General features: G+C 55.6%; 44 protein-coding genes, 2 tRNA genes and 1 pseudogene (2 of these 47 cut by a window edge). 15 read left to right on the forward strand and 32 right to left on the reverse strand.

The annotated features are described in order from the left end of the window. From J2I48_RS21020 to J2I48_RS21035, 4 genes are all read right to left on the reverse strand, one after another. Nucleotides 1-11 carry the beginning of a DUF4177 domain-containing protein gene (locus tag J2I48_RS21020; RefSeq protein WP_207337473.1) on the reverse strand. Its footprint begins 187 nt before the window's first position, so the window shows 11 of its 198 coding nt (coding positions 1-11); the start codon lies at nt 9-11; the stop codon falls past the left edge of the window. Beyond that, nucleotides 11-238, reverse strand: coding sequence for a DUF4177 domain-containing protein (locus tag J2I48_RS21025; RefSeq protein WP_207337474.1), 228 nt, complete (start codon nt 236-238; stop codon nt 11-13). The genes J2I48_RS21020 and J2I48_RS21025 overlap by 1 nt, the downstream gene beginning before the upstream one ends. Before the next feature lie 107 nt (nt 239-345). Beyond that, on the reverse strand, nt 346-2052 hold the full coding sequence (odhB, locus tag J2I48_RS21030) for a 2-oxoglutarate dehydrogenase complex dihydrolipoyllysine-residue succinyltransferase (RefSeq protein WP_207337475.1): 1707 nt from the start codon (nt 2050-2052) through the stop codon (nt 346-348). Nucleotides 2053-2167: 115 nt separating this feature from the next. After that, nucleotides 2168-4942, reverse strand: a complete 2775-nt coding sequence (locus J2I48_RS21035) for a 2-oxoglutarate dehydrogenase E1 component (protein ID WP_207337476.1) — start codon at nt 4940-4942, stop codon at nt 2168-2170. A 319-nt stretch (nt 4943-5261) separates the two neighbouring features. On the opposite strand from J2I48_RS21035, the gene J2I48_RS21040 reads away from it, so the two are divergent. From J2I48_RS21040 to J2I48_RS21050, 3 genes are read left to right on the forward strand one after another with little or no spacing between them, the layout of a single operon-like run. Further along, complete coding sequence (locus tag J2I48_RS21040) at nt 5262-5594, forward strand: PKD domain-containing protein (protein ID WP_207337477.1); 333 nt, start codon at nt 5262-5264, stop codon at nt 5592-5594. A 27-nt stretch (nt 5595-5621) separates the two neighbouring features. Continuing rightward, nucleotides 5622-6464: a hypothetical protein gene (locus J2I48_RS21045; protein WP_207337478.1), complete on the forward strand. Its 843-nt coding sequence runs from the start codon at nt 5622-5624 to the stop codon at nt 6462-6464. 10 nt (nt 6465-6474) lie between these two features. After that, a complete protein-coding gene (locus tag J2I48_RS21050) occupies nt 6475-7377 on the forward strand; it encodes a hypothetical protein (RefSeq protein WP_207337479.1) in 903 nt (300 codons plus the stop codon). A 96-nt stretch (nt 7378-7473) separates the two neighbouring features. Here J2I48_RS21050 and J2I48_RS21055 read toward each other — a convergent pair whose 3' ends face one another. The 9 genes from J2I48_RS21055 to J2I48_RS21095 all read right to left on the reverse strand — a co-directional run bounded on the left by J2I48_RS21055 (nt 7474) and on the right by J2I48_RS21095 (nt 21481). Continuing rightward, nucleotides 7474-8799: a WG repeat-containing protein gene (locus tag J2I48_RS21055; RefSeq protein WP_207337480.1), complete on the reverse strand. Its 1326-nt coding sequence runs from the start codon at nt 8797-8799 to the stop codon at nt 7474-7476. A gap of 113 nt (nt 8800-8912) precedes the next feature. Beyond that, complete coding sequence (locus J2I48_RS21060; protein ID WP_207337481.1) at nt 8913-10439, reverse strand: hypothetical protein; 1527 nt, start codon at nt 10437-10439, stop codon at nt 8913-8915. 121 nt (nt 10440-10560) lie between these two features. After that, nucleotides 10561-14229, reverse strand: a complete 3669-nt coding sequence (locus J2I48_RS21065) for a hypothetical protein (protein ID WP_207337482.1) — start codon at nt 14227-14229, stop codon at nt 10561-10563. Between the two features lie 124 nt (nt 14230-14353). Then, a complete protein-coding gene (locus tag J2I48_RS21070; RefSeq protein WP_207337483.1) occupies nt 14354-15847 on the reverse strand; it encodes a hypothetical protein in 1494 nt (497 codons plus the stop codon). Between the two features lie 86 nt (nt 15848-15933). Beyond that, entirely contained in the window at nt 15934-16308 is a 375-nt protein-coding gene (locus J2I48_RS21075) for a hypothetical protein (protein ID WP_207337484.1), read from the reverse strand. A gap of 100 nt (nt 16309-16408) precedes the next feature. Further along, nucleotides 16409-17668 carry a hypothetical protein gene (locus tag J2I48_RS21080; RefSeq protein ID WP_207337485.1) on the reverse strand — a complete coding sequence of 420 codons (1260 nt, stop codon included), beginning with the start codon at nt 17666-17668 and terminating at the stop codon, nt 16409-16411. Next, nucleotides 17668-18312, reverse strand: a complete 645-nt coding sequence (locus J2I48_RS21085) for a hypothetical protein (RefSeq protein WP_207337486.1) — start codon at nt 18310-18312, stop codon at nt 17668-17670. The genes J2I48_RS21080 and J2I48_RS21085 overlap by 1 nt, the downstream gene beginning before the upstream one ends. Nucleotides 18313-18463: 151 nt before the next feature. Continuing rightward, complete coding sequence (locus J2I48_RS21090; RefSeq protein ID WP_207337487.1) at nt 18464-19840, reverse strand: efflux RND transporter periplasmic adaptor subunit; 1377 nt, start codon at nt 19838-19840, stop codon at nt 18464-18466. A gap of 87 nt (nt 19841-19927) precedes the next feature. Continuing rightward, nucleotides 19928-21481, reverse strand: a complete 1554-nt coding sequence (locus J2I48_RS21095) for a TolC family protein (protein ID WP_229376605.1) — start codon at nt 21479-21481, stop codon at nt 19928-19930. Nucleotides 21482-21557: 76 nt separating this feature from the next. Here J2I48_RS21095 and J2I48_RS21100 point away from each other — a divergent pair, with 76 nt between their 5' ends. Further along, nucleotides 21558-22334 (forward strand): aminotransferase class IV, encoded by a 777-nt coding sequence (locus J2I48_RS21100; protein WP_207337489.1) that lies wholly within the window; start codon nt 21558-21560, stop codon nt 22332-22334. A 76-nt stretch (nt 22335-22410) separates the two neighbouring features. Here the strand turns inward: J2I48_RS21100 and J2I48_RS21105 are convergent, their stop codons facing one another. Further along, nucleotides 22411-23094 (reverse strand): ABC transporter ATP-binding protein, encoded by a 684-nt coding sequence (locus tag J2I48_RS21105; protein WP_207337490.1) that lies wholly within the window; start codon nt 23092-23094, stop codon nt 22411-22413. Between the two features lie 36 nt (nt 23095-23130). On the opposite strand from J2I48_RS21105, the gene J2I48_RS21110 reads away from it, so the two are divergent. After that, on the forward strand, nt 23131-23580 hold the full coding sequence (locus J2I48_RS21110; protein ID WP_207337491.1) for a hypothetical protein: 450 nt from the start codon (nt 23131-23133) through the stop codon (nt 23578-23580). Nucleotides 23581-23819: 239 nt separating this feature from the next. Here J2I48_RS21110 and J2I48_RS21115 read toward each other — a convergent pair whose 3' ends face one another. Beyond that, on the reverse strand, nt 23820-24911 hold the full coding sequence (locus J2I48_RS21115; RefSeq protein ID WP_207337492.1) for a DUF4097 family beta strand repeat-containing protein: 1092 nt from the start codon (nt 24909-24911) through the stop codon (nt 23820-23822). Between the two features lie 368 nt (nt 24912-25279). Between J2I48_RS21115 and J2I48_RS21120 the strand changes: the two genes are divergently transcribed. The 6 genes from J2I48_RS21120 (at nt 25280) to J2I48_RS21145 (ending at nt 30961) form a co-directional block, all read left to right on the forward strand. Continuing rightward, a complete protein-coding gene (locus tag J2I48_RS21120; protein ID WP_207337493.1) occupies nt 25280-26182 on the forward strand; it encodes a hypothetical protein in 903 nt (300 codons plus the stop codon). A 169-nt stretch (nt 26183-26351) separates the two neighbouring features. Next, nucleotides 26352-26427: transfer RNA gene (locus J2I48_RS21125), tRNA-Gly, on the forward strand. A gap of 58 nt (nt 26428-26485) precedes the next feature. Continuing rightward, nucleotides 26486-26570: transfer RNA gene (locus J2I48_RS21130), tRNA-Leu, on the forward strand. 100 nt (nt 26571-26670) lie between these two features. Then, complete coding sequence (locus J2I48_RS21135; RefSeq protein WP_207337494.1) at nt 26671-29679, forward strand: tetratricopeptide repeat protein; 3009 nt, start codon at nt 26671-26673, stop codon at nt 29677-29679. Between the two features lie 32 nt (nt 29680-29711). Then, nucleotides 29712-30230, forward strand: a complete 519-nt coding sequence (locus tag J2I48_RS21140) for a hypothetical protein (RefSeq protein ID WP_207337495.1) — start codon at nt 29712-29714, stop codon at nt 30228-30230. Nucleotides 30231-30247: 17 nt separating this feature from the next. Beyond that, nucleotides 30248-30961 (forward strand): ABC transporter ATP-binding protein, encoded by a 714-nt coding sequence (locus J2I48_RS21145; RefSeq protein ID WP_207337496.1) that lies wholly within the window; start codon nt 30248-30250, stop codon nt 30959-30961. 129 nt (nt 30962-31090) lie between these two features. Here J2I48_RS21145 and secG read toward each other — a convergent pair whose 3' ends face one another. The 5 genes from secG to J2I48_RS21170 form a co-directional block, all read right to left on the reverse strand. Further along, the gene (gene secG, locus J2I48_RS21150) at nt 31091-31465 is read right to left on the reverse strand and encodes a preprotein translocase subunit SecG (protein ID WP_207337497.1); all 375 of its coding nucleotides are present in this window, start codon (nt 31463-31465) and stop codon (nt 31091-31093) included. A gap of 30 nt (nt 31466-31495) precedes the next feature. Next, entirely contained in the window at nt 31496-32344 is an 849-nt protein-coding gene (locus J2I48_RS21155; RefSeq protein ID WP_207337498.1) for a DUF8458 domain-containing protein, read from the reverse strand. Nucleotides 32345-32522: 178 nt separating this feature from the next. After that, nucleotides 32523-32921: an LPS assembly lipoprotein LptE gene (lptE, locus tag J2I48_RS21160; RefSeq protein WP_310587299.1), complete on the reverse strand. Its 399-nt coding sequence runs from the start codon at nt 32919-32921 to the stop codon at nt 32523-32525. Between the two features lie 154 nt (nt 32922-33075). Continuing rightward, nucleotides 33076-34434 (reverse strand): sigma-54 interaction domain-containing protein, encoded by a 1359-nt coding sequence (locus J2I48_RS21165; protein ID WP_207337499.1) that lies wholly within the window; start codon nt 34432-34434, stop codon nt 33076-33078. 162 nt (nt 34435-34596) lie between these two features. Beyond that, nucleotides 34597-36081: a MiaB/RimO family radical SAM methylthiotransferase gene (locus J2I48_RS21170; RefSeq protein WP_207337500.1), complete on the reverse strand. Its 1485-nt coding sequence runs from the start codon at nt 36079-36081 to the stop codon at nt 34597-34599. 225 nt (nt 36082-36306) lie between these two features. Here J2I48_RS21170 and J2I48_RS21175 point away from each other — a divergent pair, with 225 nt between their 5' ends. Next, a complete protein-coding gene (locus J2I48_RS21175; protein ID WP_207337501.1) occupies nt 36307-37665 on the forward strand; it encodes a tetratricopeptide repeat protein in 1359 nt (452 codons plus the stop codon). Nucleotides 37666-37780: 115 nt separating this feature from the next. Here J2I48_RS21175 and J2I48_RS21180 read toward each other — a convergent pair whose 3' ends face one another. The 6 genes from J2I48_RS21180 to gcvH all read right to left on the reverse strand — a co-directional run bounded on the left by J2I48_RS21180 (nt 37781) and on the right by gcvH (nt 42004). Then, on the reverse strand, nt 37781-38149 hold the full coding sequence (locus tag J2I48_RS21180; protein ID WP_207337502.1) for a VanZ family protein: 369 nt from the start codon (nt 38147-38149) through the stop codon (nt 37781-37783). A 6-nt stretch (nt 38150-38155) separates the two neighbouring features. Beyond that, nucleotides 38156-38878, reverse strand: coding sequence for a gliding motility-associated ABC transporter permease subunit GldF (gene gldF / locus J2I48_RS21185; protein ID WP_207337503.1), 723 nt, complete (start codon nt 38876-38878; stop codon nt 38156-38158). 3 nt (nt 38879-38881) lie between these two features. Next, complete coding sequence (locus J2I48_RS21190) at nt 38882-39406, reverse strand: DUF4199 domain-containing protein (protein WP_207337504.1); 525 nt, start codon at nt 39404-39406, stop codon at nt 38882-38884. Beyond that, nucleotides 39403-39951, reverse strand: a complete 549-nt coding sequence (locus J2I48_RS21195) for a DUF4199 domain-containing protein (protein ID WP_207337505.1) — start codon at nt 39949-39951, stop codon at nt 39403-39405. The genes J2I48_RS21190 and J2I48_RS21195 overlap by 4 nt, the downstream gene beginning before the upstream one ends. A 220-nt stretch (nt 39952-40171) precedes the next feature. Further along, nucleotides 40172-41482 (reverse strand): dihydroorotase, encoded by a 1311-nt coding sequence (locus J2I48_RS21200; RefSeq protein WP_207337506.1) that lies wholly within the window; start codon nt 41480-41482, stop codon nt 40172-40174. A gap of 138 nt (nt 41483-41620) precedes the next feature. Further along, entirely contained in the window at nt 41621-42004 is a 384-nt protein-coding gene (gene gcvH, locus J2I48_RS21205; protein ID WP_207337507.1) for a glycine cleavage system protein GcvH, read from the reverse strand. A 202-nt stretch (nt 42005-42206) separates the two neighbouring features. On the opposite strand from gcvH, the gene J2I48_RS21210 reads away from it, so the two are divergent. The 3 genes from J2I48_RS21210 to J2I48_RS21220 all read left to right on the forward strand — a co-directional run bounded on the left by J2I48_RS21210 (nt 42207) and on the right by J2I48_RS21220 (nt 46249). Next, a complete protein-coding gene (locus tag J2I48_RS21210) occupies nt 42207-43667 on the forward strand; it encodes a flavin-containing monooxygenase (RefSeq protein WP_207337508.1) in 1461 nt (486 codons plus the stop codon). 134 nt (nt 43668-43801) lie between these two features. Beyond that, nucleotides 43802-44293, forward strand: coding sequence for a GNAT family N-acetyltransferase (locus J2I48_RS21215; protein ID WP_207337509.1), 492 nt, complete (start codon nt 43802-43804; stop codon nt 44291-44293). A gap of 93 nt (nt 44294-44386) precedes the next feature. Next, nucleotides 44387-46249, forward strand: a complete 1863-nt coding sequence (locus J2I48_RS21220) for a PAS domain-containing sensor histidine kinase (RefSeq protein WP_207337510.1) — start codon at nt 44387-44389, stop codon at nt 46247-46249. Between the two features lie 114 nt (nt 46250-46363). On the opposite strand, the pseudogene J2I48_RS21225 reads toward J2I48_RS21220, so the two are convergent. From J2I48_RS21225 to J2I48_RS21250, 6 genes and pseudogenes are all read right to left on the reverse strand, one after another. Continuing rightward, nucleotides 46364-46546 (reverse strand): annotated as a pseudogene (locus J2I48_RS21225) (hypothetical protein); the annotation flags it as partial. A gap of 8 nt (nt 46547-46554) precedes the next feature. Next, the gene (locus J2I48_RS21230; protein WP_207337512.1) at nt 46555-47028 is read right to left on the reverse strand and encodes a hypothetical protein; all 474 of its coding nucleotides are present in this window, start codon (nt 47026-47028) and stop codon (nt 46555-46557) included. 63 nt (nt 47029-47091) lie between these two features. Next, on the reverse strand, nt 47092-49002 hold the full coding sequence (locus tag J2I48_RS21235; protein WP_207337513.1) for a hypothetical protein: 1911 nt from the start codon (nt 49000-49002) through the stop codon (nt 47092-47094). 121 nt (nt 49003-49123) lie between these two features. After that, nucleotides 49124-56548: a T9SS outer membrane translocon Sov/SprA gene (sov, locus tag J2I48_RS21240; RefSeq protein WP_229376608.1), complete on the reverse strand. Its 7425-nt coding sequence runs from the start codon at nt 56546-56548 to the stop codon at nt 49124-49126. A gap of 257 nt (nt 56549-56805) precedes the next feature. Next, nucleotides 56806-57393, reverse strand: coding sequence for a Holliday junction branch migration protein RuvA (ruvA, locus tag J2I48_RS21245; RefSeq protein ID WP_207337515.1), 588 nt, complete (start codon nt 57391-57393; stop codon nt 56806-56808). A 107-nt stretch (nt 57394-57500) separates the two neighbouring features. Beyond that, nucleotides 57501-57671, reverse strand: partial view of a lytic transglycosylase domain-containing protein gene (locus J2I48_RS21250; RefSeq protein WP_207337516.1) — the final stretch only. Its footprint extends 1386 nt past the window's final position; 171 of the gene's 1557 nt are visible here — the last part of the coding sequence; its start codon lies beyond the right edge, outside the window; its stop codon occupies nt 57501-57503.

A 57671-nucleotide genomic window follows, 5' to 3' on the forward strand; every position in this document is an offset into this window, starting at 1 on the left:
CACTGCGTCATTAGTCATAGAATCGTTTGAATAAAAACAGCAACTCAACGCCTACCACACTCGTGCCCAATTGCACGCAGTTTACCAGTTCCCAGTCCTGTTCACCCTGTTCATTGAGAATATCTTCCACCACCTCAGCCGGAATCATCGGACTTTCAGCCGCCTCGTCATTCGAGAAGAATGAAGACGACGACTGCGCCATAACTTTGGTTTTCAACGTCTTATATTCCCAGGGCATAAAAAAGAGAGGTTAAAGTTTAAAGTCTAAGGTTTAAAGTTGGCTGGCGCTAGCTTACTTATGCGCCAGCCAACTTTAAACCTTAGACTTTAAACTTTAAACTTGTTTTACACGTCCAGCAGGATCCTTGTTGGGTCTTCGAGGAGTTGCTTGACGCGCACCAGGAAGCTAACCGATTCTTTGCCGTCGATTACGCGGTGGTCGTAGCTCAGGGCCACGTACATAATGGGACGCACCTCAATCTGGCCATTGATAACCACGGCCCGCTCCACAATATTGTGCATACCCAGAATGGCCGACTGTGGGGCGTTGATGATCGGCGTTGAGAGCATAGACCCGAAAATGCCGCCGTTGGTGATCGTGAACGTGCCGCCCTGCATCTGCTCGATAGTCAGTTTGTTGTCACGCGCCAGACCCGCCAGCCGCACCACTTCTTTCTCGATCTGCGGAAAACTCATCTGCTCGGCGTTCCGAATCACGGGCACCACCAAACCCCGCTCCGACGATACGGCGATGGAGATATCGCAGTAGTCGTTGAACACCAATTGATCACCGTCGATCATGGCGTTTACGGCGGGGAACTCGCGCAGGGCAATGCAAACGGCTTTGGTGAAGAATGACATGAAGCCGAGACCCACCGCATATTTCTCCTTGAACTTGTCTTTATACTTTCCACGCAGATCCATGATCGGCTTCATGTCGACCTCGTTGAAGGTCGTGAGCATAGCCGTTTCATTTTTCACGGCCACCAATCGACGGGCGATGGTCTTGCGCAACGAGGTCATTTTCTCGCGCCGCTGATTACGACTGCCGGGCTGGGGGCTGGGGGCCTGGGGCGCGGTAGCCGCGGGCTTGGCTGCTGCCAGGGCTGGTTGTGGCGCAGGGGCTGGTGCGGGTTGCGGAGCTGGCGCGGGAGCCGGACTGGCCGACAGGGCATCACCTTTCGTGATGCGTCCGTCTACACCTGTACCCTGCACTTGCGAGGCCTCAACGCCTTTTTCAGCCAGAATTTTGGCGGCAGCGGGCGACGGATAGTTAGCGGCATAGGTGTCTTTTCCGTTGCCATTGGTAGCTGGGGGCGCGGAGCTGGTCGCCTGGGGTTGTTGCGGAGCGGGGGCAGCGGGGGCCGTGGTAGTGGCACCAGTAGCCGCACCAACTTCGATCCGGGCAATGGTGGCACCAATAGCCAGCGTAGCACCGGCTTCGGCCACAATGCGTAACGTACCGGCGGCTTCGGCGGGGAGTTCAAACGTGGCCTTGTCCGACTCCAACTCGCAGAGGGTTTCGTCCATGGCCACGGTGTCGCCGTCTTTTTTGCTCCACACAGCGATAGTCACTTCGGTAATCGACTCACCCACCGATGGAATTTTCACTTCAATGGTACTAGCTGGGGCCGACATGGTGGGCTGAGCAGCGGGTTCGGCTCGGTCCGACGGGTCGGCCGCCTGCAACGCTGGAGCAGGTTCGTCGGCAGGTTTGGCGGGCGTTGCCGTCATGGCCGGTGCTGGCGCAACGGGTTGTTCCGTAGGAGCCGGGGCCGCCTGCGCAGCAGGTGCCGGGGCAGCGCCGTTCGATGAACCGCCCTCGTCAATCGTGCAGATGGTGGCACCAATAGGCAGCACGTCGCCGGCCTGAGCCATAATGTGCAACGTACCGGCCGTGTCGGCAGGGAGTTCAAACGAGGCTTTGTCCGAATCGAGGGTACAGAGCACCTCATCGACCTTCACGACGTCGCCTTCTTTTTTCAACCATTCGCCCACCGTCACTTCAGTAATGGACTCACCCACTGCGGGGACTTTAATTTCAATAGCCATAATAAAGGGGGTTCATTGGTAGTCATTCGCTCCACGTCATTCATTGTCATTTCTTGTTAACACGGCAACAAATGACAATGAATGACGTGGAGCGAATGACTACCAATGACATTTTTTATGAAAACGCTTTAGCAACCAGTTCGGCTTGTTCCTGGGTGTGGACTTTGGCGAAGCCGGTGGCGGGTGATGAGGCTGATTCGCGGCCCACGTAGCGCAGGTTGCGCGCATACATCCGGCGCAGAATGAACGACCAGTAGCCCATGTTTTCGGGTTCTTCCTGCACCCAGACGAGTTCAGGCTTTTTGTACTGATTCAGCACGGCATCCAGTTGCGTTTCGGGCAGCGGGTATAGCTGCTCCATCCGCACAATGGCCACGTCGGTACGTTCATCGGCCTGTTGTTTTTCCAGTAGGTCGTAGTACACCTTGCCCGAGCATAGCAGCACCCGCTTCACCTTTTTGGGATCAGCGTAGGCATCGCCAATCACTTCGCGGAAGCTACCGTTCACCAGTTCGTCCAAGGGCGAAACGGCCAGCGGATGACGCAACAGCGATTTTGGCGACATGATAACCAGCGGCTTGCGGAACTCCCAGGCCAACTGCCGACGCATGGCGTGGAAGATGTTGGCGGGCGTGGTAATGTTGGCCACTACCATGTTGTTTTCGGCACACAGCTGTAGGTAGCGCTCCGGACGGGCGTTTGAGTGTTCCGGTCCCTGCCCTTCATAGCCGTGCGGCAGCAGCATGACCAACCCGTTCTGAATACCCCACTTCGATTCGGCGGCGGCAATAAACTGGTCGATGATGACTTGCGCGCCGTTGGCAAAATCGCCGAACTGCGCTTCCCATATCACCAGCGCGTGGGGCGCGGCCATCGAGTAGCCAAATTCAAAACCCAGCACGCCGTATTCCGACAGCAGCGAGTTGTAAATCTGAATCGGCATCTGCCCCTCCTGAATGTGGTTCAGGGGGGTGTACTGCTGGTTGTTTGTTACATCGTGCAGAACGGCGTGGCGGTGCGAAAACGTACCCCGCTGTACATCCTGCCCACTGAGGCGAACTACCTTATTTTCAAGCAGAATAGACCCATAAGCCATTTGCTCTGCTACCGACCAGTTGACCATCTTGGTCTCGAAAATCATCTTTTGCCGATCGCTGAGCAGCTTGTCAATCTGTTTCAGGGGCTTGAAATCAGCGGGCACGGCTGTCAGGGCTTTACCAATTTTCTCCAGCGTTTCGGCAGGCACACCCGTTTGCGGCGGCTGCCTGAAATCGGCGGGTTCGGCGTAGCGCAGTTCGGCCCACTGCTGATCGAGACGCAGCGGTTTGTAGGGCAGGCCGGGCTTCTGTTTCACCTGATCGAGCCGGTCCTGCAACACCTTTTTGAACTCGGCATCCATCTTGCTGGCCAACGCGGCGTCCACGTCGCCCCGCTCAATCAGCAGCTTGCTGTACATCTCGCGGGGGTTGTTGTGCTTCTCGATAACCGAGTACATGGTCGGCTGCGTGAATTTGGGCTCGTCGCTCTCGTTGTGGCCGTACCGACGGTAGCAGACCATGTCGATGAAGACATCGCGCTTGAACATCTCGCGGAATTCAACGGCCAGTTTAGCGCAGAAAATAACCGCCTCCGGGTCGTCGCCGTTGACGTGAAAAATGGGCGCGTCGATGATCTTGGCCACGTCGGAACAATAGATCGACGAACGGGCATCGTCAAAGTCGGTGGTGAACCCGATCTGGTTGTTGATCACAAAGTGCAGCGTACCACCGGTCTGATAACCAGGCAGTTTGGCCATTTGTGTCACCTCATATACAATACCCTGACCGGCCACGGCGGCGTCGCCATGAATCAGGATGGGCATGATTTTGGCGAAATCGCCGGCGTACTCTTCGTCGGCCTGGGCGCGCACGAAGCCTTCCACCACGGGGTTCACCGCTTCGAGGTGCGAGGGGTTGGGGGCCAGTTTTACGTTGATCTCTTTGCCGCTGGCTGTCTTGGTCAGGCTGGTGTAGCCGAGGTGGTATTTCACGTCGCCGTCGCCATGCACCTGTGTGGGTACGCTACCCTCAAACCCATCAAAAATGGCTTCGTAGGATTTACCCAAGATGTTGGTCAACACGTTGAGTCGGCCGCGGTGGGCCATGCCAATCATCACTTCCTGAACACCCAGATCGGCGGCGCGGCTGATGATGGCATCGAGGGCCGGAATGGTGGTTTCACCCCCTTCGAGCGAGAATCGTTTCTGGCCCAGGTACTTGGTATGCAGAAAGTTTTCAAAAATAGAGGCCTCATTCAGCTTCTCCAGAATCCGCTTTTTCTCATCGGGCGTGGGGCTGAAGGTAAGGGCTTCTTTCTCAATTTTGTTCCGCAACCAGTTCTTCACGTCGATCTCGCGGATGTACATATACTCGAAGCCGATACGGCCCGCGTAGATGGTCTCCAGCGATTCCATGATTTTACGTAGCGTGGCTGCACCAATGCCCAGCAGTTTGCCTGCCTCGAAAACCGTATCCAGGTCAGCTTCCGACAGCGCGTAGTCGGTGAGGCTAAGGCGGGGATTACGGTCTTTTCGCTGGCCGATGGGGTTGGTTTTCGACAGCAGGTGCCCCCGCGACCGGTAGGCTTTGATCAGGCTGGCGACCGATACTTCTTTCTCGCTCTGTTTGGCGTCGGTGGGTGCGGTGGCGGAACCGTTGGTGGCGGTGCCATTGGGTTTCCCGTTGGCCGGGGCGCTTTTGTCGGCGGGATCGCCGTAGGCTAGCGAAAACTCAAACCCTTTAAAAAATTGCTGCCAACTGGTGTCGACCGAGGCGGGGTCCTGCTTATACGACTGGTACAACTGGTCGATATAGGCCGCATCGGAGTTGGCTACATAAGAGTACTGATCCATGATTGGTTGCAACGCGCTGTTTAACAGACAAAGGTAAAGCAAAGGGCACGAACGGGTAGGGAAAAGTTCCTTATTTTATCCTATTTGGCCCATTACTTGCACGTCGTATAGAAACAACCCGCTTTACTGATAATTGGTTGATTCGGGGGAATAAGGGGAGTGCAGGTATGGTAAATGTGGCTATGCGCTGATAGGTTGCTGACGCCTGGCCCTTCGACCAGGCGTCAGCAACCTATCAGCGCATAGCCACATTTACCCCATTCGCGTTCTATTTCTTTGCTCAAAAAGTGCGTATTTAGCCCTTTCTGCTCCCAACTGCATGAAGACGATACTCTTATTTTGTATGCTAACGGCCCTGCTGGGTTGTGAATCGTTTACGCTGGAACGGCGAAGTTTTGCCAACTGCATTCCGCCATCGGCCACCATTGGGGCCACTATCAATCGCCTACAGGCCGATTTATTCCTCCAGAATCCCAGTGCCGACATCCGGTCGGTGAGTTGGGATTTTGGCGACACGCGGGCCTTGCCCCAGACCGGGGTGAAGACAGCCTACAGCTACGACAAAGCAGGCACCTACGTGATTAAGGCCATCCTTACCAACTCGTGCAGCCAAACAGCTCTCGCCACCCGGTCAATAACTGTCAATAACTAAGACAGTAAACTGAAAACACTACTTTCCATGATCTATCACTACTTTCTTCGTAGCTGGTTGTTCCTGCTCTTCGCCGGGCTGACCACCGGCGTGTTGGGACAGGGCCGCGTTAGCAATGTGCGGATGCGCGCCCCCGACCAGCAGTCTGTCGAGATTTATTACGACCTGAAAAACGCTCAGCCGAGCGACTCGGTCTATGTGCGGCTGCAACGCCGGTCGGGCATTTTGGTCAAGCCCAACGCGGCCAACGTGTCGGGGGCCATTGGCCAGAACCAGACAGACGGGCGCGACAAAAAAGTAGTCTGGAACCTGCGCGAGAACAAATTGCTGCTCCGCGAAGAAGTGCGGGCGGTGGTGCTGGTGAAGCAGTTGGGCACTGCCGGGGTGGTGGCTGAAGCGCCTAAACCCGAACCACCCGCCGCCGAAGAAAAACCGTATGAGAGCGTAGCTACCCGCCGCTACACCGGTCCGGGCTGGGCGTTGCTGTCGGCACTGGCACCGGGTATCGGCAATATTTTTGTGCAAAATCCGACACCCAAAGTGGGCTTTCGTCCGTTGGTAACGGTAGCGGCCTATGGGCTGCTGCTCTACGGGGCCGGGCAGCAGGGCGATGCCAAACAGGCTTATGATGCCTACAGCCGGTCGCCGTCGGAAACTGAGGGGGAGCCATTCTACCAGCAGGCCAACTCGGCGCATCAGCGGTACTACATTGCCACCCGCGCTGCCGGCCTGATCTGGCTGACCGATGTAACGCTAACGTTGCTAAAAGGCCTTCGCAACGAGCGTGCTGCCAAAAAACAGCCTGCCGTGTCACTCAATCTCAACTACCAGGCTAACACCCCCGTGGCCTTATTCCGCTACTCGTTTTAAGCTACTTTCTATGCGTTCGCTATTCCTGTTTTTCAGTATCGCCCTGGTTTCACACACCGCTTTCGGCCAGAAAGCTACCGTTGTCTCGGCCGCCAGCGACTGGACCACCCTGGGCATCACCGCCACCGACACCGTGGCCACGGCTGTAGCTGCCAAACCAGGCCGCAAAGCCAAAGGACCCAAAACTACCCTGGCCCCAACACCCGTTGCCGAGGCTACGAAGCCGACAGCTAAAACGACGGCGGTAGCCAAAACACCCGCCCCGAAAGCAGAAGCTAAGCCCGTTACGGCCAAAACAGACGCCAAACTCGCTACCCCAAAAGCAGCAGACCCAGCCAAAGACAAGACGACCTCGTTTCTGGAAACCTTCGCCGATAACCATAATGGCTGGCTGGTGGGCAAACGCAATGGGTTTGTGCTGGAAGTGGCCAAAGACAGCTACTATATCCGCAAAGAAAAAGCTGACATTACCCGCCCCGGTCGCAGCTACATCAAACTCCCCGACGACCTCAATTTGAACAAAGCCGATACGTTTACGGTGAGCGTAGAAATGGTAGTGCCGGCCAACAGTGAACCCGATGGCGGGCTGTTGATAGGGGTGAAAGACACGAGCAATTATTGCCAGTTTCGGCTCATCGGCACCCAGAAAGTGTCCTTGTATACTCGCGTGAATGGCACGGCTATGGCTACTTATATGCCCGGCAAACCCACCAACGCCAAGGTGCCTATTGACCCGGTGCGCAACACGCTCACCATTCGCCGCACCGGCGATGACCTGCACTTCTTTATCAACGGCAAAGAAGTGGAAGACAGCCCCCACTCCTTCCGCAACTTCAAAGGCAACGGCGTGGGCTTCATCTCCTTCACCGACGCCACCAAGTTTCAATACCTGACAGTGCAAGTGGGAAAATGATTTACGATGTACGAATTACGAATTACGATTTGTTGCTTACGCCTGTTTAGACTTGCGTAAGCAACAAATCGTAATTCGTAATTCGTACATCGTAAATCACTTCACTCTATCGCCGAACCGGTCTATTTCGTAACTGTGGCCGTTGTTAGTAACGGTAGCGCGACCATTGTTGAAGACGCTGATGTCGTCGTACTGGGGTTCGATAAACCATTTTCCGCTGCGCCACAGGCCCCATTGGCCATTCTTTTTGGCTGCCCGTTCACCATACTGACCCACGTCGTTGAGCAGTTCGTCGTAAGGCTTGTAAGCATCGGCGGGCTTGCTGGTGGCCTCCTTGCCGGTGGCTGCATCGGTGGGTTGTTTGGGTGAGGCCTGGGTACGGGCTAGTTTGGCAGCTTCGGCGGCGGCACGGGCTTCTTTGGCCAACCGTCGGCGACGTTCTTTAGCTGATTCACGCTTAGGTGGGGCCGCTGTAGCCGACTCGTCGGCTTGGGTGGGGCGGGTCTGCTCCGTATCGGCCTGGGCTGTTTTGGATTCACGCTGACTGCGCACCAACATTACTACAAAGCCAATAAGCCCCCCGGCAATGAGCAGGGCCACGAAAAAGTCGCGTAGTCCGGTCGATTTTTTGGCGGGCGCAACCGGAGCAGTGAGGGGTACCACCGGGGTCTGAGCAGCCACAGGAGCCGCCGAAACAGGGGGCGGTGTAGCGGGTGGTGGCGAGGTGGGGCGGTCCCACCAAACCAGGTGTCGCCAGTCGGTAGAGGTGAGTTTGTCACGAAGTGTTTGGCCAACGGGTTCGTTCTCGGCGGCGTAGAAATTGGTCGACAGATAGGTTTTTACGGCTTCGGCCAGGGCGGTTTCGCTGTAATCGATGGCCCGAAACAACCCCTTGATGGCATTGGCGGGAATGTGTTCCTTATAATCGTCTAGTATATCGCGCACTTTCTGCTGCATCCGCTCCGCCGACTCACCGTTGGCGTTAGTGGGTGAAACCGTTGGCAGAACGGGGGTCGTAGAAGCTGATAATGGGCTAGGCTGTTCAGTGATTGAAGCGGCAGGAACCGGCGGCGCAACGTCGGGAATCTTGGCCAGAATATGGGGTATCCACTGCTCCGTTACGAACACCCGCGACAGGCCCAGCCGGTCAGCGTCCTGCGCAAAAAGGTCAATCTGAAGTTCTGAGAGGTGTTTTTCGTTGTCGGCACCTGCTTTCTGAATTGCCGCCTGCAAATCGAGGATTTTGCTAAAGCGCGTATTGAGCGTCCGGCTGACGTCTTCCACTAACCGGGGGAAATCAGTAATACCCAACTCGGCGGCTTCGGCAGGCAGGCCCGTACGCGCCCATTTGTAGTCGGGCATATCGCCCTCCTCCAGCACCAGTTTATTCTTGATCCGTTCTCGTAAATCGTCCTGCGTCATTGAAAAGAGGTTCAATGTCTAATGTTCCATGTCCAATGATCCTCGACCAAAGCAAAATTACTTTTTGACGTGGCTATCGACATTGAACCTTAGACATTAAACCTTGATCTCGCCTAAACAAATCCAATGCGGGCTTTTTCTGTGATCTGCCACTTGTCACCCACCAGCGTGAGTTGCCCCGGCGTGAGCGTCTGAATACGCACCGTACCCGACTGCATGTTGGGCTGGTTTTCGTACAAACAGGCATCACTCAGATACGAATACGGGTCGCTCATGGCTACCTGCTGGGCTTCGGGGGCGGCACTAATACGGAATTGAGCGGTTTGGGGGCTGGTTAGTTCCAACTCGTAGACCATGCCCCGCTCAGCCTGTTCTGATAAGCCACTGACACTGAAGCCATTGCCCAGATCAGCCGTCCGGGCAAACAGTCGTGTTGGTGCGACGGGGGCAGCAGGAACCACCGGAGTTGGGGCAACTGACGCAGCCGCGACGGGCTGTGGAGCCGGAGGAACAGGCGCAGCAGGCGAAGGTGTCACCGACAGCGGCACGGCAGCGGGGCTGGTGGCGTTCGCCGCCAAATCGGCCTCACGCTGACTAGGTGGGGGTGTCACGGGTGGCGTTGGGCGCAGAGCCGAGGCACCCGCCACACCCGCACCGGGTTGATTGGCAGCTTGTGCAGGAGGCTGTTGAGACGGGGTTGGCGGCGTAGCAGGTACGTTGCCAGGGTTAACCGGGTTGTTGCCCATTGGCCCGTATCCCTGCTGCGGCTGCCGTGGCTGATTAGCCATGGGGGGCTGACCACCAGCAGGTTGCGCCCGATCAGCGGGGCGGTTAAGGTCGGCGGGGCGGTTTGGTTCGCCAGGGCGTGTGGCGGTGGTCTGGCGTTTTTCCACCATCGTCAGCCGGTTCGAGAGTTCGGCCAGGGTCATGTTCAGGCGGCGGTTATCGTCCAGCAGCCCGGCCACCTGCGTCTCCAGCGCGCTGGTATCGGCCTTGGCTCCTCCTCCCCTGCCCGACTGCATCAGTAGCCAGTAGAGATACCCAACGCCCATCAGGCTCAACGCCGACAACACCCACAGTGGCCACGTACTCCCCCCACCCGCCGACGGAGTATCCTTTTCATCAGTAGGGGCTGCTTCTGCCGTAGCTTCATCGGCGGCACCGGCTTGTTCGGCCACAGCCTTTTCAGGGTTTTGGCCACCAGCCAGGGCCATCATTTTGGTCTGGTAGGCGGCGTACGAAGCCAGTTTAGTTCGGTGTTGCCGTTCGGGTCCGCTCGTGACGCGGCTGATCACGTATTTGCGCAGGCTGTCAAGCACAGCCCCTTCGCTCGTAAACGCATCGGCGGCAAACTCGTCGTTGAGCTTCAGGCTGTGCTTTTTGATGTCGTTCACCAGTCCATCAGCTTTTTTAAGGCTGTTGTCTTTGATGAACGTCGATAAATCGGCGTAGGTGTTGCAGTCGACGCAGGCCGTTTTTTTGGCCGCCGGAAACGTTTTTTGGTCGGTAGCCAGAAACTCCAGCGTAGCCTTGGCCATGCCGAGGGTACCTTTTTCAATACCTGTTGGCTCCTGCGACGGCGTTTGGGCAGTGGCAGCCATAGCAACGGCCATGAGGAAAAGAGTGGTGATGGTTTTCATGGAGGTTTAGGGGGAAGGGGAGTTGGTGGTTTGTGGTTTGTGGTTGGCTTCGCGCTTGTCACCTCACGTCATCCCACTAGAGCGCGAAGCAACGACAAACCACAAACCACCAACTCCCTTTTCAACTCGCAATTTGCTTCGATAACTCGTAGAGCGCGTGCTTGAGGGGCAGGAAGAAGTAGGTCTCCGAAATGGCCTGGTTTGGTTCCTGCTCCATACCCATTCGGGCCAGCATGTAGCTGTCGTAAAGGGCACCGTTGCGCGTCACGTCCGAGCCAAGCAGGAACGGCAGATACTGCTCCGGGCTTTGGATTTTTTGCTCGCTGAGGTAATAAGCGACGTCGCGGTCGGTGAGGGTCTTTTCGAGGAACAGCTTCACGTTGGTTAGCACCGAATCGTGGAAGGCACGGTCCTGACTTACCTCACCAATCTTGGTGCGGCGGTAGTCAAACGGGGCGTTAACCACTTTCTGGCCAGGCGCAACCGGCTGACTTTGTGCAGGTTGCGAACCCCACGTCGTGATGGGCGCACCAAAACTAGTGTCCTGCTGGGCTTCGGCGGGGGCGGGCAGGGCCTTTTGTTCCAATGGTGCATTACCCCAGTAGCAGGCCGTTTGGCGGGTGTCGTACTTAGCCTTTTCCATTGGGCTGGCGTTCTCGAACAGCACTGCCCCGTTGGCCGTAGTCTCCTTCGGGTTCTCGCTCAGCACCACCTCGAAATCGCTCGGTACGGGCAGAGTCGAATAGGCTTTGAACAGCATCTTTGTAAACTCGATCAGCCGCCGCGATGACCCCAGCATCTTCAAATACTGACTTCCCCGACCGGTAAACGTCAGGTAGCGCGGCAGGGCCAGCTCGTTGGCTTCGATCAGTTGCACCAGGTGGTACACAATGGCCGAGTAGTGCAAAAACAACACAATCCGCAGCGCAGGTCGGCCATCTACAATAGACTGCGTGAACTTGTAATGGTCGTTGTTGCGGAACAGCAGGCTCACGATGTCTTCGGCGCTCAGGTCGTTGTTGGCCAGGAACGTATCCAGGATCTGATCTTCCTGCGCCGGGGCCTGACTAAGCGTACGGCGATACTGCAAGTAGTTCAGAATGAATCCGTTATCCTTCTGGTGCGACGGGTGTCCCTGCTGATTCAGACCACCGCCCCAGATGTCGTAGCCCGCAAACCGGAACGAGGTGTTGAGGTAGCGGTTCTGCTGCTTCATAAACAGCATGATGTCGGCAGTGCCGCCCCCGATGTCTACGTTCACGGCGTCAGCGAAGGATTTCACGCCCTTCGTAACGAGGTAAAAATGCGGGGCCAGCGATTCGGGCACGGGCGTGGGGCGGAAGTACTGCGTGGTTTTGAACACCCGCCGAAACGCCTTTTCCCACTCCTCCACCAGCTTGTCTTCCGTATCGGCCTGCATACTGGTGGGGGCCAGCCAGGTGATTTTAGTGTCGGTGAGGTTGCCCTGATTGAGCAGGATCTTATTCCGAATCAGCAGCAGCATGGCCTCGAAAAACGCCCGGACGCGGGGCCGGTTCATGGGGTCGCCGGGTTGATTTTCAAACAACCACTTCAGGTTGGTCACGTAGCGGTTCACACCCGTGCTGCCGTCTTCGAGGTCAATATTGAAACCCAGGTTGATCTTGCTGAACAGGTTATCGCCCGCATCGGCCGAACCGGTTTTCTCAAAAACGGTGGTCCGCAACGGAAACGTAAATGGCGATCCGTATTCTTTGCCAATGATGGAAGGCACAAATTCGCGGCGGATAAACTGATCCATCTCCGGGAGTTTTCCCTGCCTTGCCCCCAGCCGATAACGTTCGTAGGGTGTCTGCGCCTCGTAGCCTTCGTAGGGCTTATTGAGCGACACCATCTGCAACTCGTCGTTATCCAGGTTGACCTTATCATCGCTGATAGCCAGCGTTTTAGGGTCGCTGTTGCCCAGGTTGCTATCGCTGTAGGCCACGTGCGTGTTCGACGTTCCGAAGTCGATGGCAAACGTAAACGGCTTGTAGCCCCGCTCGTTAATGAGCGTGAATTTGGGCAGTACCAGCCCCCGGTAAGGCATGCCGTTGCGCTGCAACTGCACTTCCAGCAGGTCAAACGCCTGCGGCACTTTGTAGTAGTACGACGCCGCCTGCGTAGGTCCCGATTTGGGGGTACGGTGTTCGGGCGCGGCCACTACCAGCGGCTGGTTATTCACCACCTGATCAAACTGGAAAAACCGCACCGACCGGCCCGCGTGGAAGCCAGCCTCGTCTTTACTGGCGTCCAGCAGCATCACCGTATACTCGTTCAGAGCCTGCAACTGCAGGTCGGGCAGGGTGATGCGGTAGAATGGGAAACAGGCCACCCCCGCCCGGAACTCAAGCATGGTGTCGGGGTTGCCGAGGTTATATTCCTTCCGAAACGTGACCGTGCGGCTGTTCTTGATCGGTATCGTCAGCGACGCAATCACCACCCGGTCGAGGCCCCGGTCTTCGGTACGCAGGGAAAGCTGTTTGGGCAGATCTTCGAGCCGGAAGAAGTTGAAGTACTCTTTCCGCACGGGCAGCAAAAACTCCATATCGCCGGGTGTACCGGTGAAAAAACGGCCGCTGTTGAGCTTGTAGGGCATCTGCACCAGGAAGTCTTCCAGAAAATCGTCGGTGGTCACAAACGGGTATTTCACGTTATCGACCCCTGGCAGGAACCGCTCCGACAGCAGGAAACCACCGCCCAGATCGCGTTGCCGCATGATCACGGTGTTGCTGTTCCAGACCGTGTTTTTCACGTACCGCCCCGACATGTCCATACGCGAGGCCAGGGCCAGCGGCTTGCGTACGCCGGTTGCCGTGCCGTTCTGCATTTCGCGGGCGTAGAAATTCACGGTGGGCTGCATCACGAAGTCCGAATTCTCTTCGATGTCGTTGAGCACGTCGTCTTCCCGAACACGATACAGCGGCACACCCGGCAGCACCTGCAACACCGACGTGCTTTCGCCCCGCACCTGAATCGGCTCGAAGTTGGCCAGCGTCAGTCCTACCGAGAGCGGGGGTGCCACGGCGCTGTCGAAGAAAACGCGGTAGAGGTATTCTTTGAAGCCCCCCGCCGGCAGCAGGTTATTGTATTGCTCATACCAGCGGCGCAGGTAAGTGGTAAAACCCTCGTCGCGGCTGTGCAGGGGCACATAGTCGTTCTGAAACAGCACCCGGCCCGTGCTGCTCTTGGGCGGGTCGATAAACTTGTTCTGGCGTTCCTGTTCCCAGTTGGGCGAGGTAAACACCAGCGTCAGCGGCGAGGTGCCACCCAGCAGCGCGCCCTTGTAATAGATCAGTGTGGTGATCTGCACTTGAGCCAGTTCATTCCGAAAATCAAGCTCCAGGGCCTTGGCCAGCACCTGATGCGGATGCCGCGCCGCACCGCCCACAGCCGTACCCAGCTTGCCCAGCCGCTCGGCGCGGTTCCAGAGCTTATAGGTCAGGTCGTCGGTGTTGCCCGCCTGAAACAGCAGTTCCAGCAAATCGAGGGTGTGCGACACCAGCACGTGATACATGCTCAGCTCGGCGGGTTGAAGGTTGTTTTTCACCATCCGAAACGCCGTGTCGAACAGATACAACCGCGCAAACGGCGACGGAATAGACGTACCTGCTTTGGCGGCCGCACCGGCCGCACCACCCGCCGCGCCCGTAAGCGTGTCAGGAATATGTTCAATGCGGTTGCCCGTCAGGCCCGCCTGACTCCCCGTCCAGCCATTGTGGTTCTGTTGACTAACGTTAGGGTCGGTGTCGATACGAAGGATATGAGGCATGGGAATGTGTTTAATGTCTAACGTTTAACGTCTAAAGTTGCTTCGCGCTCTAGCACGTAAGAGTGCGAAGCAACTTTGGACCCGCAGCGGCGGACCGCTTAGACGTTGAACCTTGAACTATTAATTACGCGTCGGCCAATTGCCGGTTCAGCGGGCCAAGTTTTTCTAGGCACTTGTCGGCTACGTCCATGAGCAGTTGCATGAAGCGGGGTTCGGAAATGGGGTAGGCGGCTTTGAGGTTGTTTTCTCCTTTGCCCGCCACGTCCTGCAAGAATCCTTCGCTGATGCCTTTGGCAAAAAAGCCCGTTTCAATGCGCTTCGAGCGGATCAGCCCGTTGAAGTCGGTGTCAAGATCGAAGGGTGAGAAGCTCCGGTCGTTGTTGCCTAGCTCGCGGAGCCAGGTCTTGTAGGCGTTGATGAAGTTGTCGAGGGCGGTGTAGAACGTGGCCGTGCGCAGTTGCTGCGGCAGGTTCAGGTTCTTGGCAAACGCCTCGCCCAGGTTGTTGGGTACAAAATCGGTGTAGAACTTGGCGGCGTAGGTAAACCGCACCAACGGCTCCAGCAGGTTGGTGTAGGTGCTGTCGCCGAAGTGGGCGAGGTCCAGCGTACGGTCGTTGCGGCGCAGGCCGTATTCCAGATAGCGTTTGTCGGTGCTGAAATCACCCGCCCCGCGCCGGGCAAAGTCGAGGACCGATTCGGCCGCCAGCATTTCCACCACGTGGGCGTTGTTGGCCTGCTTGGCCCCGCCCTCCACATTGGGGTAGAGTTTACTGCCGGGCCGGTCGCCGATGTAATAGAGCGCGTCGAGGTTAATCTGGTTTTGGTAGTACGAGAGGGCGGCCTTCGTTTTCGACAAAAACCGGTTCTGGTCAATGGCGCTTTGGTTGTTTTCTTCCAGCGCGAAATAAGGCATCACCGTCACCGCACCCTTCTTGGCGTTGCGGATGGGCACTTTCTGACTGGGGTGCTGCAACAGCTTAATCAACTGCGGAAACCCCGCCGACCCCGTGCCGCCGAAGATGGAGCTGATGACAAAAATCCGGTCGGTTTGGTCGTTAAACGCGCTGACGAAATATTTGTACACCGGCGAATCTTCCAGTGCATTGAACACCACCGAACCAATGTTTGGGTTGCCCTTAAACCCCACTGAGAGATTCAGTTTCAGTTCGGCGTTGGTCGGTTTCGATGAGTTGTCGTAGAGCAGTTTCAGGAACTCCCGGTCGATGTCTTCTAGGCTGCTTACCTGCAAAAACTCTTCAAATGTGCCCTGATGATCGGTCAGTTTGGGCAGAATAGAATCGCCAATTTGTTGCTGCGACCCTTCGCCGGGGGTTTGCAACGTACCCAGCGGTTGTAGGGCCGTGCTGAAAAAAGGTCGTGCGCCGGCAGTTGGCCCGTCGGTTTTAGGTCCGTTGGGGTAGCCCGTCTGCCGGATGCTGCGGTACAGGTCTACCAGCCGCAAGGCCCGTTCGGTGTCGCCATTCTGCATGTCCATGTCCAGCAAAATCGGGATAATCGTTAAATCGGCAGGCACGTTGGCGCCACTTGCCAGCAGCATCGTGAGCGAACGCAACACCCGCGCCCCCGTACCACCAATACCAAAGAGGAAGAGTTTCATAAAAGATGTTAGATATTGGACGTTGGATGTTGGATAAAAGATCAGTGTAGTAATCCGACATCCAAAATCCAACGTCCAAAATCCATTTAAAAAGGCGTTCTTTTCGCGAAAATGGAAACGTTTTTTAACGCCAGTGAAAAGAGAAAAAACAAGATCACAGCCAGCAAAGCATTTACGCCGCCGAAACTGGTCATATATGAATCCATATCATCGGCACCGGTGCGATCTTTGGCGTAATACGTGGCGTAGAAAAACCCAAACAAGGCCATGATAATCAGCGTAATAGCCCAGTGACTGGTACGGTGAAAAATAGCTTTCCACCGGCCCAGGCCTACATAAAAAATCGCCGCTAAAATCAGCGCAACCAGGGTGGTTGTAGTGCCCACAGGCGCAAATATTTCGTCAACATAAATCGGGTCATTATTCTGACCCAGGAAGAGTTCGTAGATGGATTGGAACATAAAAGGGTAGTGATAAGTGGTGAACGGTAAGTGATGAGTTTGCTGCCGCTAGAATAGTTAACGGGCGTAAGCAAACTCATCACTTACCGTTCACCTCCCATCACTTATTTAGTTTAATACTCAGGTTAGCAAATTCATTTCCGCCGGTTTGGTAGGCTTCGCGGACGCCGGTCATGAGGTGTTCCAGAGCGAAGGTCTTGTTTTTGCGGCCCGCCTCGGTGCGGTCGTCCATGGTTGACCAGGTGGTGTACCAAGTGTCGAAACGAACGGGTAGTTTCAGGTTCAGCGTAGCGGCATCGGCAAATAAGTTATCAACGCGGAAGGTGAGCACATGCGTATTTGGCTGGAGCAGTTTTTGTTCGCGATCGCTCATGCGGTCGGTCTTCACGGCGTCCTTTTTTTGCACGTTAATCAGTTTCACGGCCCCGTTGTCGGCGGTGGCGGTGAGGTTGCTTTTCAGATAGGCTTCCGTCTGCGCATAGTCGGGCAAGCCGTTCAGATTCAAGCCAATAGCAAACTCAATGGGTTGCGTTTTACGGCCCATCGTGATGTTGGTCACGTTGTTGTGGTCGGCCCGCCAGTCGCCTTTTTTGTTCAGGGCAAAAAACAGATCGTAGCGATTCAGGGCACCCGCCGCGCCAAAGTCGAGCCGTTTGGTGGGGGGCGTGGTCAGGCCGTCGGCTAGTTGCTGCACAAACGGGCCTACCAGACTTTGCTTACCGATGATCCAGATATAGAACGGCCGCTGTTCGCCCGCCAGCTTCTGCTTCTGGTTTTGGTAGGTATAATACGTACCGTTGAAGGGCGAGGTGTAGGCCAGCACCGTAGCGCCCACCCCCTGCTTGCTGAACGAGGCAAACTGATCGTAGATATTGTTTTTCAACGTGCTGGACGCATCGCTGCGGTTCACCTCCGGGTTGCGCTTAATGTCGGCGTCGGGGAAAGACAGGATACAGTCGGAGACGAAAATGGCGAGGTCGTTGCCCGTGGCTTTGCCCCCCACCTGCTTGAAAATCTGGTGCATTTCCGAGCTTTTGCCAGTAGCCAGCGGCGTGGTAGCCAGTTCGGCCACAAAGGCGTTGACGCCCCCCGTCACGGGCTGCGCTTTCCCCGAAATGGTGTAGAGCGACGTGGGCCGAATCTGGTTGGCTTTCGTGACCACGTCGGCTACCACGTCTTTGAAAGTGGTGCCACCTTTGAGGTAGCCGCCCATACTGGCCGACGTTTCCAGAAAGAAATGAATCGTGCCTACCAACTCCGGTTTGGCGGGAGCGGCGGCTTCTTTTTTATCGCGTTTTTTGCCGCCGCCACAGGCCGAAAACAACAGAAAAAGGGCCAGCAGGCCAACAGTATAGCGCATCAGGGGTGTGTTTGTTTTTGACGGAAAGGTAGTACGTAAATGGCGAATCCAAGCGCCAGCAGGCCCCAACCGTAGGCAGTGGCAGACCCATCAGATTCAAAACCGCGAAACGACATCGACACATATGCCACTAATGAACTGATGGCCACCAGCCAGAACGTACGCCGGATACTAGCCCGGCGCGACAGGACGAAGAAATGCACCATCAGGATCACCAGTCCCACCGCCGCCAGTACGCCAAACAACGATTCGGTCAGTTTGGGGTTTGGGGTGGTGTAGAAATTGTCGGGTTCACCGCCCGCGCCCAACAGGCAAAAAAGGGTGAGCAGCGCCAGCACAAAACCCGCAATGTTACCCAGCGCCGATGGCTTGCGGGGTACCGTATCGTGAAAATGACCAGGGCGATCAACGGGTATGGCCTCGACAAACTCAACGTCGGGTTCGTTAGCCTCTTCACGCGCATGAGTAGCGTAGGTAGTCAGGCTGCTGCGCAAAGTCACGCGTTGCCCTGGAATAATGTGGCTGGCATTGATGACTTCGTCATCACGGAAATAATGGAGTTGCCCCGGAATAGGGCTATCAGTCTCGGCGCGGAGCACACCGCAGCGCGTCAGTGGGTCGTAATGGATGACGGTACCCTGCATCAGGCAATAGTTGATGGTTGGTCTACAAGCCTAACGAAGCGATCTGGAAACTGTTTTATGTAGCGAAGAGCAGAGAGCCTGGGGCAGAGGGTAAAGAGCATACGCGCAACACTGGCCGCTGACTCCTCGCTCCACGCTCTCTGCTCTTCGCTTACTCCTTCTTCTTATTCGGATCGCGCTTGGTGATGAGGTCACCGGCTTTTAGTTTTTGCGAAACCATCAGAAACGGGCCGGAGATGACCTGATCGCCGGGTTTCAGACCCGACACGATCTGGATGTTCTCAAAATCGCTGATGCCTGTTTTTACCTCGCGCTGTACGGCCTTGCCTTTTTCGGCCACAAACACAATTTCGCGAATGGCCTTCTTAGGTGCTGCGGCGGCTTGGTCAGAGGCGGCGTTGTTGTCGGCCTTGGGGGCGTCCTTCTGCGCCTGCGTACTGTCGGCGCGGGTGGTGACGGCGGCAATCGGTACCGATAGCACGGCGGGACGACGGTCGGTGATGATCTCAACAGAGGCAGTCATGCCCGGTTTAAACGGAAATCCACGCCCGCCCAACTTCGCCGACAGGTCGGTATATGAGCTGTTAAGGATCTTAATTTTCACCTCGAATTCCGTCACCGCATCCGCCGACGATGCTGCTCCGGCGGCGCTGGTCAGGCCATTGGCGGTGTTGGCTACTTCCGTCACGATGCCCTTGAATTTGCGGCCCGCCGTGGTGTATGAATCCACTTCAATATCGGCGGTGTCGCCCAGGGTCACGCGGACAATGTCGTTTTCGTTTACGTTCACCCGCACCTCCATGTTGTTGAGGTTGGCCAGGCGCATGATCTCCGTACCTGCCATCTGCGACGTACCTACCACGCGCTCGCCCTGCTCTACATTCAGCTTGGAAACGGTACCATTCACGGGCGAATAGATTGTGGTTTTGCGCAGGTTTTCTTTGGCGTCGCGGAAAGACGCTTCGGCGCTCTGAATGCTGAACTGCGCGGCCCTGACGTTGGCTTTCTGGGCTTCGATATCCTGTTTGGCCACATTATAGTTGGCCTCGACAGTCTCGAAATCGGCCTGCGAAATGACTTTGTCGGCCAGCAGCTTCCGGCTCCGTTCGTAGTCGGCTTTGGTGCGAATCAGGCGCGCTTCGGCTTGGAGTACACCCGCCTTGCTCTGCTCCAGTTGGGCCTTGCTCTGGTTTACGGTAGCCTGCGCCCGCGCCGAAAACGATTCGTAGTTGTCGGGCCGAATACGGCACAGCAACTGACCCGCCTTCACGGGATCGCCTTCTTTCACGTACATGGCAATGATCTCACCCGACACGTCGGGGCTGATTTTCACTTCCACTTCCGGCTGTACCCGCCCCGACGCGCTCACCCGCTCCACAATGTCGGTACGCTGCGCCACGGCAAAATCGACTTCGGTCATGGGTGGTTTCCCAATCAGGCCCGCCTGCTTGGCTGCCACCAGTCCCACAATCAGTATCACAGCCAACGCGGCCAGTACCCACCAAACTCGATTTGACTTCTTTTTCATGAGTGAAAGAGCGAAAGAGTAAAAGAGTGAAAGAATGATCAGGCCGATTATCCGCAGCAATCACTCTTTCACTCTTTCGCTCTTTCACTAATTAAACGTAAGTGGCTTATTCTGGTAAAAATCTAAAATCTTGACGCGGAAAACATAGTCATATTTGGCTTGCACCAGCTGACCACGGGCAATGTCGTAGCGGTTTTTGGCGATATTGTAGTCTGTGGCGTTGATAGCCCCGGCGTTGTAGCGACTCTCGGCGGCGCGGAAGGCCCGTTCCAGCGAGATCACAGATGCCTCCGTGGCCTGGTAGCGGTTCGAAGCGGCCAGCAAACTGGTATAGGCCGTTTCAATCTGTTGCCGCAATTGCAGGCGCGTGTTGTCGGCGTTCAGCTGGGCGTTGCGCTGCTGAATGGTAGCGTTGGTGATGTTGGTCCGCGCCAGTCGCTGCCCAAAAATTGGGATATTCAAGTTCAACGATATTCCCTGACTAAGGTTGTTGTTCAACTGTTCCAGAAATGTGTAATCGGAACTAACAAAGCCAGTCGAGGTTGTAGAAACCGGAACAGATGCATTTCCCACGTTAATTGTACCGATTTCAGTCGTGACGATAGTATTCGTGCGTGTTATTTTCGGATTACCATTTGATGAATAGATCGTGTTCACACTGCCACTTAATGAAAGTCGGGGATACAAACCAGCACGGGCTACTTCGATACTCCGACGAGCAGCCTCAACACGCAAATCTGCTCCTAGCAGTTGTGGCTGTGTCTGCTTTGCTACATTATACACTTCCGATGCAGGAAGTTCGTAAGCTTCAATTCGTGGATCAGGCAGGTTTATAAACTCTACTTCAAACGGCTGTCCGGCGGGCAGGTTCATGGCCTGCAACAGGGCTAGTTTGGCCAGGTCAACGGTGTTTTGGTTGTTCACCACCACCAATTGGTCGTTGGCTAGTGTCGCCCGAATTTCGTATAAGTTAGCTTCCGGTGCCGACCCTGCGTTGACCAGTTTTTGGGTCCGGTCCACCTGAGCCAATGATGTTTCTACCTGCCGTTTGGCAATGGCCAGTTGCTCGGCACCGGTCAGCACGTTCAGGTATTGCTGAATTACGTTGAGCGCCACGTTGTTTTGCGTCGCGGCCAGTTCTTTCTCAGTTGCCTGTCTAATCAGCTTATTCTGCCTGATGGTATTTTTCAACTGATAACCCTGAAAAATGGGCATCGTTGCGTTTAATTGTAAGCTGTTCGTTCCAATAGTCCTATTAACAAACTGATAAGTAACAGGATCTACGTTGTACCCTGAGTTCACGTTTTGCGAGATAAACGCGTTGACAGAGGGCAGTTGGTTAAATCGTGATTGCCGGAGTTGCAGTTCGCTGCTTTCCACCTGCAACTGCCCCTGCTGAATGGTGATATTATTCTTCAGCGCAATATCGATGCACTGCTGCAGGCCCAGCACCTGCACGGCGTTGGCCTGCGTGTTGGTGGCCGCACCGGGCGTAGCCGCTACCGTAGCCGACGAGCCGGGGGTAATCGAAGCAGGTGTTTGCGCCAGGCATACCGAACCAGTCAGCGGCAGGATGCCAATAGAAAAGGTCAGCCCGATGGCCAGGAGCGTCTGCTTGAAGGGCATTTGGTAAGTAGTCATACGTAGTTGTGGTGTCAATGTTACACGCTTACTTTGGCCATGACCACCGTTTTGGGATAAACGGTGGAAAAGCGCCATGAATCTGGTTTATAATTCGGATATGCAATCTGCGGCCTCGTTTGGCTTTCAGGCCACTAACCGGGCCTTTCAGTATGGCGACGGCCTGTTCGAGACCATTCGTTATGAAGGGGGCAAACTCTGGTTTTGGCCCGACCATTTCGACCGCCTCACGCGGGGCATGGTTGCCCTGCAACTGGCCCCCGTCACGCCTTTCGCCCTGGACGAACTCCAGGCTACGGCACTGGACCTAATCCAACAGAATGGCCTGAGTGATGGTCCCGCCCGCCTGAAACTACAGGTGTGGCGCCAACCCGGCGGCCTCTACACCCCCACCACCCACGCCGCCGACTGGCTCCTGACCGCCCAACCCACCGAGCCATTTGGCATTACCAGCAAAGCCCGCCTCGGCATCTTCCGCGACGTGCGGCTGTCGCCCTCCTCAATATCGGCCTTCAAAACGTTGAATGCCCTCCCCTACGTGCTGGCGGGGCTGTTTCGGCAGCAGCATCACTACGACGAAGCCATTTTGCTCGACATCCACGGCCACGTTGCCGAGTGCGTGGCTTCCAGCGTCTTTTGGCTGAAAGACCATCAACTCTACACCCCCTCGCTCGAAACGGGCTGCATCGACGGCATTGTGCGGCGGCAGCTCATGCGCAATCACTCGGTGCAGGAAGGCCTGTTTCTACCTGAAGCCCTGGCCGACGCCGACGCCGTTTTCTGTGCCAACGTCAATGGCATTCAAGCCCTGCTAGACACGCCGGTGGAAGCGGTGAAACAGTTTAACGTTTAATGTCTAAGGTTTAAGGTTGCTTGCTTGTCAAGAGATCATTGTCAAGCGGACAACCTTAAACCTTAGACATTAAACGTTAAACTACCCTTTCCCCCTCCGGCACCAGCCAGCCGTCTTTCAGACGTACAATGCGGTTGCCGTATTCAGCATTGGCTTCCGAGTGAGTTACCTGCACGATGGTGACGCCGTCTTTCTGGTTCAGCTCGCGGAACAGGGTCATGATTTCTGCCGACTGCTCGGAGTGCAGGTTGCCTGTGGGTTCATCAGCGAAGATCACTTTGGGTTGCGCCACAATGGCCCGCGCCACGCCCACCAACTGCTGCTGCCCGCCCGATAACTGACTGGGGAACAGGTCTTTTTTGGCCACAATGTTGAACCGGTCAAGCACGTCGGCCACGCGGCTTTTGCGTTCGTTGCCCGGCACCCCTTTGTAGAGCAGCGGCGTCTCGATGTTTTCGTATACCGTCAGTTCGTCGATGAGGTGGTAAGCCTGAAACACAAAGCCGATGTGGCTACGGTGTAGTTCGGTGCGCTTTTTCTCCGACAGCTTCTGTACCGGTTCGTCCAGAAAGCGGTATTCCCCCTCCGAGGGCTCTTCCAGCATACCCAGAATATGGAGCAGCGTACTCTTGCCCGAACCGCTCGGCCCCATGATAGAAACAAACTCGCCCTGGTCGATGGTGAGGTTAATATTCCGCAACACGTAGGTACGGCCAAACCCGGCGGGGTAGTGCTTGGCCACGTTGACTAGCTCAATCATAATCGGTTATATTTGACAAGGTTAACTGCTAAACTAATGTACCACCCCTACTTCGACGGCCCGCTGCTTCTGCACGATGACATGGGCACCTATGCTCCGAGGATTCATCAGCGAATCATTGCCAGGCTGACGGCAGGTTTGGGCCATATGTATTTTCAGGAAAAAACATTAGCACTGGAGCCACTGCCCGAAACGATGGTTGACGAAGGTGGGGCTAGTCCAACACCAGATCTCATTTTGGCCAATAACGACAACGATACTATACCTGTTATTATCGAGGTTTGCCACACGGCTGGATTAAAACAGGATATGCGCAAAATCATCAAGTTAGTTGACGAAGACCTGTATGGCATTCTGGAGGGCTTCATTTATGACTACAAAACTCAAATCTGGTACCGTTATCAAGTGGGCAATGGTGGTTTGCTGGAAGAGACATCAGTTTCTGAACAGCTAAGCCTCGATCTTAACGCATTCCTGGTCGATTAGGTCATTCGCTTCGCTGTCATTCAATGGTCATTGGCTTCGCTGTCATTCGGTGGTCATTCAATAGTCATTCCATGACAGCAGAGCGAATGACTACTGAATGACAGCGCAGCCAATGACCAACAACCATAAAGTCAATCGCTGTGCCAGCGCACAAAAAAGCCCCAAATCAGCTGATTTGGGGCTTTTTTGTAAACTATGTCGTCCGTAATCGGACAGCCGCCGTTCGGGGGCGGACACGCTTATTGCTGGTTGATGGATACGCTGCCCGCCGTGGCCGACAGCACTACGGGAATTCCGCCGCCGTTGGTTTTGCCCACAATCCGGTCGCGCTCGGCCGAGCCGCTGAAGTTGTTTAGGGGCGCACTCACTCGGCTACCGCTCAGGTCGAGGCTCATACCTTTGTCCATGGGCATCTGTACCCGCACACTCCCCGCCGACGTTTCCAGTTTTACGTATTTGTCTACGCGGGTGAAGTTCACCTCTACGCTGCCTGCGCTGGTTTCGGCCTCGATGCTCCCGGCCATATCACGAATATGAATACCCCCGCCCGACGTACTGGCGTTCAGCTCGCCGTCGATGCGGTCGCCGTTGATGCTTCCACCCGACGTTTCTACGTTGATCATGCCGTTGAGGTTGCTGATGCGGATGCCCCCGCCAGAGGTGTGCATCTTCAGGTTGCCGCTGGAGTTGCTGGCGTCGATACTACCGCCCGACGTTTCAACCACCACGCGGTCGCGGCATTCGGTGAGCTTGATCCCCCCGCCAGAGGTATTTCCCTCAATATCGCCTTTCAGGTCGACCAGCGTAATGCCGCCCCCCGACGTTTCGAACCGCTGCTTGCCCGTCAGGTGGCTCATCTTAATGCCCCCGCCCGACGTGCTAATGTTGGTGGCCATGTTGCGGGGTGTAGTGAATTTGAAGCTAATGCTCAGTCCCCGTTTCCAGTTCCAGTTGAACGAACCACGCTGCTTAGCCACCGCCACCACCGTGCTTCCCTCCTGCCGGATATAGATTTCGTAGTCTTTCAGGCGGTCTTCAATCTCGTCTTTGCTCAGGTTACCGTTGCCATTGTTGCCGCGAATAAACATCTCAACCTTCACACCCGGCCCCGCACCACCTTCTACGGTAAGTCCCCCGCCCGATGTCTGCGCCCGCACCAGGTTGATGCCGGTAAACGACAGTGTCTTGTAGGGTGTATCGTCGTTTTCGTCCAGCGAAACCGTATATGCAGCACCGGCGGTGTGTTTATGGGTTGTTGGCGTGGCGGCAGCAACCACCTGGCCAGCAACCAACAAAATGGGCATGAATCGGGTAAACAAGGTTATGTTCATGATCGGGGCAGTTTAACGTGAATTAGTAGTATAGATGCCAAAGCAACGCAACACGTTGCATAGACCTAGTCGAGACGAATAAAATACCTGTATCAATTCAGGTGCCATGCCGTTAATCGTTTAACTGTCAGTTATTTATAATAGAAATATCTGTACGATTTCGGACAATCCTGTTCAACTCTGGACAGTGAGCGCCGTTTTTGTTGCGGTTACAGACAAAAACGAACCATATTAGTCAAGCATAGTCTATTTTATGAGTATACTTAAAAATAAATTAAGTGAGTAGACTAAGTACCCCTATTAAATAAATAGTCATTCATTCGTCTTAACTTTAGCGCATTCTCCGTAACGATAATCTACTAGTTGAGATGAAGAAAGTTTACCGTACCATCGCCCTGATGGGCTTAATGTTTTCATGCGCTGCCCCCCTGTTGGCCCAGCCGGCAGGTCAGGCCACAGTAACCCCGCCACGGACCGATTCAACAACTAATCGCCAGGGTCTACGCGTTGGCTTGAACCTGGGGCTTACCCAACTCTACGGCGATTTATCGACCCCTAACCTAAGCTTCGGTGCCGGGCTGAACGTTAGCTACCCGCTTGGGTCGGTGGTGGCCGTAACACTCCTTGCTGACCTTGGCTCATTGAGCGCGCAACAGGCCGACTATTACAACTCAAAAGCAACAGCCTCTTACGTTCAGGGGGCGCTTGGTGGCGCCTTCAACCTGACGCGGCTGTTCAAGGGCAAGCCCAAACCGGTACTTACCAGCCCAACTAACGGGCAGCTAGCCCCTGACAACTTCAGTGGCCACGCTACCACCCAACCCGCCAGGGGAAACCTGGAATTTTATATTGGCCTGGGCCTGATTGCGTTCGATGCCAGCGCCAGTTCGCTTACTACGGGCAAGTTGCAGCGTTACACCAATGGCACCGGTAGCCATCATACAGAATCGGATAATGTAACGGCCAAAGGCCCAGGCAATTTAGGGTTAACCCGCGAGCTTGTTGTTCCGCTAGGCCTTCGCTACAACCGGTCGCTGAACGCTACGCTCAGCCTTTACGCCGACCTGCGGTATAATTTCGTCGCCTCTGACAAGCTCGATGCTACCCGCGAGAACGACAATTCGACGATTGATACCCCTCAGGGCGGGGCTATTTTTGGTAAAGCCGTACTCAACACCAGCCGTGACAAATGGGCCTCGCTGTCAATCGGGTTGGCGTACCAATTCAAGCGCAAAGTCAGCGCCAACCGCATCCGGTCTACGGATTTTTGACATTTTCGCCGGAGATACTGGCGTAGTAACTGACTAATACTTAGCTGGTTTGTGGGCATTACACCCCACAGCCAGCTATTTTTTTGACCGCTTGTCTTGACAAATGCCTGTTCTTACCCTACTTTTGCATCACCAAATCGCTCAGGGCATCTGCCTGAAGGCGGTATATGCGAAAGTAGCTCAGCTGGTAGAGCGCGACCTTGCCAAGGTCGAGGTCGCGGGTTCGAACCCCGTCTTTCGCTCCACAATGAAGGCACCGCAACCAACGGTGCTTTTTTTGTACATGCCCGATTCGTCGGAATTGCCGGGATGGTGGAATTGGTAGACACGCCGGACTTAAAATCCTGTGGGCCACAAGCCCGTGCGGGTTCGACTCCCGCTCCTGGTACGGAATACAAAAGCACTGATTTTCAGTGCTTTTTGTGTTTTTAGTGCAGTCAAATAGACCCGCCCGTATGCGGAGGGCGGGTGTTTTTCGTTTGCTATATATGGCATTGTTCTTTTGGCATACCTGGTCGAAGTCAGACCGGATGGTGGTGATTAGTGGGCTGGCACTGCTGGTGCTCTGTACCCTTGGCTATACCTACGTGGCCTGGCAGGGGCTGGAAAACGTGGTATCCTGGAATGTGCTGGGTGAACTGGTCAGCCTGCCCGGTACGCTCTACAGCTTCACCGACGGGTTGCTTACCTACCCCATTACTGGCCGTATTCAAACCGTTACGAACCAATTTGCGGTGTCGCCCATGCTGGTACATCCGGGCATGGCTACGCTCTCGGTGGGCCTGCTGTGCGCGGCACTCACCTACGCGCTGGCCGCTATCTGTCGCCTACCCGCCCTGCGCTATCGGGTTGCCATGGCCCTGTTTGTGCTGCTGCTGGCCGTATGCCGGTTCGAGGTGCTGGGCCTGCCCGGTGGTGGGCGGTGGCCGTTTCTGGTGATGACGCTGCTGTTTGGTGGCGTCAGCTATTACTTCCACGCTTTCCAGACCGCCACCCGGTTGCTTACCCGGCTCCTGGTATTTGGCGGGCTGTTTGCTCTGGCGGCGCTAGGCATTGGCCTGGGGGCTTCGGTGGTGCATCCGGCGCAGTTGCTGTTAAGCTACGCCCTGGCGGGGTTGGTCATTATCAGCGTACTCTTCATCGCCTACATCGCCATCGACATTGTGGGCGGACTAGTGTGGCTTACGAGCGTCAGTCGCCCCAATGGTCGGCCACTGGGCGCGGTTAACTTCATCTTTATCAGTGCCTTATACCTGCTCAACCTACTCCTGATCTGGCTGCGCAATACCAAATCTATCGACTGGGACGTGCTCACCATCAGCCCGTTTCTGATTCTGCTGGTGTCTATTGCCATGGGTTTCTGGGGCTTTCGGCACCTGACCGAACAGCGTAGTCTGCTTTCCTTCAAAGACGCCGGGGCCGGGCTGTATCTGGGCTTGTCGGCGATGACTATCCTGACGGTGGCCTATGGGTTTGCCACAGCCAACGACCCGCTGATCGAAGTGTTTGAAGACGCTATTGTCTACAGCCATTTTATCATGGGTTTCCTGATGGTGCTCTACGTACTAGTCAATTTTTTGCCCATTTATCAGCAGCAGCTACCGGTCTACCGGGTGTTGTATAAAGCACGGCTGGCCGATCTGCCCCTGTTTCGGCTGGCGGGGGTTATTGGCATCGTTGGCGTGAGCATGTCGACGGGGCATTTCACGGCGCGGCAGGGGTACGCGGCCTGTTTGGCGGCACTGGGCGATGCCTATCAGGCTGAGAACGAGGCTGATCTGGCCCAGACGTACTACCAGGAATCGGTGGCGCAGGAGTATCAGCAACACAAAGCCAATTACGCGCTGGCCTCTATCGCCATTAACCGCAACGACCCGGCCACAGCGGCGCTGTTCTTCTCGCAGGCACTGCTCAAGCAACCTTCGCCGCAGGCGTTCATTGGCCTCTACAGCACCTACCAGCAAACAAACCTGTTTTTCGACGCCGTTAAAACCCTGCAACGGGGCATCAATCGGTTTCCTGACAGCGGCGAACTGCGCACCAACCTGGGCTACCTCTACGGCAAAACCGCCCTGGCCGACTCGGCGTTTTATTACCTGAAATCGGCGGCCGACCTCACCCCCCGCGCCAATGTACCGCTGGCGAATATACTGGCCCTGTATGCCCGCAACCCGCAGATTCTGGCCAGCGACTCGACCCTGTTGGCGCAGGTGCCTGACAGTGATGACCCCACCCTGACGGCTAATGCCCTGGCCCTGCGCCTGCAACAACCCCGCACTACCACGGTCTCCAACCAACCCGCCTGGCTGACCAAAGCCCGGCCCAACGCCGCCCTTGGCGTGGGTGAGTTTGCCGGGTTGTATAATTACGCCCTGTTGGCCCCCCGCCCCGACACGCTGCTATGCAATACAATCCAACGGGCTGCTTTGAACCCGGTTAACCAGACCATCAGCGACGAACTGTCGCTGGCGGGTGCGCTGGCCACTTACAAAGCGCATCGGCATCATGAGGCGTTTGGCCAGCTCACGCAACTGATTACCAACGACGCCCGCACCGCCCCCACCTACCGCACCATGTTGGGCCTGCTGGAACTGGAACAGGGACTAAACAAACAGGCGGCGGCCACCTTTGCGCAAAACACCGACACCCTCTCGACCGGCTACCGGGCCGTGGCGCTAACCAAAACGGGCGATCTGGTGGCGGCACAACCGCTTTGGGAAACGGCCACCCGCCACGATGCTACCCTGCGCGATGTGCAGCAGGCCCTCTACACAGCCCCTGCCTCGGCTACAAGCGGCTCAGGCTGGACCGATTTGCAGAAAGCGTTCTACGTCAGCTATCGCTCCGACGATGACAACCGGGGCAAGGTATGGGAAACCATTCGCGATGCCAGTCTGAAGACGGTGGCCGGCGCCACCCTGATTACAGACTATCTGGCCACCCGGCAGTACTTCTACGCGCAGATGATCTTGAGCCAGATGGGCAAACCAGCGCAGTTAACGCCCTTCGCCCGGTCATTGGAAAACCTTTCAGCACTACGCATAACCGCGTTTCGGACGAAGGACAAGGCAACTGATTCATTAGCTAAGACATTCTTTGTTGATCAGCATCTGGCCGAAGTGTCGCTGTTGCGGGGGCAAGCATTGGCCCGCCAAAAACGTCCTGCCGAAGCCCGGCAAGCCTACCAGGACGCTCTGCAACGGGCACCGCTCAACGCGACTATAGTACAGGAGACAGCCACTTTTCTGCGCCAGCATAAGCAGGTAAAAGACGCGTATGCCGCCGTGTTGCCAGCCCTGGATTATAACGAAGCCGACCCCGAATTGCTAAAAACGTACGTGCTGCTTTGCCTCGACCAAAGCCTGACCGACTATGCCGACGATGGTCTTACGCGGCTTCAGGTGGCCACCTCTCCCGCCGACTATCAGGCGTTTGAACAGGCCTATCAGCAAAAACTAGCGGCCATCGAAAACGCCCGCACCACGTTCAGAAACTAGCGTAGCTTTGGTATCCTAAAACCACCCGTACAATGGCTACGAATCTTCATTGGGTAAAGCAAGCGTTTGAACGCGATGTGCACATCACCGAAAACGGCGTGGAAGTGGGTCAACTGCACAGGGCGCTGCTGGAGCGCGACGTAAATGCCTCGTTATATACTACACGACTGCGATTTGACGTAACAGGGTTTCTGATCAATACGGTTAATATTCACGACCTGGCCGCCGCAGACCGGATTGTTGGAACGATCAAATTCTACTTTGGCAAACGAGCCGAACTGACGCTGGACACTGGCACAGTATACACCTGGAAACGCCATAACATCCTGATGCGGCAGTGGAATATGATTCGGGAAGGAGCTACTGACACCGACGATAAAGAAGTGGTCAACTACAGCCTGACGCGGTTATTTTTTACCCAGGAAGGGGATATTCAAGCCGACTTACCTTCGCCTGAGGTCGACATTGTTATTCTGGCGGGCCTCTTCATACGCAATTATTTTCAACGCCGTCGGCGCACGGCCGCTGGGGCAGTTGCCTTTGGTGCTTAATCAAGACTGTCCCAACAATGACTATTATTGAAACCCGCGCCATCTCGAAACGTTACGTCATGGGCAGCGAAGTGGTCGATGCCCTAAAATCAATCACCATCAATATCCAGAAAGGTGAATACGTGGCCTTCATGGGTCCGTCAGGTTCGGGAAAATCCACGCTGATGAACATTGTAGGCTGTCTGGATTCGCCTACGTCGGGGAGCTATGTGCTCAATCATAAGGATGTGAGCAACATGGGTGAAAACGAACTGGCCGAGGTGCGCAACAAAGAAATCGGATTTGTTTTCCAAACGTTCAACCTGCTGCCCCGCCAAACTTCGCTCGACAATGTGGCGCTGCCGTTGATTTACGCTGGCTATAGCAAAGCCGACCGTACCGAAAAAGCCATGATGGCTATGAAAAACGTGGGCCTTGAAAACCGCGCCGGGCACCGCCCCAACGAACTAAGCGGCGGTCAGCGCCAACGTGTGGCCATTGCCCGTGCTCTGGTCAACGACCCCAGCATCCTCCTGGCCGACGAACCCACGGGTAACCTCGACACCAAGACATCCTACGAGATCATGGACCTCTTCGACCAGATCCATGCCAAGGGCAACACCGTGATCATGGTAACCCACGAAGAAGACATTGCCGAATACGCCCACCGCATTATCCGCCTACGCGATGGCCTGATCGAGACTGATCGCGCCAACGCCAACATCCGCAAGGCAAAGGCATTTATGGTGTAGAGCTAAAAGCGTAGGGCTTAAAGCCAAGAGATAAGAGCCAAGAAACAAGAAAAGGCTAACGCAAGATTTTACGTGCGTTAGCCTTTTCTTGTTTCTTGGCTCTTATCTCTTGGCTTTAAGCCCTACGCTCTATGGCCGCAAAGCTGAAGCCGAATTGCCGGGGGCGGCTGCGGGAGCCTGCGCCGGTGCCGGACGGGGGGCCTGCGCTGCACTTGGTGCAGGGCGAGTAGTAGCCCGCTCAATGTTGGCGCTGTTGATATTGGCCGTACCGTTCTTGTCGATTAGGGCGTATGAGGCCAGCACCAGCAACACAATGCCAATACCAAGGCCCCAAGTGATTTGCTCTACCACGTCGGTCGTTTTTTTAACGCCCATTAGTTGGTTCGAGCCAAGGCCACCCAGTTCGCCGGAGAGGCCGCCACCTTTTGAATTCTGAATCAGGACCACCAGAATCAACAGGACGGTCAGAATGCACGCAAATACAATAATGGACGTAACTAACATACAGTAGAGGTCGTAAAAGTCAGTGGTGATTTAGCGGTTCGTGACCGATTTCGAGTCGTTCAACTCGCCTATTTTGGCCGCAAAGTACGCGTTTTTCTCTGGGTTTTTCAAGGCCAGCTTTTCGTATATGGCTATGGCTTTATCATACTTACCCTGCCGGGCCAGAATTTTAGCAAAACTTTCGGTCACCATGCTCCCAGCGGGCAACGTTGGCTGACTCCGTTGTGTGAGGTCTTCCTGGTCGGTATGGTCTCCGAGTTTACCTCGAACGGGACCGATACGCGGCTCATTACGGATGAAGTTTTCGATGATCTCCAACTGACGGCGGCGTTCCAGATCCTGCGCTTGCTGAGGATGCTGGTCTTCGGGGACCGTCTGTTCGGCCAGTGCTAGGTCGGCCTGCAAGGCTTCTTCAGCCAGCGTAGCGTCGTCGACAGGTGGTTTGGTTTCGGTAAAGAGCCCCTCCGGGGCATTGAAGGCCAGGCGGGGCATAGTAATAAGCGGCATCGACACACCACCCGACGTGCCGGGTTTGCTGCGGTACAGGGCGTAGCTTTCGTGCTTATAGTCGTCGGGAATAGGCACCTGCCGCGAGGCCAGCTCGTTGAGCTTAAGCAACAGATTATCAGACCATTGAAACTCATTTTCGATCAGCTTACGCAGGGCATTGCGGCTTAGCGCATGGGCCGCCGCCCGGCGCAGCAGCGGCACGGTCTGCCCCTTCTGGTGCATAGATGAGGCCTTGGCCGTCAGCGTATACAACGCCTGACAGTAAGGGTATGTGGCCAGGCTCTCCTGCATTTGCTGGAGGTCGGCTACGGTCAGGTCGTTGGGGTGAGTGACCCAATACGAAAACGTTTCTTTGTCAAGAGGCTGCATACAATTCAAGGGTGGCGTCGGGGTACGAAAGTACTGATTTACGACTTACGATGTACGAATTACGATTGGTTGCTGACGCGCGGGTTTGCTCCCGCATAATTCTGCTCTGGCCGCACCGGAATGCCGGACCACGGCGGACCGGTGAGCAATAATCCGAAATCCCCAATCCAAAATCCTCCTACCAGTCTGCGGCGGTTTTGTTGAATACGTCGAGGATAATCTGGTCCAGAATTTTGGGTACCAGTCGGCTTTCGTTTTGGCTTAGGGTCTGGTTTTGCGGAAAATCCTGATAAAAGGAGAAGGGTTGCTCGAAGCTTTTGGTATCGTCTTTATTATTGGTGAACCGCACCTGCACCGTTATCTGCAACCGGTTAAGCCCCGCCTGATCGGTTGCCGTAGGGGCCACGGCCACCAGGTCATAGCCCGCAATGGCGCCTTCGAGCACCAGATCGCCGCCGCTGGGAATCACCTTCAGGTTAGTGTAACGCTGATAATACTCCTTCAGCCGCTCGGTCAGGTCGAGGGGCAGGTTGGCCGGACCGCCCGCCGTTTGCAGCGTGAAGTTGTTGATCGTCACCGTCTTTATAGTCGGCGAGAGCGTAGTTCCCGAAAAGGAATAGACACCGCAGGAAGAAATTAAGAATTGAGAATTAAGAATTAAGAATCCCCAAAACAGACGCCTCAGTGATATATGATTCTTAATTCTTAATCCCCAATTCTTAATTTCTTCTTTACTCTTCATCAATTTCATACTGTTTTATTTTTCGGTATAACGTGCGTTCGGAGATACCGAGTGCCTGGGCGGCGTATTTGCGTTTGTTGCTGTTGCGGCGCAGGGCTTTCACAATCATCTCTTTCTCTTTCTTCTCCAGCGACAGCGAGTCATCGTCTTCCGTTTCGTGGCTCACGTCTTCTACCGTCACGTCGTTAATGTCGCCATCGGTGTCGTCCATGATCTGCACCGCCGGGTGGCCAAAATCGGGTTCGTAGGCGGGCACGTCGCGGCCGGCCGTACCGTTGGGCAATAGCCGGGTATAGTTTGGCTCGGCGGGGTCGGGCGGGCCGGGGTAGCCGTTGTCGGCGGGAGTGGTCTCGAACAGATCGCGGTGTTTGTGTAGCAGTTGACTACCGTAGGCTTCGTTGCCCAGGGCTTCGCGCACCAGCTTTTTCAGGTCGTTCATGTCGCGGCGCATGTCGAACAGAACCTTATAGAGCAGTTCACGCTCTGAAAACGAATCGGTGGGGCCATTGCCACTAATAGCTGTCAGCGCCATCGAGCCAGCTTGCCGGTCCTGATTGCGGGGCAGGTATTTGGCCAGCGTTTCGCCGTCGATAGGCTTATTCTGTTCCGATTCGAGGATAGAGATTTGCTCGGCCAGGTTTTTCAACTGGCGGATATTGCCCGGAAACGGAAACGCCAGCAGCAACCGCCGGGCGTCGTCGGTGAGTTGAATGGGCTTGATCCGGTAGCGCTCGGCAAAGTCGGTGGTGAACTTGCGGAAGAGCAGGTCGATGTCGTTGCCGCGTTCGCGCAGAGGTGGCACAAAAATGGGCACCGTGTTGAGCCGGTAGTACAGGTCTTCGCGAAAACGGCCTTTTTCCACCGCCGCCAACAGGTTTACATTGGTGGCCGCCACCACGCGCACGTCGGTCTTTTGCACTTTCGACGACCCCACGCGGATGAATTCGCCGTTTTCAAGTACGCGCAGCAGCCGGGCCTGCGTACCCATGGGCATCTCGCCAATCTCGTCCAGAAAAATGGTGCCGCCGTTGGTGGTCTCGAAATAGCCTTTCCGCTGGTCTACAGCCCCCGTAAACGACCCTTTCTCGTGCCCGAACAGTTCCGAGTCGATGGTTCCTTCGGGAATAGCCCCGCAGTTGATGGCAATAAACTGCCCGTGTTTGCGGGCGCTGAGGCTGTGGATGATCTTGGAAAACGACTCTTTGCCACTGCCACTTTCGCCCGTGATGAGCACCGTCAGGTCGGTCGCCGCCACCTGCGTGGCCACGCTGATGGCGTAGTTGAGCGCCGGAGCGTTGCCAATAATCCCAAACCGCAGCTTAGCCGACTGTATTTCCTGTGTGTTCATAAGGGGAGAAAAAATGTACAATGCACAATGAATAATGAACAATGCGGTCCGACGGGTCGGCTTCGCCGGTCCGCCGCTCGCCGAATCGGTGCGGCTTTGAGTGTTCCAGCGCGAAGCCGACCCGTCGGACCGCATTGTTCATTATTCATTGTGCATTGTACATTAAACTACTTTTCCAATGAGCGTGGCCGATGAGCAGTCGGTGACGAGTACGTTGACGTAATCGCCTTTTTTATAGTTACCCCGGGGGAAGACCACGATTTTGTTCTGGTCATTCCGGCCCGATAAATCATCCTCTGACCGTTTCGAGAAGCCTTCCACCAGTACCCGCTGCACTTTGCCCAAGTGGCGTTGGTTACGCTCCAGCGACAGGTCGCGTTGCAGGGCTATGATCTCGTTAAGGCGGCGTTTTTTCACATCCTCCGGCACATCATCGGCGTATTTTTTGGCCGCCAGGGTGCCGGGGCGCTCCGAATAGGCAAACATATAGCCGTAGTCGAAGCGGGCGTATTCCATCAGCGACAGCGAATCTTGGTGTTCTTCTTCCGTCTCCGAGCAAAAGCCCGATATCATATCATGCGAGATACCACAGTCGTCGCCCAGAATAGCGCGGATGCGGTCTATCTTCTGGAGGTACCACTCGCGGGTGTAGGTCCGGTTCATCAGTTCCAAAATCCGGGTGTTGCCACTTTGGGCCGGCAGGTGGATGTAGTTGCAGATATTATCGAACCGGGCCATCGTATAGAGCACATCGTCAGTGATGTCTTTGGGGTGCGAGGTTGAAAAGCGCACCCGCAGGTCGGGATCGATACTCGCCACGCGGGCCAGGAGATCAGCAAACGTAACAGGCGAAGAGCCTGGAGCAGAAAGCACAGCGCTACTACTGCTACTACTGCTGTCCTCTACTCTTAGCTCTACGCTCTCCGCTCCTCGCCATTTATAGCTGTCCACATTCTGCCCCAGCAGGGTTACCTCGCGGTAGCCGTCGGCGAAGAGTTGTTCGGCTTCGCGCACGATGCTGTGGGGGTCGCGGCTGCGTTCGCGACCACGGGTGAAGGGCACCACGCAGAAGCTGCACATGTTGTCGCAGCCACGCATGATGGAAATAAAGGCCGTGACGCCGTTGGAACCCAGGCGAATCGGGGCAATGTCGGCGTAGGTTTCTTCACGGGAGAGAAAGACGTTAACGGCCTTTTGGCCCGTTTCGGCCTCTTCCACCAGCCGCGGCATGTCGCGGTAGGCATCGGGACCGGCCACGATATCAACGATCTGTTCTTCTTCTAACAGCTTAGTCTTGAGGCGTTCGGCCATACAGCCCAGTACGCCAACCACCAGTTCGGGTTTGCGTTTTTTGAAGGCCGTGAGATGCACCAACCGGTTGCGCACTTTTTGTTCGGCATTATCACGGATGGCACAGGTATTCAATAAGATAACGTCGGCTTCATCGGCCGTTGAGGTGGTAGCAAACCCGGCGTTGCGCATTACGGCCGCCACAATCTCCGAGTCGGAGAAGTTCATCTGGCAGCCGTAGCTCTCGATATAAAGCTTTTTTTTGCCAACAGCCAGCTCATCGACAGAGACGCGAGGTAGTTCGGCGGCAGCTTTATCGTCGGGCGAAAGGATAGTTAATTTAGCAAAGCGTTCCATCCAGCAAAGGTACGAATTTAAGAAGCCTAGTGCTGACAGTTTGTCAGGCTTAAATAATCGTAAAGCCCCTCGTTAGAATGTTTCTATTTATCTATAGATATAATATAGTAATATCGGTTACGACGTTTTTTTCATGTTTCTTCTTTTATGTGTTTGCACACAACGAGTTAGGCGCTTAGTTTTGGCTGTCTTCGGGCAAAAACGAACCCCATAAAATCAGCTTCAATGAAAAAAATTTATGCACCCTGCCTCGCTATAGGCATTGGGTTACTGAGCCTCACCAGTTCCTTAGCCCAGCAAACCGCCGTTGACTTTTTTAACGAAGGTGTTCAAAAAAGCAACGCTAAAGATTTTACCGGTGCGTTGCAGGCCTTCACCACGGCCATCATCATGAACCCCGAAAACTCGGCTAGCTATTACAACCGGGCGCTGGCGAAAAGCAGCCTCAATGATATTCAGGGAGCCGTTGGTGACCTCGACCAAGCCATTGAACTAAACCCACAGGATGCCAACGCCTTTTTATATCGGGGCATGAGCCGCTCTAAACTGGAAGACTTTCGGGGCGCCATGCAGGACTTCAATCGGTCTATCGAACTAAGCCCCAATGATGCGTTCCTGTACTACAACCGAGGTTTGTGCCGGTCGCAGATGAACTACCTGGCCAGCGCCCTGACCGATTTTAACAAGGCAGCCTCTATCTCACCTAACGATGCCAACGTGCTGACGGCGAGGGGTAATTGCAAAAATCAGCTGACCGACTACCGCGGTGCCCTGGCCGACTTTGGCCTGGCCCTGGAAAAGTCACCGAACAAGATCAGCGCACTAGCTGGCCGGGGCTATTCGCGGTTCAAAACGGAAGATTACAAAGGTGCCCTGGCCGACTTCTCGCGGTCTATTGAGCTTAACCCACAGGATGCCGACCTGTTTTATAAGCGTGGTCTGGTGAAAACCCGTATGGCCGATTTCGAGAATGCCGTAGCTGACTACAATAAAACCCTGGAACTGAACCCCAATCATTACAAAGCCTTTTTTAGCCGTGGCTTCTGCCGCAGCCGTACCGGCTCAAACAAACTGGCCCTGACCGACCTCGACAAAGCGATTGAGATGGACAACCGGGGGCTACAAACCACCAAGGCGTATTACAGCGAGTTCATCACCCAAAACTTGCTGCCCCTACTGGCTACGGTAGTACAGGACCGGTATAAGGTATCTGAACTGGGCGACGACCGGGCCGATGCCTATCTGGTGCGGGGTATCCTGAAAAACTCGACCGGCGACGGCAAACCCGCCCTGGCCGACCTGAACCGGGCCGTAGAACTGAACCCCACTAGCTCTGAATCGTACTTCATCCGGGGCATTATCCGCTCATCATTGGGTGATCAGAAAGGCGCACTCATCGACTGCAACAGCACGGTGAAACTAAACCCCCGTCACGCCGAAGCCTACTACCTGCGCGGCCTGGTGCGCTACGATTCGGGCGATGAAGTAGGTGGTTGCACCGACCTGAGCCGCTCCGGCGAACTGGGCTACGTACAGTCCTACAAAATCATCGCCGACCGCTGCAATAAGGTGATTAGGCAGTAGAAGAGTCTGGAGAGTCAGGAATAGCAAAGAGTCCTGTTTAGTCTGGAAAGTCGTTTTTACGAACGATGTCTTTCCAGATTAAACAGGACTCTTTGCTATTGCTGACTTTCCAGACTTACTGTACTCCTTTATACGACTTTCCAGACTTGATAGTTGCCGTTACCAACAATCCCAGGCACAGACCGGTGGTGTCGGCGAGGGCGTCCTGCCAGTCGCCGCTGCGACCAATGGGCATGATGGCCTGGTAGATTTCGGTGCCAATGGCGTAGCCTACGCCAAATAGCAATGTGCGCCGCCACGACCAACCCGCCAGCCGCCACAAGATGGCAATACCAAAAAAGGCGAAACAATGCACCCACTTATCGCGTGAGTTGCCCAGGTCGGGCATACCGTCGCCGGGGATAGACATACCTGCGAGGATGGCCACTGTCCAGGCAATAGCCAGCCAGCGGGTTACTTTCTGAAACGTTGGCGTAAGCATCATACTAGATTACTGACTCCTCAGCCGCCGTTCGGTGAAGGCCAGAAAAAAAATGATCAGGCTAAGGAGATAGATAATGTTGCGGGTGTCGATCAGGCCGCGCCCCAGGGCTTCATACTGGCTGTCGAGGCTGACGTAGCTAAGCCAGTAGGCCAGGTCAGATGTGCCCAGCAGGCCGCTGAGGGTGCTGAGGCCCGCGTAGAGCAGTAGGTTAACCACCGCCCCCGCCACAAACGCCACCACCTGATTGTCGTTGAGCGACGATGCCCACAGGCCCACGGCCACAAACACGCCCGCCAGTAGCAGTAGCCCTACATACGAACCCGCCACCGCTGCCGAGTCGACGTTGCCGGGCGGGTTGCCAAGCTGGGAAAGGCTGTAGTAGTAGATGAGCGTGGGCAGCAGGGCCAGCGCCACCAGCAGCCAGTTGGCCCAGAACTTACCCAACACCACCCCCCAGCGGCTTACGGGCTTGGTCAGCAGCCATTCCATGGTACCGCCGCGCACTTCGTCGGCAATGGAGCGCATGGTGATGGCGGGGACCATGAACACCAGCACCCAGGGCGTAAGGGTAAAAAACTGCCCCATGTCGGCAAAGCCGTAGTCGAGCAGGTTAGTGTCGGCAAAGACCCACAATAGCAGGCCCAGCACCCCCAAAAACACCCCCAGAATGATGTAGGCGATGGGCGAGCTAAAAAACTGTCCGATTTCTTTTCTAAAAATTGCCCCCATTGATTACCGTGAAAAAGGGTCGACCGGTTCGCGGCGTACGATGGCCGAAATAATCAACGACAGAATGGCCCCGCTTAGCGCCGACCAGATGAGTCCGCCCAGAAACAGGATGCCGGGTGAGGTAAACTTCTGCGACATTTCCATGGCCTGATCAATCTGATCGTCGGTCATATTACCCTGATCTTCCAATTGTTGACGCGCAATTTCCAACCCCTCCTTCATCACGTTGGGGTCAATATAGGTCATGTATATAATGGAGTAGGTGGTAGAGAGCATGCCCATAATCGTGGCCGTCAATACACCCAGTCCCACGCCTTCGCCGATAGACAGGTAGCCGCCGTTTTCGCGTTTGTATTCGGCAATGGCTAGATACAGACCGCCAATGGTAAACACAATGGTTACATACCCCAGCGACTGGTTCCGGTTCATTCCGGTAACGAACAGGATGGTCTGGTAGATGATGGTGGTGATGCCGGCCACAGCGCCCCATTTCAGGGCAATTTTAGCGGTAGAGGGTTTTTCATTCATGGTTTCAGTACGGAATAATCCTGCTTGCGGAAGAGTAACGAAATGATGAGGGCCACAAAAATGGTGTAGAGTGTTTTCTTGCCCAACATGCTCAACGGAATCACATCGGGGCGGCTTTCTTTAGTTTGCTTGAGCAGCGCCACGTAGGCTTCCTGGCCAAACTGTTTCACCATGGCGGCTTTATCGCCCATCTGAAACGCCATCAGGTCGTTGATGTAGCGGGTAAACAGGCTGGGTTGTATGTAGGTGATGAAGCCGTAGATCAGCCAGCCCGCCAACAGCGCCCCCACCGTGTTGACCACATAGCAGATGGTGAGGCCCTCCCAGAGGTGCAACATGCCCTTGCCCACGTTTTTGCGGTAATACCACACCGCCGCCACCATCAGAATGATGTGAATACCGTAGTCGAGGGGGTATTTTTCGATGATAAACAGCGCCGACCGACCCGTAGCGTAGAGGCCCATAAAGTAGCCAAAAACGGCCAGCCCCGCCCCCAGCCCAAACAGCAGCGGTATTTTTAGTAAGGGATGATTGAAGTAAGACATAATTAGAGTTTAAAAGTCTAAGGTCTAATGTTCAAGGTTGCTGGCGCGAGTGGCTTCGCGCTCTGGGTGGCTGACGCGTGGCCCTTCGACAGGCTCAGGGTGACAATGAACTTGAGTCAAGTTCACTGAATTGCTTCAGATGGGCTGTCACCCTGAGCCTGTCGAAGGGCCGCGCGTCAGCAACCAGAGCGCGAAGCAACCACCAACTACAAACCACAAACTACAAACTCCTTAAACTAAAAATACCCCCCAGCACCGTGCCCACTACGTTTCCGACCAGGGTTTGGCCCAGTAGCGGGCTGTTTTTGGCGGACGACAGTGTGCGGGCGTAGGTCCAGGAGGCGGTTGGGTCGAAGATAGTTAACGCGGCGGATTGGCCCTCGGCCAGTGTGACGGGCGGCAGGCGCAGCACCCGGCGCGGTCCTGTGGTGAGTCGGTCGATGAGGTCGGGCAGGGGGAGTCGGTTTTGGTTGTGGGTTTGCAACAGGGCAAACACCGTTTCGGCTCCCAGCATCCCAAATTCGGCCACGTCGAACTCTACGTTTTTGGTTTCCTCCTCATGCGGGTGGTGGTCCGACACCACTGCGTCGATGGTGCCGTCGGCCAGGCCGGCCCAGAGTGCGGCCACGTCAGCGGCACCACGAAAGGGCGGATTCACTTTCAGGTTAGAATCGAACCCGCTCAGCGCCTCGTCGGTGTAGGCCAATTGGTGGGCGGCCACGTCGCAACTGACGGGCAGGCCCTGCGCTTTGGCGTCGCGGATCAGGGCTACCGACTCGGCAGCCGAGAGGCAAGCAAAATGCAGCATTGGGGGGGCATCATGGGGAGCGGGGTCGGTTTCCAGCACGTAGGCCAGCAGCCGCAAATCACGCGCCACGGTCATCACCTCGGCCAGGGCGGGCAAGCCTTTCAAGCCCAGTTGCGTACTCTGAACCCCCTCGTGCATTTGCCCGTAGCGCGTGAGGCGGGCATCTTCGGGCCGGTTGACGAGCAGCCCCCCAAACGGGCGCAGGTATTGCAGGGTTTTAGCCAGCAGGTCGGGGTGTTGCAGCGGATGGTCGCCGTCGGAAAAAGCCACGGCCCCCGCCCGGTGCAGGTCGATCATATCGGTAAAGTCTTCACCCTTAGCGCCTTTGGTAATGGCCGCTACCGGATGGAGCCGTACGTTGGGGAAGCCATCGGCGGTGCGGCGCAGGTAGCCCAGGGTGTCTTTGGCATCGACCACAGGCTGGGTGTTGGGTAGCAGGGCCACGTCGGTGAAGCCCCCGGCAGCGGCCACCCGTGCCAGGTCGCCCAGTGTTTCGCGGTGTTCGTAGCCGGGGTCGTTGGCAGCAGCGCGCGCATCGACCCAACCCGCCGATACGTGCAGGTTTTTGCCCTCAACTACCACGGCCCCTACCTCCGGCTGGTAGTCGGCGCTCGTTGGCAGCATACTGGCAATGAGTCCGTTACGCACCCACAGGTCAACCAACTGGCCGTTGAATGGTGAGGCCCGATCTACTACCCGCGCTGACCGAATGACTATATCCATTGGCATGAAAAAGGCTCCTCAACTGGGGGAGCCTTTCTGAATGAGTAAACTGAAACGGAACGAGTTGATACTGAACACGGAAGACGGCACCAACATAGCCAGCAGCAACGTGTGGGCAGCCTTCTTCATGATCTAGCCCTACTGGCCAATGAGGTCTTTGTAGGCATCGACGCTCATCAATTCCTCAACTTCGGCGGCGTCTGACGGACGAACGCGCACGATCCAGCCGCGGCCGTAAGGGTCGGTGTTGACCAGTTCGGGGCTTTTTTCGGCTTCGTCGTTCATTTCCATCACTTCACCGGCAATGGGCAAAAACAGGTCTGATACCGTTTTAACGGCCTCTACTGAGCCAAACACCTCGCCTTTGTCGAGCGTTTGGCCCAGGGTATTAATGTCTACATACACGATGTCGCCCAGTTCATGTTGTGCAAAATCGGTGATGCCAACAGTAGCGGTGCCGTCGGCTTCGAGGCGAATCCATTCATGATCCGCTGTATAACGTAGTTCGTCTGGGAACGTCATTTGAGTGCATTGGTTATGCTGCAAAAATAGGGGTAAAAGTCGATAGTCCTGGCGATGAGAAACAAGAAGTGAGAGAAGAGAAACAAGAGCCTGCCAGCCGTAGCACAAGCATCAGTCTATGTCGTAAATTAGCTAGCCAGACGGTTCTTGTCTCTTGCTTCTCACTTCTTGTTTCTCACCACCAGAACTGTCGACCTTATTTATGCCTTATGAAGTAGCTATCATTGGTGCCGGTTTTGCCGGGTTGGGGGCAGCCATCCGGCTTAAGCTGAGTGGCCGCCACTCGGTTGTAGTATTTGAACGGGCCGATGACGTGGGCGGCACCTGGCGCGAAAACACCTATCCCGGCTGTGCCTGCGACGTGCCCTCGCACCTGTATTCGTTTTCGTTTGCACCCAACCCCCACTGGTCGAAGGCCTATTCACCCCAGCCCGAAATCCAGCGCTACCTTCAGCAGTGCGTAGACCGGTTCGGTATTCGTGACCAGATCCGGTTCAACACCGAAATCGTCTCGACCGTGTGGCAGGAAGACAAAGCCTGCTGGCAACTTACCGACAGCCACGGCACCGTGACTACCGCCCGAGTGGTGGTGGCGGCCATTGGCCCGCTCAACCGCCCCAGCGTACCGAAGCTACCGGGCCTCGATACCTTCACGGGCACCACCTTCCACTCGGCCCGCTGGAACCACGACTACGACCTCACGGGCAAGCGCGTGGCCGTAATCGGCACGGGGGCGTCGGCTATTCAGATCGTGCCGGAGATTGCCCCTTCGGTAGCACAACTCACTGTTTTTCAGCGCACTGCGCCTTACGTTACGCCGCGTAACAACCGCAACTATGCCCCCTGGCAGCAACGATTATATGACCGGGTGCCTGCCTTACAGCAACTACACCGGGGCTTTTTCTACTGGCTCAACGAGCTGTTTGGCCTTTCGTTTATGGGCAACGACGTGATCAACAAGCTGGGCACAGCGCAGGCCCGTAAACACCTCGAAAGCCAGATCAGCGACCCCGAACTGCGCCGCAAAGCCTGGCCCACCTACAAGATGGGCTGCAAGCGCGTGCTCGTTTCCGACGATTACTACCCTGCCCTTACCCGCCCCAACGTGGCCCTAGTGACCGACCAAATTGCCGCCGTGATGCCTACGGGCATCCGCACCACCGACGGACAGGAACGCCCCTTCGACGCGCTTATTTTCAGCACGGGATTCGTCGTGGCCGACATCTACCTGAATCAAACGCTGACCGGCCGCAACGGTCGCAGCCTGCTCGACGAATGGGCACAAACCGGCGCGCAGGCCCTGCTGGGCACCACGGTGTCGGGCTTTCCGAACCTGATTTTCCTGATGGGTCCCAACACCGGACTGGGTCATAATTCGGTGGTGCACATGATCGAGTCGCAGCTCAACTACATGATCGACTATCTCCGCCACCTGGAACAGGCGGGCGACGGCGCGTTTCTGGACGTGAAGCCCGACATCCAAGAAACCCACAACGCCGACTTGCAACAGCAACTGACCGGCACCGTCTGGGCATCGGGCTGCCAGAGCTGGTACATGAACGAGCAGGGTCGCAACACCACCCTCTGGCCCGCTCTCACCGTCAGCTACCGCAACCAAACCCGCCGCATCAACCTGGCTGATTACACGGTGGAGCGATTATAAATGAAGAATGTACAATGAAGAATGTACAATGAAGAATGTACAATGAAGAATGTACAATGAAGAATGTACAATGAAGAATGTACAATGAAGAATGCACATTCCTAATTCTTCATTACCTTTTAAAACAAAAAAGAATGCTCACCATTCGCCTGGCCACGGCGCAGGACCACGACGCGCTATGGTCTATTATTCAGCCCGTTATACAAACTGGCGACACCTATATGTACGCCCCCGACACCCCGCGCGAGGCGATGCTGGCCACCTGGTTGGCCGATACCAAGCATACCTACGTAGCCGAAACAGACGAACAGGTAGTGGGCACGTTCTTTTTGTGCGCCAACCAGCCGGGCCTGGGCGCGCACGTAGCCAACGCCGGGTATATGGTTCATCCCGATCAGCGCGGCAAAGGCATTGCCCGGCAACTGTGCCTCTTCTCGCTCGACGAAGCCCGTCGGCTGGGGTTTCAGGCCTTACAGTTCAACGCGGTTGTTTCCACCAATACGGTGGCTGTGCGGCTGTGGGAACAATGCGGGTTTAGCCGGGTGGGTACGGTGCCTAAGGCGTTCCGGCACCAGGCGCTGGGGCTGGTCGATACGTACGTGATGTACCAGTGGCTGGGTGCTTAGATCACGCCTTAAATTCCGATTATAGCTATCGTTTCATGGCTGGATAAAGTAAATTTGACAAATGTACTCGTACCATATCTTCCTCAACCCGTTATGAATGCAGTGGTTACCTCTGTGCCGACAGCCTGGTTGCAGCGCATAGTAGATGCCTCGCTGACGGGTATGGTGGTCTACGAAGCCGTCCACGCCGACGGTGACGAATCGGCTATTACCGACCTGCGTCTGGTACTGGCCAACGAAGCGGCCAAAGCCGACTTCCCGTCAGACTGGTTCGCACAAACCCTGCTCGAAACGGCCCCTGAACTGGTCAGCACGCCTTTTTTCGCCCAACTGGTGGCCGTACTGGATGAGGGTACGTCCTGCCGGTTTACCTACACCACCAACCACGCCACCAACCCGCGCTGGTTTGAGGTGTCGGCGGTAAATATGGAGCAGCAGGGAGTGTTATCGTACCAGGAAACCACCGGGCAAAAGCGGCTGGAGCAGCAGGTTGATGAGTACAAGCACCTGATCGACAATGCGTTGGCGGGCATTTCGCACTTCACCAGCGTGCGCGACGACAACGGCACTATCATTGATTTCAGGTACAAATCATACAACAAAGCAGCCGGTGCGGTCACGGGCCTCACCGCCGACGACGTGGTGGGCAAGGGCATGCTGGAGCTATTTCCCGAACACAAGACTAGCGGTTTTTTCGACAAATGGGTTGAACTGGTTGAAACCGGTGCTTCGGTGCGGTTTCAGGATCGGTACAAAGGCGAAGGCTACGATTTTTGGTTCGACACGCAGGCGGTGGCCTGGAAAGACGGCTTTATCCGGTCGTACATTGACATTACGCCTATTAAAACGGCCGAACTCGCGCAGCAGCGGCAGGCCGAACTGTTGGACAGCCTGATTACCGCCGCACCCATGGCCGTGGCCCTGTACGAAGCCGTTCGGGATGCCGCCGGCGAGATCGAAGATTTTGTGTGTGTCCACGTCAATCAGGCCGCTGCCGATGCGCTCCAATTTCCGATAGCAGAATTAAACGGCAAACGCATGACGGCCATCAACCCACGTGTGAAATCGAGCCACGCCTACGAACATTACCTGCACGTGACCACTACGGGAGAGCCATTGCAGTTTGAACGGCAACTGGGCAACCAATGGTTTTTGGTGTCGATGGTCAAGTTTGGCGATGGCTTCGTGAGCGCCTCGCTCGACGTGACCGAAAGCCGACTGTATCGGCAGCAGCTGGAGGCAGCCAACCAGGAGTTGCTACATTCAAACGACAACCTGCAACAGTTTGCCTACGTGGCCAGCCACGACCTGCAGGAACCCCTGCGGAAGATCCGCGCCTTCAGCGACCTCATCGGCGAACGCTACGGGGTCGAACTCGGTGCTTTCGGGCAGGATGCCCTCCAGCGGATGCAGTCGGCGGCGGGGCGCATGAGTCAGCTCATCAACGACCTGCTCATCTATTCGCGGATTACGACGCACCGGCAGCCCTTTGCGCCCGTTGATCTGGAACAACTCCTCGACGAGGTGCTGCTGGACCTCGACCTGCGCCTGGCCGAAACCGGGGCCGTGCTAGAGCGCGACCAACTGCCCGTGGTGGCGGGCGATAGTTCGCAGTTGCGCCAGTTGCTCCATAACCTGCTTACCAACGCGCTGAAGTTCCACCCATTGCACAGCCCCGAACACGTCCCCCACATTCAAATCCGTTGCCAGCGCACCGAAACCGACGGCCACGGCTGGTATGAGATCAGCATCATCGACAACGGCATCGGCTTCGACGATAAATACACCGACCGCATCTTTCAGGTGTTCCAGCGCCTGCATGCTCAGCAGCTATACCCCGGCACGGGCGTAGGCCTGGCCATCTGCTTCCGTGTAGTAGACAGCCACGGCGGCACCATCAGCGCCACCAGCCAACCCGGCGAAGGCTCAACATTCCTGGTGCGGCTACCAGCGTAGGGGTGAAAGAGTGAAAGCGTGAAGGGAGGCCGTTGTCGCTTGGCTCCAGCCGAGTGACAACGGCCTCCCTTCACGCTTTCACTCTTTCACCATTCGCTCTTTCACTATTCCCCCCTACTGCGCCAAATTAAACCTCGCCTGGATGCCCCCGGCGGTGGTGGCGCGGATGAAGCTGTTGGTCACGAGGGGATCATTGAAGGAGCGGTCGAAGTAGGCGTTCAGGCTTAGGCGGCTGTTGACTACGTAGCTGATCTGGGGGCGCAACTGGAAGTTGACGTTACCCGCCACGATGGTCTGCTGAGAATTTAACTCCCTAGGTTCTGCACATTTTGCTCAATCTGAGCGACAAAATCATCTAGTGAAATGGTGATCATTTTCGTATTAGTAAAGGCTTCATCCTCAGCACTCATTGGTAATGGTACGCTCTTGAGAGGGTCAATATTCCATCCAAAAAATCTACGTGTTACTCCATAACCAATAATCAAATTATCTCTGCTTTGCGTCACTTTCAGATAGCCTATATACTCATCTGAAAAATCAAACGGCAGATAAACAGTTTCATCTTGCTTGATATTTTCAATAACGGATTTCCATTCTAATAATATGTGTTTCAAAACAGTCGCTGCTTTATTGAACACGCCATGTTCAGGGATTGAGCCTTCATCTATCACAAAAAAATAAGAGTCAACGACTTTTTCCAACTGCATTTCTTGCCATGTCACGAAGACGTCTTCGTGAGCAGATCTCTTGATATTATCAATAAGCCTAATGTTGATCATCTTTGTATATTAGTGATTTACAATTGGCAGTTTCTGCTCTAGGCAGAAACTGCCAATTGTAAATTATTTAATAGGATAAGCAGAGATAACCCTTGTAACACCATTTTTTTCAAAAGTTACTAAACGTAAGGAACTCAAGGACGCTCCTGAACCTATCGAACCACCCTCCCAACCTATTACTTTACCCATTGGAATGTCTCTGGTCAAATAGCCCCTACTGTCTACAAATCCACTAATTCCATTATTTATGGCTTTTTCATAAGCGTCGTCCACTAGGCCAACCAATTCAGATGCTGGCCCATTAAACACCCCTTGGTATTCTTTTACAAGATTATTGTTCAAGTGGTTAAATACATGACTGAGCGCATCTTCAGGGTTTTTTGTGAGGCCGTAAGCTAAACCTTTGCTTGAGAAGAAAACCTTTATGCTACTGTCAAATTTCAAGGCATTTTTTGCCCATTTGCCAAAGGTAGCCATTTGACCACCAATAGGCAGTGTAGCTGCAAAACTGAAGCCAGCGTTTCCAGGCTCGCCCTCAAGTAGGTAAATACCACCGTTTATCAGGTCGGGCAGTTCACCAACTCCCGGTACAAGTCCTGCAATATCGAAGAAGAAATGAATAGCTCCCATTGAGACATTCTTCACCGCTTCAATCAAACAACGTGCCTGACTCCAGTCAGGATGCATCATATGCAAGACGGCCGATTCACGGGCCAGTTTCTGTACGTATTGCAATTGGGTCATTATAGGATAACCCGGACTCTCGAAAGGCTGTTGTTCCAGTTGATTGAAATTGGACAAACCAAAAACAGTGAGAATGCGATTTGCTGCTTCAATCTCGTACGGGTCCGTATCGTCAACTATATTATAAGCTATATAAGTACAAACAAATTGCTGAAACATTTGAGCACTTGGCCGATCTCCGTTTTGAGCAATGTAGTTCTTCATGCTGTACATTACCGGCTGATACGTCCTCATTAATGACCTCTCAGGCTCGTTAAAAAATATCGACGGTGAGTGGTAGTACTCCATTGCATAAAGGAATCTGTCAACCTCACTTTGACCCGACACGCCATTATCATCTAAGGTTTGGGGTGGCTCACCACCGCCGCTACCAGTACCGCCACCGCCACCGCCGCCACCACCGCCGCCACCATCGCCGCTACCGCCCCCACCATCGCCGCCACCAGTACCACCACCACCGGTTCCTCCTGTACCGCCCGTACCGCCGCTACCGTTACCACCTCCGCTACAGGATACAGTGCCTACTAATATGAAATCCATTCCATTGATTCTAATATGCGGGTCTCCTGCCGATCCCGAATTAGGGGGTGCCCCACTACCCACCTGAGCAGTGCCTGATTGATCAGTAGCTTCATAGATGTACTCTTCGCATTCAGACCGCCGCCCATTTTTGTCAGTTGTTGGCTTCCCCTTCATCACGTCTTTGAGTGTGCCGTTTACATACCGGCGGGTTTCCAAAAGCGTGGTCTCGTCCAGACCGTAAACCAGGACCGAGCCGGAAAAGTCTTCTCCCTTTACCCGCTTGTTTTTGGCCCGGTAAGCTTCATCGGGCAGTACAACCATAATGTATGATTGCATAGCACCCGCTTTGTCTTTGTAGGTCACCAGCTTGGTTTGCACCCGCAAGCCTTGCGGATCGCCTGATATTCCGTCACCGGCATATAGGCCGAGACGCATAGCATAATTGTAGACCAGCGGTGTGACGACAGCTATGTTGCCGCTTTTACATTTGATCTCTTTGGCCAGATTCCAAAGCGGCAGGCGATTTTGTAGGTCATTCGTGCCCCGGGCGTTGGGGTTCGACCAGGCTTCGTAATAGTGTCTGGCTTCGTTGAGGGAAACATCGGGTGCAGCCGGTTCAACAAGGATGTCACGGGCGGGCTGGCAAGCCCATTGAGAGGCGATCATGGTCAAGGCAACGACCAGAAAACGCAGGTAACGAGAAGTCATAGAGTTAATTGGATAAGATTCATTTCCTTTGAAATGAATCTTATCCAATTAACTCTATAGTCATAGTATCTTTTGAGGGAACGGTCAATTTTCGTGTAGCTACATTCAATGAATGTATATCCTACTGCGCCAAATTAAACCGAGCCTGGATGCCCCCGGCGGTGGTGGCGCGGATGAAGCTGTTGGTGACGAGGGGGTCGTTGAAGGAGCGGTCGAAGTAGGCGTTCAGGCTTAGGCGGCTGTTGACTACGTAGCTGATCTGGGGGCGCAACTGGAAGTTGATATTACCCGCCACAATGGTCTGCTCCGCGTCGAGTTTGCGCTGAATGGTGCGGGTGTCGCGCAGGGTGAGGGCGCACTGGAAGGTGAGGTCGTTTTTCAGCCGTTTCACCTGCCCATTCACCAGGAACGGCAGCCGGATGTTTTTCTTCGTGAAACCCAGCGACCCCGTGATGTCTTTGGTGGTCACCTCCGCCACCTGCGCGTTAGAGAGATTCAGGCCGGCCTCGCGGGCGCGGTTGTACGTTAGCGACCCCGTCAGGCGGCTTTTGGTCTGGAAATTCACGCCAATAAACGGCTCGAACCGTTCCGACATCGTGATCGTACTCATCACAAAGGCCGGAATAAACTGCCCATAGGTGGTCAGTTGCCGCGACAGCGGGTAGCCCGAAATGGCCAGGTTCACATACTGCGCCTCGTAGCTTAGCGACGACACGAAGTTGCCCACGCTGTAGTTCGAGTTGTAGCGGTGCGTGAGGTTAAACGACGTAAACAGCTTCTGAAACGGCTTCAACTTGGTTAGCCCCTGGTAGTTCAAATCCCAGTTGGGAAACGGGATGCTGTAGAACGGCGAATACTTCACCGAATAGGGATTGGCCCCGCTGTAGGCTGCAAAAAACGCCGGAATCAGCACGTCCTGCGACTTGTTGTCGTAGGCGCTGGGGTTGTCGGCGGCGATTTTGTTATCGACGTTCAACCGGTCTTTGATGATGGTCCGGTACTGCTCGAACCGGTCGAAAATAGGCGAGGTGTTGTCTGACCGCAGGCCTTCGAAGGTAGTGCCGAACGACAGGTACGACATGCTGTAGCTGCCGCTGCGCACGGGGTTCTGGTAGCTGAAACCCGCCCCCTGCAACGCCGGGCGGTAGAACACCTGGTAGTTGTCGGCGCGGTTGTAGTTGGCGTTGACCACCAATCTGAAATCGCGGAAGGGTTCGAGCGTGGTGCTGGCCGTAAACCGCCGCGTAATGGTCTGGGTAAAGGGGGCGTTTTGCACAATACTCGGCGAGAGCCACCCACGTTGTGCGGCCCGGTCGGCGATACCCGCATCCTGACTACCCAACACAAACGGCAGGCCCGGCGCACCGTACTGATCCATCCCAAACAAGGCCGGTGACCGCAGGAAGCCGGGCAGGATGGTGCCCTCCTGCAAGTTGTAGGTCACGTTGATGCCCCGCACCGTCAGCAGCGCCCGCACAAAGCTCTTGGCCAGGCGGTTGCCGCCGGGGTTAATGTCTTGAATACTACCGGGGTTACGAGCAAAATTAAGCTTCGCCGGACTAGGCGTATTGGCCCAGCGCAGGGCCTTGATTTTGTTGTAGAGCAGCACCAGGTCTACGCGCCCCTGAATGTTGAGGTCGCGGGTGTTGCGAATGGTGTTGCCAAAGGGAATGTTCAGCGAGTCCTGGATGCCGTAGGAATTGGCCTGGAATTGGTATTCAGTGCGGGCACCCACGTCGGCGGTGATCCAGTTCAGCACCGGAAACTTGTCGAACGGTACGCGGTAGGTGGCGTTGAAGCTCTGCACGTAGTTCTTCATCCGGCCCAGGTTCTGCACGTTCCGCCACACCGAATCGCGCTTGGCCTGGGTGTTGATGTCGCCCTGCGGTTCGTCGATGATCGAGTTGGCGGCGGCGCGGTAGGTCAGCACCAGGCTTTTGGTCAGGTTCCAGGTGATGTCGTAATAGCGATTGAAGAGGAAGTATTTCTCAAACTGCGGGGCAATGCCGTTGGTGGTTAGGTCGGAATTGCGGAGTTGCGTTTTAATAAAACTGCGGTCCATATCAGTACGGAACGACACCAGCGTGGGCAGCAGCGTGAGGTTGAAATCCTTTAGCCAGTAGAGGTATTTACGCTCCAGCCCCTTCACGTTGCGGAACGGCTCGAACGGTTTGGGCTGGCTCGAAAACGTGTAGGTAAACCCGCCCCGGTACTGCTCCTGGAGGTATTCGCCCGTCAGAATATTCGACCGTGTGATGTTATTGAAGGCGTAGTTAAACCCAAAATTCTCAATGTCCCACGGACGCGGAATGGCCGCCGTGTTCGTGCGGATCTTGCGCACGTTTGAGAAGTTGATGCCCTGCCGCACGGTGATGTCCTGCACCAGTCGGCGGTAGAGATTACGGTCTACGCCGTCGGGTAGGCTGGCCAGTGACGTCTCCAGCGGGGTGTCGGGGTCGAGGGGGTTAAACTGCGGGGTCACGTGCCGGGTGTCGTAGTTCACGTAGACCGGTATTTTCAGGCCCCATTTTTCGGGCGTGAACTTGTCGAGGGCCACGGCGGCGGTGAGGCCATATTCGGTGGTAAACTCGCGGGTGCGTTCGCTGGGCTTGGTTTGCACGCCGCCAAACCCAAAGGTGGTGTAGCGCCCCGACGCCGTAATCGTGGCCAGGTCGGCCAGGCGGATGTTGGCCGCCCCAATGGCCGCGTAGCCCGATTTCTGGTTGATACCCACCGCCCGGAGTTCGTCTACCCACACGGTAAAGCTCCGCGTCTGCTCATCCACCGATTTGGGGTTGCGCACTCCGATCATGATGCTCTGCACAGAGCTTAAATCCGGGTTGCCCACCACCGTGAGTTGGTATCGTTGATTCTCTGATGGCAATGTAAACCCGACGCCCGACGCCCGGCCGTTGGCGCGGTTGCGGGCGGCTTTCAGGTTAATCAGTTCGTCAAAAGCTAGGTCCAACTCATTCTGGTAAGGCCACACGTCTTCGGGAATATTAGTGCCTTCGGGCGTAGCCAGCAGACCGGGCACTTCAATTTCGTAGTAGTTTTCGGTGTAGTCGGTGCCAATGCGGATAAACGCACTCACCGGCCCGCTTTGGGGGGTAATGGTCTTGTCGGGGCTGTGCATGTGAATGAACATCTTCAGCCGGTCGCGAAACAGGAAGTCGAAATTGGTGTTTTTGAACGCCCCCCGCGAGTCGCCGTCGCGCAGGTTGGTCACACTTAGGGCCATCGACTGCTCGTTGAGGGCCACGTCGGTCACCTGCGTGTAGTCGCGGTCGCGGATGAACCCCGGCGGCACCGAGTAGGCGTACTTGTCGTTGGTGGTCTGGCTGTTTTCTTCAATGTTAACCGCCGACACCTTAAACTGGGCATCGTAGGGTTCGGGCACCTCCTGCAAGCCGCGCTGCGTAAGGTCGCCGGTGTATTTGCGGTACTGGTTGGCTTCCATCTGCAACTGGGCAAACCGCAGCACCACCGGCTCCTGAAAATCGGTCAGCACCATCCGCATAAACCGGATCGACTTAAAGCCGTTGATGTTGCCAAACTTGCGGGCGGGCGTGCGCACCGGCACCCGGAATAGGTACCAGTTTACCCCTTCGGCGTTCACTTTGTCAATGATGTAGCCCGTGCCCACCTGTAGCCGATCTTTCGACAGCGGAATGTCGTATTCGTAGTAGGCCTCCTCTTCGTTGATGGTATTGTCGCCGTTAAGGTCCTCAATATCAGGCAGAATGCTGTTGGCCGGGGTGGTATACTGGTTCAGGTCGTTGGCGTTTTCGGGCGAGTTGTTCTGCATACCCAAAAACTGCTTGTACCGGGCCACGATGTACTTCACCGAGTCGGCCTGGGCACCGAGGTAGAACCGGAAGTCGTCATTGGAAGGGTCATCCAGAATCTGCTTTTGCGCTTCGGCATCCGTCACACGTGCCCGAACGGCATCCAGATAGGGTTTGAATTTGGCCTGTTCCTGGGCGTTGTTCAGACCGTCGAGGCCAATATCCTGCCTCTCGCGGGCACCGGCCTGATTGGTAAAGGCGTTGGTCACAAACTGCTGCCGCGGCGCGTTGCCCCAGGGCGTCACATCTACGCCCCGGTTGCGGGCATTGGTGGTGTCGATGGGAAAGCCGTTCTCAAATTCGTACCGTCCGTCTTTAATCACGTCTTCCGAAATGTCGCCCAGGTTGAAGCGGAGCAGGCCACCCGTTTTGTTGGGTTTGTTCTTCGTGTTGTCAGGCGTGCCGCGCACGGGGTCGTCGGTGAAGGGGTCCATCATCCAGAACGTGATGTTCTCGATGTTGGCATTGTCGAAATCATTGTCTGACGAAACCGCCCGCGTAACGGCCCCGAAATTCTGCCGGGGGTTTTTCAGCGTTCCGTCCGAATTCAGGTCGGGGTTGTAGTTGTACATACCCCGTTCGGCTGGGAAGTAGGCTACGTCGAGCACGTTTTCGGGCAGCTGAATCTGCCGCGCCGACCGCCCCGGAAAAATAGACGTGGGCAGGAAAAATTTCTCGTTGACGTTGTTTAGGTCCTCGGCCGTGAGGTTAACACTGATGCCCGACGCGCCACCCGGCAGGCCCAGCGTCTGGTCTACGTTATAGACCGAAATCCGCGCCCGGCGGTAGCCGTATTCCAGCGGCGCGGAAAACGTGCCCTGCGGAAAACTTTGTGGCGTGGCCCCCAGTCGCCACCGAACGGGCTGCCGCGTGAGGTCGAAAATGGTGCGGGTGGCTTCAAAATCGTCAATGAAAGCGTTGTTATTCACCGACTTAGCCAGGCCAGGTAAAAATTGGGCACCCTCGCCCGTGAACTGAATGGCCGAGGGTTCTTTGGTCTGAATCAGGGGCAGCCTATCAAGCAGCCGCGTAAGGCCGGGGGCATCTTTGCGCAGGTTGATGTCTACGCCCAGCATGGTGTTGTTGATCGGTTCGTTGCCAATGGCCACCCGCGTGAGGAACCCCGCCGGGGTTTCGCGCATGTTCATGGCCGTGAACCCCAGGTTAATGTCGGGGGCCAGGCGGTAGTCGAACCGGCCACCGATGAGGGTGCGTATCTGGTTCTGAAACAAATCGGGCAGTTCGTAAGTGATGCGGATTTCGCGGCCCGAATTGGCAATGCTTTCGTTGATAAACCGGATGCGCTGCGCCTCGATCACGTAGTCCTGCCCCGCCACCAGCGGCACCCCACCCGCCGACACCTGCACCGACTGCTCTTTCACACCGTAGGGCAAGTCGGTGGGTACGCCGTTGGTAGACTGGTAGCTGCCGCGCAGGAAAAACTTGTTCTTCAACGCCACCTGCTGCGCGTCGGCCAGGGTGGTGCGGTAGAGTTCGCTGAACACATACTTGGCCTTCGATTCGGGGGTGCTCAGCTTCCGGTCCAGAAACGAGCCGAAGGGTTCCAGCACCGGAAAGATCACCACGCCATTGCGACTGTCGATGGTGACGCCCTCCACGTAGTCGAAATTACCGTCGGCGGGGCGGTCCAGTTGCTGGTTTAGCTGGTCCATGTTAAAGACCTGCACTAGCGGAATGCCCGCCAGGTCACTGTCTTGCAACACGGGGTTGTCGAAACCCGTAACGTCGTCTTTGTAGATGATGCGAAGCTGGAACCCCTGCCGCGCCAGTGCCGTGGTGTTGAGCGAATATACGTTTTTCATCATCAGGTTCCACATCGGATTCTGAAGGTTGTTGCGTATCGTCGATGACTTCAACAGCTTCAGGTACAGTACTTTATCATCGCTCTGTCCCTGATAGTCTTCCGTCAGTTCGCCCACCTGGTAGTGCTTGCCCTGGTAGGTGTATTCGTAGGAAACGGCCAGTACTTCGTCGTTGCGTAAGGGTGTCGTGAGCGAGATGTAGCCCAATTCGGGCTGGAACCGGTACTCGCGTTCGGTGAGGCGTTTGGCCCCACGTAGCAGGTCGTAATCGGTGCCTTTTTGCAGGCCAAACGTGTTGGTCAACTCGTCGGTGGTGCGGTCTACCTGGCGCAGGTTGGCGTTGGCTTTCACGCGGCCAAACAGGGCGTTGGCTTCGTTGCTGGCTGGTGATCCCGCCGGTACCAGCGACTGCGTGTTGGGGTTAGCCGTATTGTAGGGTACGGGTTCGGCCAGGTCCGAGAAGCCCAGCACGCTCCGCAACGATTCGGTGGTGTTGGTCCGGTTGGTGACGTAGACCTCTAAACGCGTCACCGTCACGCCCGACGTGATCACGGGCAGGCTCTTGAGTGCCCGTTCGTAGTTGTTCCGAAAAAACTGCGACAGGAAGAAATGGCGGTTCTCGCTGTACTGGTCCGCCCTGATCTCAAAGGGCCGGTTCATGGCCCCACCGCGCAGGATGATCTCCTGTTTCCGCGACCGTTGCTGCGAGATCACGGTGGTGGCGTTGAGCTTGCCAAAGCGCGTTTGCAGCTTCAGGCCAAACAGGTTTTGCACCCCCGGAATCAGCTGGCTGTTGAGGTTCCAGGTCAGGTTGCCCAGCTCAATGTTTTGCAAAATGCTTTCATTCTGCGGTGTAAAGGGCATTTGCGGGTTGCTGAGCTTGCTGCCAAACGCAGGCAGGTTGGGCAGGCCCGGCACCTGTGGCAGCTGAGGCAGGCCGTTGGCCCCCAGGCCCGGAATCAGCCCCTGCGGCCGATAGTTGACCTTCAGCGCGTTCTCGAAATTGAAGCTGGCCTTGGTATCGAAGTTGGCCAGCACCCCCAGCCGTTCGCCGATTTGGCCGTTGAAATTGAGGTTGATCTGCTCGTTGAAAATGAAGTTACCCTGCCGCCGCAACCGCACCGCCACGGCGGGGTTGTCGATAAACTGATAGAGGTAGCCCAGATCGAGCGTGACGAAGCCGTTGGGCTTGAAATCGATGTTGTTACCGCCGAAAATACGGTCCAGAATGGGCGGCATTTCCAGCTTGGGAATCAGCCCCCGGCCACTCACGGCGCTTTGTCCGTCGCGGCGGGCGGCGTAGTCGCGGAAGAGGCGATCTTCCATGCGCTCATTCTGGAGGCGGTTGAAATCGGAAAACGGCACCACTTCGCCGGGGCGGTAGGGCAAGCCAGTGGGCCGACTACCGGCGGGTACGGTTTGGCTGGTGGGCGCACCGGGCGTAGGCCCCACAGTCACCACGCTGGGGTTGGTAGTCGTGCCGGCACCGGGCCGGGGGGTAAGCCGTTCATTCACCGCAACCGACTTGTCGGGCAGCATCCTGAAATCGGTTCCTAGGCTTTTGGGATCACGCAGCAAATACGGCGAACGGGGGTTGCGATCTGAAAACCGCGACGTGTAGCGGTCTGTCCAGTGGATGCTGGGGCGGCGGGCGGCGTTTTTCACGGCTCGCAAACTGTCCAGCCGCTCCTGCGCCACGGCCTTCATTGAATCGGCCACGGCTTTGCGACGGTCGGCGGTGGGGGTGGTGGTCGAACTGGCCAGACTGGTGCGACCACGACGAGCCGGTGTTTGTGCCCGCACGTGCGTAGTGGGGGTGCCTACCAGTCCCAGTAGTAGCAACAGCGGGGCAGTGCAAATCAACCACTTATACATAAAGCGTTGATTCAAAGCCACATATGAATTAATAGTAAGTCGTCGAACAGTATAACGCTTCACCATAACTGGTGTACAATCGGATGGGTAAACAACTTGAGTTGCTGGAACGTTATCACAACGGCTAAAACCGGGCCAATCGTATTAGGGGTAATTAAGAATGCAGAATTAAGAATTAATAATGTGGCCATGTCGAAGCGCAAAGCCGACCTGTCTGGCATCATTTTTAATTCTTAATTCTGCATTCTTAATTACCTCTACCGCAACGCCTTCCTGATAATGTCTTCCACGCCTAAGGCAGGGTCAGCGCGTAGGATGTCGTCGACGGATTTTTCGGCTGAGGGGCGGGGAAAGCCGAGCGCCACCAGTGCAGCCAGGGCTTCTTCGCGGGTGGGGTTGCCTGCGTTTTGGCGGTAGGTAGGGCCGTCGGGCAGGAGGCCCGATTTCTTCATCCGGTCTTTCAGTTCCAGAATAATGCGTTGCGCCGTTTTGGCTCCGATGCCCTTGATAGCCTGAATAGCCCGGACGTTTTCGCTCATAATAGCCAGCCGCAACTCCTGCGGCGACATCGACGACAGCATACCCAACGCCGTATTCGGCCCCACCCCCGACACCGCAATCAACTCCCGAAACAGGGCTTTCTCGTCGGCCTGGGCAAAGCCAAACAACGTCTGGTTGTCTTCCCGGAAGTTGTGGTGAATAAACAGCTTCACTTTATCGCCGCCACCGGGCAAGGTGGTGTAGGTCTGCAACGAAATAAACACCTCATACCCAACGCCGTTGACGTCGATGATAGTGTAAGCAGGTTCTTTATAGGAGAGGATTCCGTCGAGGTAGGCGATCATAATTTTAGTGGTAAGTGATGAGTGGTAAGCGGTGAGTGGCTTACGCAAGCGTACATCTGACGCGCCAGCCACTCACCGTTTACCACTCACCACTTGCCGTTAGTAGGTTATCCCACCAGCAGCTTCTGTCCGGGGCGGACGCTGTTGCCTTTGATATGGTTGATTTTCTTTAGTTTGTCAATCGAGAGCAGGCCGTAGCGCTGGGCGATGTTCCAGAGGGTATCGCCGCTTTGTACGCGGTGGTAGCGGGGGCGTTCGCGCTCGTGGCGGGCGGTGGT

Origin of the sequence: Fibrella aquatilis (assembly GCF_017353255.1) — a bacterium.
Taxonomy (GTDB): domain Bacteria; phylum Bacteroidota; class Bacteroidia; order Cytophagales; family Spirosomataceae; genus Fibrella; species Fibrella aquatilis.

Bases quoted from the DNA above. Each gene is read 5' to 3' on its own strand.
- J2I48_RS21230 (WP_207337512.1), bottom strand. From the start codon at position 47,028: ATGATCAACATTAGGCTTATTGATAATATCAAGAGATCTGCTCACGAA.
- J2I48_RS21100 (WP_207337489.1), top strand. From the start codon at position 21,558: ATGAATCTGGTTTATAATTCGGATATGCAATCTGCGGCCTCGTTTGGC.
- J2I48_RS21050 (WP_207337479.1), top strand. From the start codon at position 6,475: ATGCGTTCGCTATTCCTGTTTTTCAGTATCGCCCTGGTTTCACACACC.
- J2I48_RS21175 (WP_207337501.1), top strand. From the start codon at position 36,307: ATGAAAAAAATTTATGCACCCTGCCTCGCTATAGGCATTGGGTTACTG.
- J2I48_RS21095 (WP_229376605.1), bottom strand. From the start codon at position 21,481: ATGACTACTTACCAAATGCCCTTCAAGCAGACGCTCCTGGCCATCGGG.
- J2I48_RS21140 (WP_207337495.1), top strand. From the start codon at position 29,712: ATGGCTACGAATCTTCATTGGGTAAAGCAAGCGTTTGAACGCGATGTG.
- gcvH (WP_207337507.1), bottom strand. From the start codon at position 42,004: ATGACGTTCCCAGACGAACTACGTTATACAGCGGATCATGAATGGATT.
- odhB (WP_207337475.1), bottom strand. From the start codon at position 2,052: ATGGCTATTGAAATTAAAGTCCCCGCAGTGGGTGAGTCCATTACTGAA.
- J2I48_RS21025 (WP_207337474.1), bottom strand. From the start codon at position 238: ATGCCCTGGGAATATAAGACGTTGAAAACCAAAGTTATGGCGCAGTCG.
- J2I48_RS21115 (WP_207337492.1), bottom strand. From the start codon at position 24,911: ATGAACATAACCTTGTTTACCCGATTCATGCCCATTTTGTTGGTTGCT.
- J2I48_RS21055 (WP_207337480.1), bottom strand. From the start codon at position 8,799: ATGACGCAGGACGATTTACGAGAACGGATCAAGAATAAACTGGTGCTG.
- gldF (WP_207337503.1), bottom strand. From the start codon at position 38,878: ATGGGGGCAATTTTTAGAAAAGAAATCGGACAGTTTTTTAGCTCGCCC.
- J2I48_RS21155 (WP_207337498.1), bottom strand. From the start codon at position 32,344: ATGCAGCCTCTTGACAAAGAAACGTTTTCGTATTGGGTCACTCACCCC.
- J2I48_RS21170 (WP_207337500.1), bottom strand. From the start codon at position 36,081: ATGGAACGCTTTGCTAAATTAACTATCCTTTCGCCCGACGATAAAGCT.
- J2I48_RS21035 (WP_207337476.1), bottom strand. From the start codon at position 4,942: ATGGATCAGTACTCTTATGTAGCCAACTCCGATGCGGCCTATATCGAC.
- J2I48_RS21200 (WP_207337506.1), bottom strand. From the start codon at position 41,482: ATGGATATAGTCATTCGGTCAGCGCGGGTAGTAGATCGGGCCTCACCA.
- ruvA (WP_207337515.1), bottom strand. From the start codon at position 57,393: ATGATCGCCTACCTCGACGGAATCCTCTCCTATAAAGAACCTGCTTAC.
- J2I48_RS21165 (WP_207337499.1), bottom strand. From the start codon at position 34,434: ATGAACACACAGGAAATACAGTCGGCTAAGCTGCGGTTTGGGATTATT.
- J2I48_RS21040 (WP_207337477.1), top strand. From the start codon at position 5,262: ATGAAGACGATACTCTTATTTTGTATGCTAACGGCCCTGCTGGGTTGT.
- J2I48_RS21235 (WP_207337513.1), bottom strand. From the start codon at position 49,002: ATGACTTCTCGTTACCTGCGTTTTCTGGTCGTTGCCTTGACCATGATC.
- J2I48_RS21145 (WP_207337496.1), top strand. From the start codon at position 30,248: ATGACTATTATTGAAACCCGCGCCATCTCGAAACGTTACGTCATGGGC.
- J2I48_RS21215 (WP_207337509.1), top strand. From the start codon at position 43,802: ATGCTCACCATTCGCCTGGCCACGGCGCAGGACCACGACGCGCTATGG.
- J2I48_RS21065 (WP_207337482.1), bottom strand. From the start codon at position 14,229: ATGCCTCATATCCTTCGTATCGACACCGACCCTAACGTTAGTCAACAG.
- secG (WP_207337497.1), bottom strand. From the start codon at position 31,465: ATGTTAGTTACGTCCATTATTGTATTTGCGTGCATTCTGACCGTCCTG.
- J2I48_RS21195 (WP_207337505.1), bottom strand. From the start codon at position 39,951: ATGTCTTACTTCAATCATCCCTTACTAAAAATACCGCTGCTGTTTGGG.
- J2I48_RS21075 (WP_207337484.1), bottom strand. From the start codon at position 16,308: ATGTTCCAATCCATCTACGAACTCTTCCTGGGTCAGAATAATGACCCG.
- J2I48_RS21045 (WP_207337478.1), top strand. From the start codon at position 5,622: ATGATCTATCACTACTTTCTTCGTAGCTGGTTGTTCCTGCTCTTCGCC.
- J2I48_RS21060 (WP_207337481.1), bottom strand. From the start codon at position 10,439: ATGAAAACCATCACCACTCTTTTCCTCATGGCCGTTGCTATGGCTGCC.
- J2I48_RS21135 (WP_207337494.1), top strand. From the start codon at position 26,671: ATGGCATTGTTCTTTTGGCATACCTGGTCGAAGTCAGACCGGATGGTG.
- J2I48_RS21105 (WP_207337490.1), bottom strand. From the start codon at position 23,094: ATGATTGAGCTAGTCAACGTGGCCAAGCACTACCCCGCCGGGTTTGGC.
- J2I48_RS21220 (WP_207337510.1), top strand. From the start codon at position 44,387: ATGAATGCAGTGGTTACCTCTGTGCCGACAGCCTGGTTGCAGCGCATA.
- sov (WP_229376608.1), bottom strand. From the start codon at position 56,548: ATGTATAAGTGGTTGATTTGCACTGCCCCGCTGTTGCTACTACTGGGA.
- J2I48_RS21180 (WP_207337502.1), bottom strand. From the start codon at position 38,149: ATGATGCTTACGCCAACGTTTCAGAAAGTAACCCGCTGGCTGGCTATT.
- J2I48_RS21210 (WP_207337508.1), top strand. From the start codon at position 42,207: ATGCCTTATGAAGTAGCTATCATTGGTGCCGGTTTTGCCGGGTTGGGG.
- J2I48_RS21110 (WP_207337491.1), top strand. From the start codon at position 23,131: ATGTACCACCCCTACTTCGACGGCCCGCTGCTTCTGCACGATGACATG.
- J2I48_RS21090 (WP_207337487.1), bottom strand. From the start codon at position 19,840: ATGAAAAAGAAGTCAAATCGAGTTTGGTGGGTACTGGCCGCGTTGGCT.
- J2I48_RS21070 (WP_207337483.1), bottom strand. From the start codon at position 15,847: ATGAAACTCTTCCTCTTTGGTATTGGTGGTACGGGGGCGCGGGTGTTG.
- J2I48_RS21085 (WP_207337486.1), bottom strand. From the start codon at position 18,312: ATGCAGGGTACCGTCATCCATTACGACCCACTGACGCGCTGCGGTGTG.
- J2I48_RS21120 (WP_207337493.1), top strand. From the start codon at position 25,280: ATGAAGAAAGTTTACCGTACCATCGCCCTGATGGGCTTAATGTTTTCA.
- J2I48_RS21190 (WP_207337504.1), bottom strand. From the start codon at position 39,406: ATGAATGAAAAACCCTCTACCGCTAAAATTGCCCTGAAATGGGGCGCT.
- J2I48_RS21080 (WP_207337485.1), bottom strand. From the start codon at position 17,668: ATGCGCTATACTGTTGGCCTGCTGGCCCTTTTTCTGTTGTTTTCGGCC.